Below are 56,212 nucleotides of genomic sequence, written 5' to 3'. Positions count from 1 at the left end.
TACATAGGGAATTGTTTCAGCGAATGTGTGCGAGCACACCCTGCAACTCGTCCAGCGAGTTATAGCGGATCACTAACTGGCCCTTGCCCTTCTGTCCGTGGCGAATCTGCACCGCAGAGCCCAGCCGCTCGGCCAGGCGCTGTTCCAGCCGGGTGATGTCCGGGTCGGCCTTGGCCGGCTCCACGGGCTCGGGTTTGCCACTGAGCCACTGCCTGACCAGGGCTTCGGTCTGGCGCACGGTCAGACCGCGTGCGACAACGTGTCGCGCCCCTTCGACCTGCTGTTCGTCCGGCAGACCGAGCAGCGCGCGCGCATGCCCCATTTCCAGATCGCCGTGGGACAGCATGGTCTTGATCACTTCAGGCAGGGCAATCAGGCGCAGCAGGTTGGCCACGGTGACCCGCGACTTGCCCACCGCATCGGCCACCTGCTGCTGGGTCAACTGGAACTCGTGCTGCAGGCGTTGCAGGGCAATGGCCTCTTCCACCGGGTTGAGGTCTTCGCGCTGGATGTTTTCGATCAATGCCATGGCGATCGCGGCTTCGTCGGGCACATCGCGAACCATGGCCGGAATGGTCTCCAGGCCGGCCTGTTGCGCCGCGCGCCAGCGGCGTTCCCCGGCGATGATCTCGAACCGCGAGTTGGCCACCGGCCGTACCACGATCGGTTGCATCACGCCCTGGGTCTTGATCGAGTGCGCCAACTCTTCGAGCGCCTGCGGGTCCATGTCCCGACGTGGCTGGTATTTACCGCGCTGGATGACGTCCAGGGGCAAATGCTGCAACTCGTTCTGGTCGACCGTGACGGCCTGCTCTTCGAGCGCACTGACGGTCGAACCGCTGAGCAGCGCATCCAGCCCACGCCCGAGACCACGTTTCTTGACGGCCATTGGATTCCTTAAATGACTGCAGCGGTGCGAGATTGGCGACGCTGCCGACGAACCATCTCGCCAGCCAGTGCCAGGTAGGCCAGGGCGCCGCGTGAGGATTTGTCGTACGTGAGCGCCGGCATCCCATAGCTGGGAGCTTCGGCCAGACGAATGTTGCGCGGGATGACGGTATCGTAGAGCTGGTCGCCGAAGTGCTCCTTGAGCTGCGCCGACACATCGTTCATCAGGCTCAGGCGAGGGTCGTACATGGTCCGCAGCAAACCCTCGACCTTGAGGTCCGGATTCAGCAGTTCGGCGATGCGCTTGATGTTGTCCACAAGGTCGCTCAGCCCTTCCAGGGCGAAATACTCGCACTGCATCGGAATGATCACACCATCGGACGCCACCAGCGCATTGAGGGTCAGCATCGACAGCGAGGGCGGGCAGTCGATCAGAATGTAGTCGTAGTTGTTGCGCACCGGCGCCAGCGCACTGCGCAGCCGGCTCTCTTTCATCTGCATTTCCAGCAGGACCACCTCGGCCGCCGTCAGGTCGCGGTTGGCCGGCAGCAACTGATACCCGCCGTGCTCGGAGAAGTGCATGGCCTGGGCCAGGTCGCACTCGCCGATCAGCACGTCGTAGATGGAGTTTTCAAGTGCGTGCTTGTCCACTCCGCTACCCATGGTGGCGTTGCCCTGCGGATCGAGGTCGATCAGCAGCACGCGGCGCTTGGTCGCGACCAGCGATGCTGCGAGGTTGATGCAGGTGGTGGTCTTGCCCACACCACCTTTCTGGTTCGCTATCGCGAATACCTTAGCCATTATTGCTCGTGTTCCCAATCATGCCGTGCGGCGCAGTATCAGCAGATGGCGTTGGCCTTGGCAACCGGGGACGGCCAAGGCGTGTTCGCTATCAAGGTGGAAGTCCGCTGGCAATGCTACCAGTTCGTCAGCTGGATGCAGCCCTTTCATCGCCAACCAGCGTGTGTCGACGTTGCCCAGGTGGCGTGTCCAGTGGGCAAAATCGTGCAGGCTGCTGAACGCGCGGGAAACGATACCGGCGAAAGGTTGCTCGGGGACGAAGGTTTCGGCGCGGCTGTGGATAACTTGCAGGTTGGCCAATCCCAGCTCCAGTTTCACCTGGGTCTGGAAGCGGGTTTTCTTGCCATTGCTGTCGAGCGTGGCGATCCGTTTTTCAGGAAACATGATCGCCAGCGGGATACCTGGCATGCCGCCGCCGCTGCCGACGTCCAGCCAGCTGTCGGCGGCTGCCAGGTGCGGCAGGATGCTCAGGCTGTCGAGCAGGTGCCGGGAAACCATCTCGTCGGGATTGCGCACCGCCGTCAGGTTGTACGCCTTGTTCCATTTGATCAACAGGGCCAGGTAGGCCAACAGCTGCTCGCGCTGGCCTTCGGACAGTTCGACGCCCAATTGCCGGGCGCCTGTGGACAACTCTTCGCGGTGCTGTTCGGTGACCATGGAACTCAAGCGCTTTGCTCCAACTCACGGCCTGCGCCGCGTTTTTTCAGATGAATCATCAACAGCGAAATGGCAGCGGGCGTCACACCCGGTATACGCGATGCCTGACCCAGGGTTTCAGGACGAGTAGCACCCAGCTTGCCCTGGATTTCCTTGGACAACCCGGAGATGCCGACGTAGTCGATATCCACAGGCAGACGAGTGTCTTCGCTGGCACGCAGCCGGGCGATCTCGTCCTGTTGACGATCGATGTACCCGGCGTACTTGGTCTTGATCTCGACCTGTTCGGCCACCTGTGGATCCTGCGCGCCGCCACCGGTGACTTCGACCAGACCGACATAGTCGATTTCCGGACGGCTGAGCAGGTTAAGCAGGTTGTATTCATGGGTCAACGGCGTACCGAATTTCTCGGCAAGCGCATCGCCCACGGCAGTGTTCGGTCGGACCCAGGTGCTTTTGAGCCGCTGTTCCTCGATTTCGATGGCTTCGCGCTTGGCACTGAACGCTGCCCAACGGGCGTCGTCGACCAGGCCCAGCTCGCGACCCTTTTCGGTCAGGCGCAGGTCTGCATTGTCCTCGCGCAGGATCAGGCGATACTCGGCCCGCGAGGTGAACATCCGGTACGGTTCCTGGGTGCCCAGGGTGATCAGGTCATCGACCAGCACGCCGATGTAGGCTTCGTCCCGGCGCGGGCACCAGGCGTCTTTGCCCTGTGCACGCAACGCCGCGTTGGCGCCGGCCAGCAACCCCTGCGCGCCGGCCTCTTCGTAGCCGGTGGTGCCGTTGATCTGCCCGGCGAAGAACAGACCGGCGATCACCTTGGTTTCGAGGCTGTACTTGAGATCGCGCGGATCGAAGTAGTCGTATTCGATGGCGTAGCCGGGACGCATGATGTGTGCGTTTTCCATGCCACGGATCGAACGGACGATCTGCAACTGCACATCGAACGGCAGGGACGTGGAAATACCGTTCGGATACAGCTCGTGGGTGGTCAGCCCCTCCGGCTCGATGAACACCTGATGGCTCTGCTTGTCGGCGAAGCGGTGAATCTTGTCTTCGATCGACGGGCAGTACCGTGGACCTACGCCTTCGATTTCACCGGCTGCCGAATACATCGGCGAGCGATCGAGGTTGGCCGCGATGATTTCATGGGTGCGCGCGTTGGTATGGGTGATCCAGCAACTGACCTGGCGCGGATGCAGTGCCTTGGATCCCATGAACGACATCACCGGGATCGGGGTATCGCCCGGCTGCTCGGTCATCACCGAAAAGTCCACGGACTTGCCGTCGATGCGCGGCGGTGTACCGGTCTTCAACCGGCCTACTCGCAGGGGCAGTTCACGCAGGCGATGGGCCAGGGCGATTGACGGCGGATCGCCCGCACGGCCACCCGAGTAATTCTGCAAACCGATGTGGATCAGCCCGCCGAGGAAGGTACCGGTGGTGAGCACCACGGAATCGGCCATGAAGCGCAGGCCCATCTGGGTGACCACGCCCTTGACCTCGTCCTGCTCGACGATCAGGTCGTCTGCCGGCTGCTGGAATATCCACAGGTTGGGTTGATTCTCCAGGATTTCGCGGATCGCCGCCTTGTACAGGACCCGGTCGGCCTGGGCACGGGTGGCCCGTACCGCTGGGCCCTTGCGGTTGTTGAGCACGCGAAACTGAATGCCACCCTTGTCGGTAGCCAGTGCCATGGCACCGCCGAGCGCATCGATCTCCTTTACCAGGTGGCTCTTGCCGATGCCGCCGATGGCCGGGTTGCAACTCATGGCACCGAGGGTTTCCACGTTGTGCGTCAACAGCAGGGTCTTTGCACCCATGCGTGCTGAGGCCAGTGCTGCCTCGGTACCGGCATGACCGCCGCCGATGACGATCACTTCAAAACGGGAAGGGAAATCCACCACGCACCTCGTGCCTGTTCAATGTGGGTAATTGGGATAGCGGCGCAGTATAGGGAATTTGCCTCGGCTAAAGAACCCTTCTGCACAAAAAATAACCAGCTGTGGATAGACCGAGTAATAGAAATTAAAAGAGAGAGATTTATTAAAGCTTTGTTTTTATGTTTATTACTATGCAACGACAAATCTGTGGATAAGGTTCTGAAACCCTATGTACTCGTGCTGTACAGAGAAATTAAAGGCTGTGTTCACCTGTTCATGAGCCCGGTGTATAACCGAAATTAACCTGTGGGTAACGACGTTGCTTACCCACAGGCGGATTTATCATCAGCTTTCGGACACGCTTATCAACCTGGCTCAGGCGGGCTTTTCCACAGGGCTCCTGAAGCGTGTATAAAAAAAAGCCGCCTCGAAAGGCGGCTGTTGATCAGTTTCACGCGCGGGTCGTGGCGGTGCTTGCACGCCTACTTGCCGATGCAGAAGCTCGAAAAGATGCGTCCCAGCAGATCATCTGAACTGAATGCTCCGGTGATTTCACCCAAGGCTTGCTGCGCCAGGCGCAGGTCTTCGGCCAGCAGCTCGCCGGCACCGGCCAGGGTCAATTGATCACGTCCATGGTCGAGGTGGTCGCCGGCATGGCGCAAGGCTTCGAGGTGACGTCGACGTGCGCTGAAGCTGCTTTCTGCGGTCTGTTCGTACCCCATGCAGGCCTTGAGGTGTTCGCGCAGCAACTCCAGCCCCTGGCCCGCCCCTTTGGCAGTCAAGCTCAACGTGACGTGTCCGTCGCCGTCCTGCTGCAGGCCGATGGGTTCCCCACTCAGGTCTGCCTTGTTGCGAATCACCGTGACTTTGCCGATATCGGGCGTGAGCTCGAGGAACTCCGGCCAGAGTGCAAACGGGTCGGCCGCTTCGGCGGCCGTCGCATCCACCACCAGCAGGATGCGATCGGCTTCGGCAATGGCTTTCAGCGCTCGCTGCACGCCGATCTGCTCGACTTCATCGGCCGTGGTGCGTAGCCCCGCGGTGTCAATCACGTGCAACGGCATGCCATCGATGTGGATATGTTCGCGCAACACGTCCCGGGTCGTGCCGGCAATCTCCGTCACGATCGCGGCTTCGCGTCCGGCCAGCAGGTTGAGCAGGCTCGACTTGCCGGCATTCGGTCGACCGGCGATGACCACGTTCATGCCATCACGCAGCAAGGCCCCCTGCCCGGCTTCCCGCAGCACGGTGGATAACTCGCCACGTACCTTGTCGAGCAGGCTCAGTACATGACCATCGGCCAGGAAATCGATTTCCTCCTCGGGAAAGTCGATGGCGGCCTCGACGTAGATACGCAACGCGATGAGCTGCTCGGTCAAGTTATCCACACGGCGGGAAAAAGCTCCTTGCAGCGAACGTACGGCGTTGCGCGCCGCCTGGGCTGAACTGGCTTCGATGAGATCGGCAATGGCCTCGGCCTGGGCCAGGTCGAGCTTGTCGTTGAGGAATGCACGCTCGCTGAATTCGCCCGGACGTGCCAGGCGGCAGCCCAATTGCAGACAGCGCTGCAGCAGCATGTCCATCACCACAGGCCCACCGTGGCCTTGCAGCTCGAGCACGTCCTCGCCGGTGAACGAATTGGGCCCGGGGAAGTACAGGCTCAGGCCCTCGTCGATGACCTGGCACTGCGCGTCGAGCATCGGGCCGTAGTGAGCGTAGCGAGGCGTTGGCACGCGGCCGATGATTGCCTGGGCAGCCGCGCTGGCCAGTGGTCCGGAGATACGCACGATCCCCACTCCACCGCGACCTTGGGCTGTGGCAATGGCAGCGATGGTTTCGCGAACGACGTTCATGCAGATACTCCGGTCGAATTTCAGATAGCAAAACGCCCCACGAGGGGGCGCTTTGTGCACAGGTTAGTCGAGCAACCCGTTAAACGGCAGGTTTGTTTGCCGCAGCTTTCTCGATACCGCGCGTGATATACCACTGCTGGGCAATCGACAGGGTGTTGTTGGTTACCCAGTACAGTACCAGGCCGGCCGGGAACCAGAGGAAGAAGAAGGTGAACACGATCGGCATCATCTTCATCACCTTGGCCTGCATCGGATCCGGAGGCGTTGGGTTCAAGCGCTGCTGAATGAACATGGTCGCGCCCATGATGATCGGCAGGATGAAGAACGGATCCTTGATCGACAGGTCGGTTATCCACAGCAGCCAAGGTGCCTGACGCATCTCGACGCTTTCCAGCAGTACCCAGTACAGGGACAGGAAGACCGGCATCTGCACCAGGATCGGCAGGCAGCCACCCAGCGGATTGATCTTCTCTTTCTTGTACAGCTCCATCATGGCCTGCGACATCTTCTGGCGATCGTCGCCATGCTGCTCCTTGAGCAATGCCAGTTTCGGCGCAACGGCGCGCATGCGCGCCATCGACCGGTAGCTGGCGGCCGACAAGGGGAAGAACAGCAGCTTGATCAGGATGGTCAGGCAGATGATCGAGAAGCCCCAGTTACCCAGGATCGCGTGGATGTGCTTGAGCAGCCAGAAGATCGGTTGTGCGATGAACCACAGGATGCCGTAGTCGACGGTCAGCTCCAGGCCTGGGGACAACTCCTTGAGCTTGTCCTGTACCTTGGGACCGGCATACAGGGTGGCTGTGGTTTCGACTTTGCCACCTGGTGCGGCGGACAACGTCGGACCGGTGTAGCCGATGATGTAGTTGCCCTGGTTGTCCTTGCGCGTCATGACGTTGTTGCTGTCACCGGGGGCAGGGATCCAGGCCGTCACGAAGTAGTGCTGCAGCCAGGCTACCCAACCACCTTGCACGGTTTCCTTGAGGCCGGCCTTGTCCATGTCCTTCATCGACACTTTCTTGTACGGCTCGCCACTTGTCCACAGGGCCGCACCCAGGTAGGTCGCGGTACCGGTGGCCGTAGTCGACGATGGATCGGCGCTGTTGTCTCGCTTGAGCTGGGCGAACATGTTGCCGCTCCAGTTCTGCGCGCTCTGGTTATCCACAAGGTAGCCGACTTTCAGGTCGTATTCGCCGCGGTCGACCGTGAAGCGCTTGACGTAGTTGACGCCGTTGTCGCTGTAGGTCAGGTCGACTACCAGCTGGTTCTGGCCCTCGGCCAGTTGATAACTTTTTTGCGTCGCGCTGTACACGGGGCGCCCAGTGGAACGCGCATCCGGGCCGTTCGCACCGGTCAGGCCGCTCTGGGCCAGGTAGGTCAGCTCACCACCGTTGTCGAACAACTGGAATGGAATGTTCGGCATGTCCTGGCGCCGAGGGTACTCGGGCAGGTTCAGCTGGACGATATCACCACCGGTAGGATCGATAGCGAAGTTGAGCACGTCGGTCTTGACCCAGATCAGGTCCTTGCTGACCACGACAGGGGTCGGCACAGGCAGATTGGCATCAGGATTGGCGCTGGGTACATCGGCACTGGCTTGAGTGTTGGTGCCCGGTACCGTTTCCGGCAATGCCGGGGTCGGGTTCTGGGTAGCCATATTCTGAGTCGGCAAGGCGGCTTGACCGTAGTCCTGGTTCCATTTCAGGACCATGACGTAGGCCACGACTGCCAGGGCGACGATCAGGATCGTGCGTTTAATATCCATGATTACTCGGCTATCGAAGAAGAACGGGGTGATGGGGCGTCTGGAACCGGGTCGAAACCACCGGCATTCCATGGGTGACAGCGGCCAAGGCGACGAACGGTCAGCCAGCTTCCACGCAAGAGGCCGTGGATCTCGATGGCTTCGAGCGCGTAGCAAGAGCAACTGGGATAAAAACGACAGTGGTTCGCCATGAGAGGGCTGATGGCGTAGCGGTAGAACTGGATCGGAACGATTGCCAGTTTACGCATCTTGACTGTCCACTCCTGCAGGTTCGGTCTTCACCACTGGAGCGGGCCGGTTACGTGCAAGGCGCTTCCAGAGCTTGCCAAAATGCTCATGCAATTCAGGGTTTTCCACGTCGCCCAAACCTTTGCGCGCGACGATGACGATGTCCCAGCCAGCCAGTATGTCCTGGTGCAGACGGAACGAGTCACGCATCAAACGTTTCAAGCGATTGCGTTGAACGGCGAGCTTGACGCTCTTTTTACCGATGACCAGCCCCAGACGGGGATGTTCGAGGCCGTTCTCACGCGCAAGGAGCAGCAAGTTCTTGCCGGGTACCTTGCCAGACGGCGAGTCGAAGACTGCTTTGAAATGCCGGGCTGTCAGCAGACGCTTTTCCCGACCGTAGTCCTGACTCACCACCTGTGCCGAAGGATCAAACTGCCAGACGCTTGCGGCCCTTGGCGCGACGACGCGACAGGACGGTACGGCCGTTCTTGGTAGCCATGCGGGCACGGAAACCGTGAGTGCGAGCGCGCTTGATGGTGCTGGGTTGGAAAGTACGTTTCATGGTTGTTACCTGGTTCGTCCACAACGGGCCGGAATGGACCCCGTTTTAAGAGACCGGCGATTCTAGTGAAAGCGCGGCAGAAGGTCAATTTCCAACCAGCTATTACTTTTGCATCGTTTATCAGAACCCTGCGCTGCACGTAGACACCGACCCTCACCTTCGATTCATCCGCCTCCTGTTTCCAAGCCTGCGTATGACACACCAGAGCCGATCAAATATAGAAATAGAGAAGGGACTTATTTAAAGCTTTTCTGTAATGCTTATAGATCTTAGTGAGGCCCTTTTCTGTGGATAACTACCTTCAGCCCTTGCTGCCCGTACGTCCTGGGGATTCGCAACCCTGTCCAGAAGAGGTGCTGCGCCTGTGTCGATGCTAAGGACAACCTGTGGATTAAAGACGAGGATATCCACAGGGGTGTTATCCACAGATCTCAACCCCCACTTGTGCATAGATCTCAAGCGAGGTTATCCACAGAGCTCAGGAATCAGATTTCGAGGCATTGAACAGCGGTTTTTTCATGCTTTCCAGGCCAGTGGCCGGACCTACATGTGGATAAGTGTGCTGAGCGTCGGTACAATGGGGGTTGTTTTTGCCTTGCCGGCTTTCAATTCAGGGGATACCTGTGTCAGTGGAACTTTGGCAGCAGTGCGTGGAACTCCTGCGCGATGAACTGCCTGCCCAGCAATTCAACACCTGGATCCGTCCGCTACAGGTCGAAGCCGAAGGCGACGAGTTGCGGGTCTACGCGCCCAATCGCTTCGTTCTGGACTGGGTAAACGAGAAATACCTGACACGGCTCCTCGAACTGCTGGGTGAGCACGGCAACGGCCTGGCACCGGCGCTTTCGTTGCTGATCGGCAGCCGTCGCAGCTCGGCGCCGCGCGCGGCGCCCAATGCTCCGCTGGCCGCCTCGGCGGCGGCGAATCAGGTGCAGGCAGCCCCGGTGGCTGCCGTGCCTGCGATCGCGCCTGCAGAGGCGGTTTCCAAGCCTTCGGCGGCCAGTGAAGAACCGTCGCGGGACAGTTTCGACCCCATGGCCGGCGCCAGCTCGCAACCGGCCCCTGTGCGCGCCGAGCAGCGCACCGTGCAGGTAGAGGGTGCGCTCAAGCACACCAGCTATCTGAATCGCACCTTTACCTTCGAAAACTTCGTCGAAGGTAAATCCAACCAGTTGGCGCGCGCCGCTGCCTGGCAGGTTGCGGACAACCCCAAGCATGGCTACAACCCATTGTTCCTCTACGGTGGCGTAGGCCTGGGTAAAACCCACTTGATGCACGCTGTGGGTAACCACCTGCTCAAGAAGAATCCGAATGCCAAGGTCGTGTACCTGCATTCCGAGCGCTTCGTGGCCGACATGGTCAAGGCGCTGCAACTGAACGCAATCAATGAGTTCAAGCGGTTCTATCGTTCGGTCGATGCGCTGCTGATCGATGACATTCAGTTCTTCGCTCGCAAGGAGCGCTCCCAAGAGGAGTTCTTCCATACGTTCAATGCGCTGCTCGAGGGCGGCCAGCAGGTCATCCTGACCAGCGACCGCTACCCCAAGGAAATCGAAGGGCTCGAAGAGCGCCTGAAGTCGCGCTTTGGCTGGGGTTTGACGGTGGCGGTCGAACCGCCGGAGCTCGAGACGCGAGTCGCGATCCTGATGAAGAAAGCGGATCAGGCCAAGGTTGAGTTGCCCCATGATGCGGCGTTCTTCATTGCCCAGCGGATTCGCTCCAACGTGCGCGAACTCGAAGGTGCCCTCAAGCGCGTCATTGCGCACTCGCACTTCATGGGCCGCGAAATCACCATCGAGCTGATCCGCGAGTCGCTCAAGGATTTGCTGGCACTGCAAGACAAGCTGGTGAGTGTGGATAACATCCAGCGCACGGTGGCCGAGTACTACAAGATCAAGATTTCCGATCTGCTGTCCAAGCGCCGCTCACGCTCGGTGGCGCGACCGCGGCAGGTGGCCATGGCGTTGTCCAAGGAACTCACCAACCACAGCCTGCCGGAAATCGGCGATGTATTTGGTGGCCGTGATCACACCACCGTGCTGCACGCCTGCCGCAAGATCAACGAACTCAAGGAATCCGACGCGGATATCCGCGAGGACTACAAGAACCTGCTGCGTACCCTGACCACGTGAACATTCACTACGCAGCTTTTGAGGCAAGGGACTAGACCATGCATTTCACCATTCAACGCGAAGCCCTGTTGAAACCCCTGCAGCTGGTCGCCGGCGTCGTCGAACGCCGCCAGACCTTGCCTGTGCTTTCCAACGTGCTGCTGGTCGTTCAGGGGCAGCAGTTGTCCCTGACCGGTACCGACCTGGAAGTGGAACTGGTTGGCCGCGTACAGCTGGAAGAGCCCGCCGAGCCTGGCGAGATCACGGTGCCCGCGCGCAAGTTGATGGACATCTGCAAGAGCTTGCCCAACGACGCCCTGATCGACATCAAGGTCGATGAACAGAAGGTGGTGGTCAAGGCCGGACGCAGCCGTTTCACCTTGTCGACATTGCCGGCCAATGATTTCCCGACGGTCGAGGAAGGCCCGGGTTCGCTGACGTGCAGCCTGGTCCAGAGCAAGCTGCGCCGATTGATCGAGCGCACCAGTTTCGCCATGGCTCAACAGGACGTTCGCTATTACCTCAACGGCATGCTGCTGGAAGTATCGGCAGGTATCATCCGCGCCGTCGCAACCGATGGACACCGCTTGGCCATGTGCTCGATGCAAGCCGACATTGGCCAGGCCGATCGGCATCAGGTCATTGTGCCGCGCAAAGGTATCCTGGAGCTGGCCCGCCTGCTGACCGAGCCTGATGGCAACGTCAGCATCGTGCTGGGCCAGCACCACATCCGTGCTACCACCGGTGAGTTCACCTTCACCTCCAAACTGGTCGATGGCAAGTTCCCCGACTACGAGCGCGTGTTGCCCAAAGGTGGCGACAAGTTGGTGGTCGGAGATCGCCAGGCATTGCGTGAAGCATTCAGCCGCACCGCTATTCTGTCCAACGAAAAGTACCGCGGCATCCGTTTGCAACTGGCGGCCGGTCAGCTGAAAATCCAGGCCAACAACCCTGAGCAGGAAGAAGCGGAAGAAGAAGTGGCCGTGGACTACAACGGTGGCGCGCTGGAGATCGGCTTCAACGTCAGTTATCTGCTCGACGTGCTGGGCGTGATGACGACTGAGCAGGTGCGCCTGATTCTGTCCGATTCCAATAGCAGCGCCCTGGTGCAGGAATCGGACAACGACGATTCGGCATATGTCGTCATGCCGATGCGCCTCTGACCCCTGCCTGAATGTCCCTTACCCGCGTCACAGTCACCGCGGTGCGCAACCTGCACCCGGTGACCTTCTCCCCCTCCCCGCGCATCAACATTCTTTATGGCGCCAACGGCAGTGGCAAGACCAGTGTTCTGGAAGCCATTCACTTGCTGGGTCTGGCTCGATCTTTCCGCAGTACGCGCTTGGTGCCGATCATCCAGCACGATCAGGCGAGCGCTACGGTGTTCGGGCAAGTCGAACTGGCCGAAGGTGGACAGAGCAATCTGGGGATATCCAGAGAGCGCCAAGGCGATTTCACCATTCGCATAGATGGCCAGAATGCGCGAAGCGCAGCCCAGCTTGCCCAGATACTTCCGCTGCAGTTGATAAATCCCGACAGCTTTCGGCTGTTGGAAGGCGCGCCTAAAATTCGCAGACAGTTTCTCGACTGGGGTGTGTTCCACGTGGAACCTCGCTTCATGTCGACCTGGCAGCGCCTGCAGAAGGCCTTGAAGCAACGGAACTCGTGGCTTCGGCATGGTACACTTGACGTTGCTTCGCAAGCGGCGTGGGACCGTGAACTCTGTCTTGCCAGTGCAGAAATCGACGAGTACCGCCGTGCTTACATCAAGGCGCTGAAGCCTGTGTTCGAACAGACACTCGCCGAGTTGGTGCAGCTCGATGGGTTGACGCTGAGCTATTACCGAGGTTGGGACAAGGATCGCGAACTTGCCGATGTATTGGCAGGTTCGCTGTTGAGAGACCAGCAGATGGGGCATACCCAGGCTGGACCTCAACGTGCTGATCTTCGCCTCAGAATGGGCGCCCATAATGCGGCCGACATATTGTCGCGCGGTCAGCAGAAGCTGGTGGTATGCGCACTTCGCATTGCCCAGGGCCATCTGGTAGGCCAGGCCCGCCGAGGGCAATGCATCTATCTGGTAGACGATTTGCCCTCCGAACTGGACGAGAAACATCGTCGCGCATTGTGCCGCTTGCTGGAAGAATTACGCTGCCAGGTGTTCATCACCTGTGTGGATCAAGAATTATTGAGGGAAGGCTGGCAAACGGAAACGCCAGTTGCCGTGTTCCACGTGGAACATGGCGGTATTACCCAGACCCACGATCATCGGGAGTGAAGGCATGAGCGAGAACCAAACGTACGACTCCTCCAGCATCAAGGTGCTGAAAGGGCTTGATGCCGTACGCAAACGTCCCGGTATGTACATCGGCGACACCGATGATGGTAGCGGCCTGCACCACATGGTCTTCGAGGTGGTGGACAATTCCATCGACGAAGCACTGGCCGGCCACTGTGATGAAATCACCATCACCATTCATCCAGACGAATCCATTTCCGTAACCGACAACGGTCGCGGCATTCCAGTGGATGTGCACAAGGAAGAAGGCGTATCTGCGGCCGAGGTCATCATGACCGTGCTGCACGCTGGTGGTAAGTTCGACGATAACTCGTACAAGGTTTCCGGCGGCCTGCACGGCGTTGGTGTGTCCGTGGTGAACGCACTCTCTGAAAGCCTGCAATTGACAGTGCGTCGCGCTGGGAAATTGTGGGAGCAGTTCTACGTGCATGGCGTCCCGCAGGAGCCGATGCAAATCGTCGGTGAAAGTGAAACCACCGGTACCAAGATCCACTTCAAGCCATCGGCCGACACCTTCAAGAACATCCACTTCAGCTGGGACATTCTGGCGAAGCGAATCCGCGAATTGTCCTTCCTCAACTCTGGCGTGGGTATCCTGCTGAAGGATGAGCGCACCGCCAAGGAAGAGCTGTTCAAGTTCGAAGGCGGTCTGCGGGCATTCGTCGAATACCTCAATACCAACAAGACGCCCGTCAATCAGGTGTTCCACTTCAATGTGCAACGCGACGACGGCGTAGGTGTTGAAGTGGCACTGCAGTGGAACGACAGCTTCAACGAAAACCTGTTGTGCTTCACCAACAACATTCCCCAGCGCGATGGCGGAACTCACTTGGTGGGCTTCCGCTCGGCGCTGACACGCAACCTGAACAACTACATCGAGCAGGAAGGCCTGGCCAAGAAGAACAAGGTCTCGACCACTGGCGACGATGCGCGTGAAGGCTTGACCGCAATCATTTCGGTGAAAGTGCCGGACCCCAAGTTCAGCTCGCAGACCAAGGACAAGCTGGTTTCGTCCGAAGTGAAAACTGCGGTCGAGCAGGAGATGGGCAAGTACTTCTCGGATTTCCTTCTGGAGAATCCGAACGAAGCCAAGGCCGTGGTGGGCAAGATGATCGACGCCGCCCGTGCTCGTGAAGCTGCCCGCAAGGCGCGCGAGATGACCCGTCGCAAGGGTGCATTGGACATCGCTGGCCTGCCAGGCAAGTTGGCCGACTGCCAGGAGAAGGACCCTGCCCTTTCCGAACTCTACCTGGTGGAGGGTGACTCCGCCGGTGGTTCGGCCAAGCAAGGCCGCAATCGCAAGACCCAGGCGATCCTGCCGCTCAAGGGCAAGATCCTCAACGTCGAGAAGGCACGCTTCGACAAGATGATCTCTTCCCAGGAAGTGGGCACTTTGATCACGGCACTGGGCTGCGGTATCGGTCGCGAAGAGTACAACATCGACAAGTTGCGCTATCACAACATCATCATCATGACCGATGCCGACGTTGACGGATCGCACATCCGTACCTTGTTGCTGACCTTCTTCTTCCGTCAGTTGCCTGAGCTGATCGAGCGCGGTTACATCTACATTGCCCAGCCGCCGTTGTACAAGGTGAAGAAGGGCAAGCAGGAGCAGTACATCAAGGACGACGACGCCATGGAAGAGTACATGACGCAGTCGGCCCTGGAAGATGCGAGCCTGCACCTCAACGACTCGGCACCCGGTATTTCCGGTGAGGCGTTGGAACGTCTGGTCAATGACTTCCGCATGGTCATGAAGACGCTCAAGCGTCTGTCGCGTTTGTACCCTCAGGAGCTGACCGAGCACTTCGTGTACCTGCCGGCGGTTGCACTCGAGCAGCTGGGCGACCACGAGGCCATGCAGGCCTGGTTGGCCAAGTTCGACGCACGTCTGCGTACCAGCGAAAAATCGGGCCTGGTGTACAAGGCCAGCCTCCGTGAAGACCGTGAGCGTAACGTCTGGCTGCCAGAGGTGGAGATCACCTCCCACGGCCTGGCGAGCTACATCACATTCAACCGCGATTTCTTCGGCAGCAACGACTACAAGACCGTGACCGCTCTGGGCGCACAGTTGGCCAGTCTGCTGGACGAAGGCGCCTACGTTAAACGGGGCGAGCGCAAGAAGGCCGTGGTCGAGTTCAAGGAAGCCCTCGAGTGGCTGATGACCGAAAGCACCAAGCGCCATACCATCCAGCGCTACAAAGGTCTGGGTGAGATGAACCCAGACCAGTTGTGGGAAACCACGATGGACCCAAGCGTGCGACGCATGCTCAAGGTCACCATCGAGGATGCGATCGGCGCCGACCAGATCTTCAACACCCTGATGGGTGATGCGGTCGAGCCCCGTCGCGAGTTCATCGAAAGCAATGCACTGGCGGTGTCGAACCTCGACTTCTGAGGCTTGGACCCACCCACCGAACCCCGGCGCCCTTGGCCCGGGGTTTTTTTATGGGTGTGCGTATCCAATGCCTCACGCCGAGAACGGACGAACGGCCCTGGCGTGGATCTTGCGCAGGCTTATTGCAGGTGCGCTGCGGGCATGACTACGTCAATGCCGCTTTTCGGCAGGAGTGTCACAGCCCGCGCCCGATAATCAATGGCTCGTCACGTCTGCACAGGGGTAAAGCTCATGGACCATGCAATGGAGGGGCGGGTATCCCCCGCGACGTTGAAAAAGGTGATCTGCGCCGCTGCCGTGGGCAACTTCGTGGAATGGTTCGACTTTGCGGTCTACGGGTTTCTGGCCACGGCCATCGCCCAACAGTTCTTCCCCAGTGGTGACGCTGCCACGGGCCTGTTGAAAACCTTTGCAGTGTTCGCCGTGGCGTTTGCGTTCCGGCCCCTGGGCGGTATCGTTTTCGGCATGCTCGGCGACCGAATCGGGCGCAAGAAGGTGCTGGCCATGACCATCCTGCTCATGGCTGGTGCAACGACGCTGATCGGTTTGTTGCCCACCTATGCCGCCATCGGTATTGCTGCGCCGATCATGCTGACGCTGATTCGCTGCGCGCAGGGTTTTTCTGCCGGCGGTGAGTATGCCGGCGCCTGTGCCTATCTCATGGAGCATGCGCCGCGTACCCAACGTGCCTGGTATGGGAGCTTCATCCCGGTGTCGACCTTCAGCGCGTTTGCCTGTGCTGCGGTAATGGCCTACGCATTGGACGCTTCGCTGTCGCCCGAGGCGATGGCCAGTTGGGGTTGGCGGGTGCCGTTCCTGATAGCGGCGCCGCTGGGCCTGGTGGGGCTTTACCTGCGCTGGCGGCTGGATGAAACGCCTGCGTTCCAGGCAGTCAAGCAAGAACACGACGTCGCCCATTCACCGCTCAAGGACACCCTGCGCAGTCACGGTGGTGCGATCCTGTGCCTGGGTGCATTCGTGTCGCTGACCGCCCTCTCCTTCTATATGTTCACTACCTACTTTGCGACTTATCTGCAGGTGGTGGGTGGCTTGAGCCGGGCCACGGCGTTGTTGATCTCGGTGATCGCCTTGGTGTTTGCCGCGTTGATGTGTCCCGTTGCGGGAGCATTCTCCGACAAGGTCGGGCGTCGGGTAACGGTGGGGACCGCTGGGGTGTTGATCATCGCGGTGGTGTATCCGTCGTTCCTGCTCGCCAGCTCAGGCTCGTTCGTCGCTTCCGTCATCGGGGTGATGATGCTGGCGGTCGGTGCAGTGCTCAGTGGTGTGGTGACTGCAGCACTGTTGTCGGAAACCTTCCCGACCCGAACCCGTTACACGGCTTCGGCAATTACCTACAACCTCGCCTACACGGTGTTTGGCGGAACGGCGCCGCTGATGGCGACCTGGTTGATCGGTATGACGGGGAGCAATCTGTCGCCAGCGTTTTACTTGATGGCGGTTTCGGTGCTGGCGCTCGCCGGTGGCTTGGCACTGCCGGAGACGTCGAAGATTTCCCTGCATGGCGATGCGGGGGAAGCTGTTCATGGTGGGCAGCCGGTGGTTGTTTGAGCCGGTTGGGTCTGTGGCGACTCGGCTGACGTCTTCGCGGGCAGAGCCCGCTCCCACATGAAGGCAGCATTCAGTGCCATGTGGGAGCCGGGCATGGGTTTCAGATGGCGAGCAAGGTAGCCTGCTGGTCGGCGCACAGTTGCAGGAGGAAATCCCAGACCACGCGCAGGCGTACCGATTTGTGCAGTTCGCGTCGGGTGCTGATCCAGTAACTGCGCTGGATGGTTTCGTCGGGCAGTACGCGCACCAGCCGAGGATCCTTGGCAGCCATGTACACGGGCAATACGGCAATGCCCAGGCCGATGCATGCAGCCTCCTGTTGAGCCAGCACACTGGTGCTGCGAAAGGCCACGACTGGGTTGCGACAGAAGCTGTTGAGCAATAACAGCTCCTGGCTGAACAGCAGGTCATCGACATAGCCGATCCAGCGATGCTGTGCCAGGTCTTCACGATTGCGCAGCGGCTCGGCAGCAGCCAGGTAATCGGCACTGGCATACAGTGCCAGGTTGTAGTCGGTGAGCTTGCGGGTGATCAGCAGATCGGCATTGGGACGCTCGAGGTGCACGCTGATTTCGGCTTCGCGGTTGAGAATGCTGACAAAGCGCGGCACAGCCACCAGCTCCACTTCCAAGCCTGGATAACGCCGGAACAGTTCGCCGAGGCGTGGTGTGATGAAGGCGATACCGATGCCTTCGGTGACGCCCAGGCGGATCTTGCCCAGCGGATTGAATGACTGCGTAATGTCCTCCTGCGCGCGCAGGGCCAGGTTCTCCATGGCCTCGGCGTGCTTGAGCAGCGTCTGCCCCGCCGGGGTCAGTTCGTAGCCGTGGGCGTTCTGCACGAACAGCGGCGTGCCCAGGTGGCGCTCGATGCTTTCGATGTGCCGGGCGACCGTACTGTGCGTGGTATGCAGGCGCTTGGCAGCGGTCAGCAATCGGCCGCTGCGTTGCAGCTCGAGAAAGAAGCGCAGGTCGTTCCAGTCGAACATTGATTTTCCCTTGTTAATCAACTGCGCTCTGGACTGTGCGAAAACGCTCAGCCCCTGGGTGAAATCTTTAGTTTTCACCACGAAGCTAATCAATAACATGGGGAACGACAAGAACAATAAAACGGCGCGGAGTACACCATGCCATCAGTCCCATCCGTCTATGACTACATCATTGTCGGCGCAGGTCCTGCAGGTTGTCTGCTTGCCAATCGACTGTCGGCCGACCCTTCGGTACAGGTGCTGTTGCTCGAGGCAGGTGGCCGGGACAACTATGCCTGGATCCACATCCCGGTCGGTTATCTGTTCTGCATCGGTAATCCCCGCACCGACTGGTGTTTCAAGACCCAGCCACAACCAGGCCTCGACGGCCGTAGCCTCAACTACCCTCGGGGCAAGGTGCTTGGCGGCTGCTCGTCGATCAATGGCATGATCTACATGCGCGGTCAGTCCAGCGACTATGATCGCTGGGAGGCCCAAGGCAATCCCGGCTGGGGCTGGAAAGACGTTCTTCCGCTGTTTCGCCAGAGCGAAAACCATCATGCCGGCGACTCCGAGTTCCACAGCGCCCAGGGCGAGTGGCGAGTCGAGCAGCAGCGCTATCGCTGGCCCATTCTCGACGCCTTCCGCAGTGCGGCGGCCGAGTCCGGGATCGCCAGCATCGAAGACTTCAACACCGGAGACAACCAGGGTTGCGGTTACTTCCAGGTCAATCAGAAGTCCGGGGTGCGCTGGAATTCGACCAAGGCGTTCTTGCGCCCTGCGCTGAAGCGGTCGAATCTGACGGTGCACACGGGCGTGCGGGTGGACAAGGTGCTGCTGCAAGACGGCCGTGCCCATGCGGTGGCTGCCCGCTGGCAGGGCGCCGACCATCGGTTCGAGACGCGCGGTGAGATCATTCTGTGCGCCGGCGCCATCGGTTCGCCGAACATTCTCCAGCGCTCCGGCATTGGCCCCCGGCCCTTGCTCGAACGCCTGGGTATCGATGTGCAGCATGAGTTGCCTGGCGTGGGTGGCAATTTGCAGGATCATCTGCAGCTGCGGCTGGTGTACAAGGTCAGCAACGCGCGCACCCTCAACCAGGTTGCCAACAGCCTGTGGGGCAAGTTCGGCATGGGCGTGCGCTACCTGTACGACCGCAGCGGGCCGTTGGCGATGGCGCCAAGTCAGCTGGGCGCGTTCGTGCGCTCCAGCCCCGAGCAGCCCTCCCCCAATCTTCAATACCACGTGCAGCCGCTGTCGTTGGAACGCTTCGGCGAGCCGCTGCACCGCTTTCCTGCGTTTACCGCTTCGGTGTGCAACCTGCGGCCCAAGAGCCGCGGGCGGGTCGATATCAGCTCGGCCGATCCGGACGCAGCGCCGTTGATCGATCCCAACTATCTCAGCCATCCCGACGACGTGCAGGTCGCGGTCGATGCCATACGCCTGACGCGCAAGATCGTCCAGGGCTCGGCCCTGCAAGGCTTTGCCCCGCAGGAATACCTGCCAGGCGCGGACGTGCAGAGTGAAGAAGCGCTGCGCGCGGCAGCAGGACGCATAGGAACGACTATCTTTCATCCAGCAGGCACCTGTCGCATGGGCAGCGACACCCTGGCGGTGGTGGATGCGCAACTCAAGGTTCGTGGCGTGCAGGGTCTGCGTGTGGCAGACGCGTCGATCATGCCGGAAATCGTCTCGGGCAATACCTGCTCGCCGACGGTGATGATTGCAGAAAAGGCAGCGCAGATGATTCTGCATCCGCAGCCGCTGGAGGCCGTGCCGGCCACTGCGCTGCAGGTGCCGGAAACGATTTGACCGAGTGCAGGCAGTACTCGGGAAAGGCAACAGTGGAACAACAACAATAATCACTGAGGATGGCAATATGGCGGATTATCTGCAACACGGCGCGGCGGCTGCGCCTGCCGTGAACCGGGACGAGAAGAAGATCATCTTCGCATCGTCGCTGGGGACGGTTTTCGAATGGTACGACTTCTTCCTGTACGGCGCCCTGGCTGCGGTGATCAGCAAGCAGTTCTTCGCCGGAGTGAACGAGACCACAGCCTTCATCTTCGCCCTGATGGCGTTTGCCGCAGGCTTCCTGGTGCGACCCTTTGGCGCCTTGGTGTTTGGGCGCCTGGGTGACATGATCGGGCGCAAGTACACCTTCCTCATGACCATCATCCTGATGGGCGTCTCGACCTTTGCAGTGGGATTGCTGCCGACCTATGCCAGCATCGGCATTGCCGCGCCGATCATCCTGGTGCTGTTGCGCATGCTTCAGGGCCTGGCCCTGGGCGGCGAGTATGGCGGCGCAGCGACGTACGTGGCCGAACATGCGCCGCAGAAAAAACGGGGCTTTCACACCGGCTGGATCCAGTCGACAGCCACCCTCGGCCTGCTGCTGTCACTGCTGGTGGTGATGGGCAGCCGCTATATCAGTGGCGATCAATTCGAAGTCTGGGGCTGGCGCCTGCCGTTCCTGCTGTCGATCGTACTGCTGGGCATTTCCACCTGGATCCGCCTGAGCCTGAGCGAATCGCCCACCTTCACCAAGATGAAGGCCGAGGGCAAGACCAGTAAATCGCCGATCCGCGAGTCGTTCGGTTCCTGGCAGAACCTGAAGATCGTGTTGACCGCGTTGTTCAGCATCAATGCTGGGCAGGCCGTAACGTTCTACTGTGCGCAATTCTACGTGCTGTTCTTTCTGACGCAGATGCTCAAGATGGACCCGGCACTGGCCAATCAGCTGCTGATCATCAGTGTGGTCATCGGTGCGCCATTCTTCGTGTTCTTCGGTTGGCTGTCCGACCGTGTCGGGCGCAAACCCATCCTGATGCTTGGCCTGCTGCTGGCGACCTTTGCTTACTTCCCCCTGTTCAAGGGTTTGAGCCACTACGCCAACCCGCAGATCGACAATGCCACCCGCAACTCGCCGGTCACGGTGATGGCGGACCCTTCTACGTGCACCTTCCAGTTCGACCCAGTGGGCAAGGCCAAATTCGACAGCCCTTGCGACAAGGTCAAGACGTTGCTGATCAAGTCGGGTGTGCCGTACAGCTCGGCGGCCCCGGTCGACGGTACGGATGTGGCAATCACGGTCGGTGAGCAACGGATCAACGGCTACGATGAGCCAGCCCTGCGCGCGGCCATTGCTCAGGCAGGCTACCCCGCCAAGGCCGATTCGAGCCTGGTCAATCAACCCATGGTGGTGTTGATCATCGTTGCCATGATCCTGATTGCTACGATGACCTATGGGCCGCTGGCGGCGGTGATGGTCGAGCTCTTCCCCACCCGCATTCGCTACACGTCCTTGTCCCTGCCATACCACATTGGCAACGGCTGGTTCGGCGGATTCCTGCCCACGGTCTCGTTCGCGCTGGTGGTGTACACGGGGGATATCTTCTACGGACTGTGGTACCCGGTACTGGTGACCGGTATCAGCTTCGTGGTGGGGATGTTCTGTTTGAAGGAAACCCGGCACGTGGACCTGGACAAGGTCTGACGTCTGGCTGAAAACCCAGCGGTGAAAGGCTCGAAAAGACGAGCCTTTCACCGCCGTGCAAAAAACTTATGCACCAATTGCCGGGTTTTGATGGGTTTTGAAAACTGCATAGCCAACATAGGGTTACGCAGCTTTCAAAGACTTTGCACGAGAAACAATACACAAGTTATCCACAGAAACTAGATAACCGGCGTGGGTGCGATTTCCGGATGCTCCGGCAGCGCGCCCATGGCTTGTTGAGTTTGCTCGTTCCAGGCCTGGACGCGCTCGTTCAAGGCCGCAATGGCCCGCGGTCCGGTGCCTTCGGCGTACATGGGTGCCCCGATGACCACCTCGATGGTACCGCGATGCTTGTTCCAGCCTTCCTTGGGCCAGTAGCGCCCGGCATTGTGCGCAATGGGCAACACCGGCAACTGCGCGTTCACCGCCAAGGCACTGCCGCTGCGGGTGAATTTGCCGATCTGGCCGTATGGCACACGGGTACCTTCCGGGAAGATCAGTACCCAGACGCCGTCCTTCAACAGCGTGTCGCCCTTGCTGGCGACTTCCTTGAGTGCCGACTTGGGATTGTCGCGGTCGATGGCGATGGGGCGCAGCATGGCCATGGCCCAGCCAAAGAACGGCACGAACAGCAGCTCGCGCTTGAGCACCTGGCTCAGGGGCTGGAAGTAGGCGGAAAGGAAAAAGGTTTCCCACGTGCTCTGGTGGTTGGAAACGATGACGCATGGAGTTTGCGGAACGTTTTCCGCACCTTTCACCCGTACGTCGATACCCAGCATGACGCGCGTCAGCCACAGCGCACAGCGGCACCAGTAGACGTTGATGAAACGGTAGCGCGCCTTGAAGGATAGAAAGGGCGCGATGAAAAAGCTCAGGGTGCACCACAGCAAGGCGCTGCTGCCCAGAAGCAGATAAAAGGCAAAGATTCTGATTGCCCGCAGGATCGACATAGCGGTGGATACCGTCAAGTGTGGATAAGGTGCCTGGCGACTGCCGCCAGGTCATCGAAAATCAGGGTTCCCTCGGGCAGGTCCTGGGTCAGGGTCCGTAGCCCTTTGCCGGTCTTCACCAGCACGGGTCGAGCAGCCACTGCCGTTGCGGCGTGCAGATCGCTCAGGCTGTCGCCGACGAACCAAACGCCGGTCAGGGGCGCGTCATAGTGGGCAGCGATGCGCTGCAGCAAACCCGGCCGCGGTTTGCGGCAGGTGCACTGGTCATCCGGACCATGGGGACAATGCACGATCAGGCCAACCTCGCCGCCCTGCTCCGCGACCAGCGCGCGCAGGTGGGCGTGCATGGCATCGAGGGTGGCCTGGTCGTAGTAACCGCGCGCCAGGCCAGACTGGTTGGTAGCGACGGCCACCGTCCAGCCAGCCTGGTGCAACTGTGCAATGGCCTCGATCGCTCCAGGCAACGGCAGCCATTCGGCGACTGATTTGATGTAGGCGTCGGAGTCATGATTGATGACCCCGTCGCGATCGAGAATCAGCAGTTTCAAGGCCTACCCCAGCAACGAAATGTCGGCGACGCCCAGGAACAGACCGCGCAGACGTGCCAGCAAGGCATAGCGGTTGGCCCGCACATTGGCATCTTCGGCATTGACCATCACCGCTTCGAAGAACGCATCCACTGGCTCGCGCAGGGCGGCCAGACGGGTCAAGGCTTCGTTGTAGCGACGCTCGGCAGCCATCGGCGCCACCGCATGGTCGGCCTGGGTGATGGCCGAGTACAGCGAGAACTCGTTGGCGTTGTCGAAGTACTTGGGCTCCACGGTAGCAGCGACCTTGCCGTCGGCCTTGCTCAGCAGGTTCGAGACACGCTTGTTGACGGCTGCCAGGGCGGCGGCCTCAGGCAACCGGCGGAACGCCTGGACAGCCTGCACGCGCTGATCGAAGTCCAGTGCCGAACCGGGTTGCAGGGCGCGCACCGAAAGGTAAGTGGCCACATCGATGCCCTCGTCTTCGTAGCGAGCGCGCAGGCGATCGAAGATGAACTCCTGCACCTGCTCGGCAAGCCCGGCCGACTTGACCTGGGTGCCGAAGGCCGACACGGCGAAGCCCACCGCATCGTTGAGGTTCAGGTCCAGCTGCTTTTCGATCAGGATGCGCAGCACGCCCAGGGCCGCGCGACGCAGGGCATAGGGGTCCTTGCTGCCAGTGGGCAGCATGCCGATGCCGAAGATGCCGACCAGGGTGTCGAGCTTGTCGGCGATGGCCACCGCCGCACCGGTCAGGGTGCTGGGCAGCTCGGCGCCGGCGCCACGAGGCATGTATTGCTCGTTGAGTGCCAGCGCGACGTCTTCGGGTTCGCCGGCGTTGAGCGCGTAGTAATAGCCCGCCACGCCCTGCATTTCCGGGAACTCGCCGACCATTTCCGTGGCCAGGTCGCACTTCGACAGCAGGCCTGCCCGCGTCGCGCGCTGGGCATCGCCACCAATGCGCGAGGCAATGTAGGCCGCCAGCTTGGAAACCCGCACGGCCTTGTCGTAGACACTGCCCAACTGCGCCTGGAACACCACGTTTTCCAGGCGTTTGTTGAAGGCTTCCAGCGGTTGCTTCTTGTCCTGATTGAAGAAGAACTCGGCATCGGTCAGGCGTGGACGCACGACTTTCTCGTTGCCCTCGACGATCTGGCGCGGGTCCTTGCTCTCGATGTTGGCCACGGTGATGAAACGCGGCAGCAGCTTGCCGTCGGCGTTGAGCAGGCAGAAATACTTCTGGTTGTCCTGCATGGTGGTGATCAGCGCTTCCTGCGGGACATCCAGGAAGCGTTCCTCGAACGAACACACCAGCGGCACGGGCCACTCGACCAGGGCCGTCACTTCGTCCAGCAGCGCCGGTGGGACGATGGCGCTGCCTTCCTGCTGGGTGGCCAGCTCGGCGGTACGTCGGGCAATCAGTTCACGGCGTTCGTGGGCATCGGCCAGCACGTAGGCCTTGCGCATGTCTTCGCGGTAGCCGGCGGGCGAGCTGATGCGCACGTTCTGTGGATGATGGAAACGGTGACCACGCGATTCACGGCCTGCCTTCTGGGCCAGGATCGTGCAATCGATGACGTCGTCGCCCAGCAGCATGACCAGCCACTGGGTTGGCCGCACGAACTCTTCCTTGCGCGCGCCCCAGCGCATGCGCTTGGGAATCGGCAGGTCGTTGAGGGAATCTTCGACGATGGTCGGCAGCAGGCTGGCCGTCGGCTTGCCGACGATGTTCTGGCTGAAGCGCAGCTTGGGGCCGCTGCGGTCGATTTCGCTGAGGTCGACCCCGCACTTCTTGGCGAAGCCCAGTGCAGCCTGGGTCGGCTCGCCTTCGGCATTGAAGGCGGCCTGCAGCGGCGGGCCGTCGAGATTGATGCTGCGGTCCGGCTGCTGGGTATCCAGGCCGGTGATCAGCACGGCCAGGCGGCGTGGCGCAGCGTAGACGTTCTTGGCGCTGTAGTTCAGGCCGGCGGCCTGCAGGCCTTTCTCGATGCCGGCCAGGAAGGCGTCGGCCAAGGTGTTGAGGGCCTTGGGTGGCAGCTCTTCGGTGCCCAGCTCGACCAGAAAATCTTGAGCACTCATTGCGCAGCCTCCAGCTTGGCCAATACTTCATCTCGCAGATCGGGGGTCGCCATGGGGAAACCCAGCTTGGCACGGGCCATCAGGTAGGCCTGTGCCACGCCACGGGCCAGGGTCCGCACGCGCAGGATGTACTGCTGGCGCGCGGTGACCGAAATGGCGCGGCGAGCATCGAGCAGGTTGAAGGTGTGGGACGCCTTCAAGACCATTTCATAGCTGGGCAGCGGCAGTGGCTGGTCCAGTTCGAGCAGGCGTTTGGCCTCGCTTTCGTAGAAATCGAACAGCTCGAAGAGTTTGTCGACGTTGGCGTGCTCGAAGTTGTAGGTGGACTGCTCCACCTCGTTCTGGTGGAACACGTCGCCGTAGGTCACCTTGCCGAACGGGCCATCGGCCCACACCAGGTCGTAGACCGAGTCGACGCCCTGCAGGTACATGGCCAGGCGTTCCAGGCCGTAGGTGATCTCGCCGGTGACCGGGTAGCATTCGATGCCGCCCGCCTGCTGGAAATAGGTGAACTGGGTGACTTCCATGCCGTTGAGCCAGACTTCCCAGCCCAGGCCCCAGGCGCCCAGGGTCGGCGACTCCCAGTTGTCTTCGACGAAGCGGACGTCGTGCACCAGCGGATCGAGGCCGATGTGCTTGAGCGAGCCCAGGTACAGTTCCTGGAAATTGTCCGGGTTGGGCTTCAGAACCACCTGGAACTGATAGTAGTGCTGCAGGCGGTTGGGGTTCTCGCCATAGCGGCCATCAGTCGGACGGCGGCTGGGTTGCACGTAAGCGGCATTCCAGGTTTCCGGGCCCACGGCGCGCAGGAACGTGGCGGTATGAAAAGTGCCGGCGCCCACTTCCATATCGTAGGGCTGAAGCACCACACAACCTTGCTCGGCCCAGTATTGCTGGAGGGCGAGGATCAAGTCTTGGAAGGTACGCACGGCTGGCGTAGGCTGGCTCACGAAATTCACCTGTTTCTAGGGCTGCGAATATAAAGAGCGGGAGTATACCGCGAATCCGCGGCGCCTCTACCCATGGAGCCCTAATGCCTCGCTGCTTTTGGTGTACCCAAGACCCCTTGTACCAGGCCTACCATGACCTTGAATGGGGCGTGCCGCTGCGCGAGGCGGGCGCCCTGTTCGAGTTGCTTGCGCTGGAAGGGTTCCAGGCCGGCCTGTCGTGGATCACCGTGCTGCGCAAGCGTGAACGCTATCGGCAGGTGCTCCACGGCTTCGACCCGCAACGCCTCGCGCAGATGAGTGACGAGGAAATCGAGGTGCTGATGCAGGATCCGGGCATCGTGCGCAATCGTCTCAAGCTCAACGGTGTACGCAAGAACGCCCGCGCCTGGTTGCAGCTCGAAGACCCGGCAGCCTTCCTCTGGTCGTTCGTCGGTGGGCAGCCGCGGGTCAACCATCGGCGCGATCGCAGCGAGATCCCCACTGAAACCGAAGAAGCCCGGGCCATGAGCAAGGCCCTGAAGAAAGCCGGTTTCACCTTCGTCGGGCCGACCATCTGCTACGCCTTCATGCAGGCCTCGGGCATGGTCATGGACCACACCCAGGATTGCGACCGCTACGCCGAGCTGGTCGGCTGAGGCTAGAATGGGCGTCTGGGCAATTAAGGAGTGATCTGTGGATAAGTTCAAAGGGGCACTGATGGTCGGTGCCTTGCGGTTGTTTGCGCTGCTGCCGTGGCGCACCGTGCAGTGGGTCGGCACGGCCATCGGCTGGTTGATGTGGAAGCTGCCCAATCGCTCTCGCGAGGTGGTGCGTATCAACCTGGCCAAGTGTTTTCCGGACATGGACGCTGCCGAGCGCGAGCGCCTCGCAGGACGCAGCCTGATGGACATCGGCAAGACCCTGACCGAAAGCGCCTGTGCCTGGATCTGGCCGGCCCAGCGCTCGCTCGACCTGGTGCGCGAGGTCGAGGGGCTGGACGTGCTCAAGGATGCCCTGGCATCGGGCAAGGGCGTGGTCGGCATCACCAGCCACCTGGGCAATTGGGAAGTGCTCAATCACTTCTACTGCAACCAGTGCAAGCCGATCATTTTCTACCGTCCACCCAAGCTCAAGGCGGTGGACGAGCTGTTGCGCAAGCAACGGGTGCAATTGGGCAACCGCGTTGCGGCCTCGACCAAGGAAGGCATCCTCAGTGTCATCAAGGAGGTGCGCAAGGGCGGCCAGGTGGGCATTCCCGCCGACCCGGAACCGGCCGAATCGGCCGGGCTGTTCGTGCCGTTTCTCGGCACCCTGGCGTTGACCAGCAAGTTCGTGCCCAACATGCTCGCCGGCGGCAAGGCCGTCGGCGTGTTCCTGCATGCCGTGCGCCTGCCCGATGGTTCGGGCTACAAGGTGATCCTGGAAGCGGCACCCGAGGGCATGTACAGCACCGACACGTATACCTCGGTGGCAGCCATGAGCGCGGTGGTCGAGAAGTACGTGCGGGCCTATCCCAGCCAATACATGTGGAGCATGAAGCGCTTCAAGAAGCGGCCGGCCGGCGAGGCCAGGTGGTATTGAGCTAGCGGCTGGCGTAGGGGCCTCTTCGCGGGCAGAGACCCGCTCCCACAGGACATGCTTGCACTAGACCGGCTTTCACAGAGCGGGCTCCTGGACGGCCCGCTTTTTGGATGAGCGAGGCTGGGGGTCAGAAGAAGCTCAGGCCGACGTGGAAAAGCTTCTCGACGTCGCGGATGTATTTCTTGTCCACGACGAACAGGATCACGTGGTCACCGGCCTCGATCACCGTGTCGCTGTGCGCGATGATCACCTGGTCATCGCGAATGATCGCGCCGATCGTCGTTCCGGGCGGCAGGTCGATGGTTTCGATGGGCTTGCCGATCACCTTGCTCGAACGCGCGTCGCCATGGGCGATGGCCTCGATGGCCTCCGCGGCGCCCCGGCGTAGCGAGTGCACACTGACGATATCGCCCCGCCTTACGTGCGCCAGCAGGGTACCGATGGTTGCCAGCTGCGGGCTCAGGGCGATATCGATTTCGCCCCCCTGGACCAGGTCGACATAGGCCGGGTTGTTGATGATGGTCATGACCTTGCGCGCGCCCAAACGCTTGGCCAGCAACGAGGACATGATGTTGGCTTCGTCGTCGTTGGTCAGGGCCAGGAAGATATCGGCCTGGGCGATGTTCTCTTCGAGCATCAGATCGCGGTCGGACGCGCTGCCCTGCAACACCACGGTGCTGTCCAGGGTATCGGAGAGGTAGCGGCAGCGTGCCGGGTTCATCTCGATGATCTTCACCTGGTAGCGGCTTTCGATGGCCTCGGCCAGGCGCTCGCCGATCTGCCCGCCGCCGGCGATGACTACCCGCTTGTTGCTCTGGTCGACCCGGCGCAGTTCACTCATCACCGCGCGAATGTCTTCGCGGGCTGCAATGAAGAACACCTCGTCGTCGGCTTCGATGACCGTGTCGCCGCGTGGCAGGATCGGCCGGTCGCGGCGAAAGATGGCAGCCACCCGTGTATCGACCTTGGGCATGTGGTGACGAATCTGCCGCAGTTGCTGACCCACCAGCGGGCCGCCGTAGTAGGCCTTGACCGCCACCAGCTGTGCCTTGCCGCCAGCGAAGTCGATGACCTGCAGGGCGCCGGGGTACTCGATCAGGCGCTTGATGTAGTTGGTCACCACCTGTTCCGGGCTGATCAGCACATCCACCGGAATGGCGTCGTTGTTGAACAGGCCGGCGCGGGTGAGATAGGCCGACTCGCGCACCCGGGCGATCTTGGTGGGGGTATGGAACAGGGTGTAGGCCACCTGACAGGCGACCATGTTGGTCTCGTCGCTGTTGGTCACCGCCACCAGCATGTCGGCATCGTCGGCACCGGCCTGGCGCAGCACTGTCGGATACGAGCCGCGGCCCTGCACGGTGCGGATGTCCAGGCGATCGCCAAGGTTGCGCAGGCGTTCGGCGTCGGTATCGACCACGGTGATGTCATTCGCCTCGCCGGCCAGGTGCTCGGCCAGCGTGCCGCCCACCTGACCTGCGCCCAGGATGATGATCTTCATCCATTACTCCCCGTCAGTGGCCGCGTACGGCGGCGATCTTGATCAGCTTGGCATAGTAGAAGCCATCGTGACCGCCTTCTTGTGCCAGCAATTGGCGGCCATGAGCCTGCTTGATGCCGGCGGACGTGGCCAGGTCCAGTTCGCGGGCGCCGGGCGTGCGCGCCAGGAACGCTTCGATGACTTCGGTATTTTCCGTGGGCAGTGTCGAGCAGGTGGCATAGAGCAGCACCCCGCCGACCTCCAGGGTTGGCCACAGGGCGTCGAGCAACTGCCCTTGCAGCACGGCCAGGGCCGGAATGTCGTCGGGCTGGCGGGTCAGCTTGATGTCGGGATGGCGGCGGATCACGCCAGTGGCCGAACAGGGGGCGTCGAGCAGGATCCGCTGGAACGGCTGACCGTCCCACCAGGCTTGGGTATCGCGGCCATCGGCTGCGATCAACTGGGCTTGCAGCCCCAATCGCTGCAGGTTCTCGCGCACTCGAACCAGACGCTTTTCCTCGAGATCCACGGCTACCACAGTGGCCAGGGCCGGCTCGGCTTCCAGAATGTGGCAGGTCTTGCCGCCCGGCGCGCAGCAGGCGTCGAGTACCCGCTGGCCGGGCGCCAGGTCGAGCAGCTCGGCGGCCAGTTGCGCTGCTTCATCCTGGACGCTGATCCAGCCTTCGCTGAAGCCCGGCAGCCCGCGCACGTCGCAGGCTTCTGCCAGGACGATGCCATCACGGCTGTACACGCAAGCCTGGGCCGCCACGCCTTGTTCGGCCAGCAGGCCCAGGTAGGCATCGCGCGGCTGATGGCGACGGTTGACCCGCAGGATCATCGGCGGATGAGCGTTGTTGGCGGCGCAGATGGCTTCCCACTGCTCGGGCCAGAAGGCTTTCAGCGATTTCTGCAGCCAGCGCGGGTGCGCCATGCGCACCACCGGGTCACGTTCGAGTTCGGCAAGAATGGCCTCGCTCTCACGCTGGGCTCGGCGCAGCACGGCATTGAGCAGCGCCTTGGCCCAGGGCTTCTTCAGCTTGTCGGCACAGCCGACGGTTTCGCCGATCGCGGCATGGGCTGGAATCCGGGTGTACAGCAACTGGTAGAGCCCGACCAGGAGCAAGCCATGTACATCGGCATCGGCGGCCTTGAAAGGCTTCTGCAGCAGGCGCTCGGCCAGCGCGTCGAGACGGGGCTGCCAGCGGGCGGTGCCGAATGCCAGGTCTTGGGTAAGGCCACGGTCGCGCGCCTCGACCTTGTCCAGCTCCCGGGGCAGGGAGCTGTTGAGCGAGGCCTTGCCGTTGAGTACTGCGGCCAGGGCACGGGCTGCCGCCAGGCGCGGGTTCATTGGCCCAGCACCGTGCCGACCACGAAACGATCGCGGCGGCTGTTGAACAGGTCACTGAAGTCGAGCGGCTTGCCTCCCGGCAACTGCAGGCGGGTCAGGCGCAGGGCCTGTTCACCGCAGGCTATGGTCAGCCCGTCCTTGTCGACCTGGATGATTTCGCCTGGCCGGCCGCTGCCTTCGGCCAAACTGGCGGCCAGCACCTTCAGCGCTTCGCCATTCAAGGTGCTGTGGCAGACAGGCCAAGGGAAAAACGCCCGCACCTGGCGCTCGAGCACCACGGCCGGTTGTGCCCAGTCGATGCGCGCTTCGTTCTTGTCCAGCTTGTGGGCGTAGTTGGCCAGGCTGTCGTCCTGCGCCTCGCCCTGCAGGGTAGCGGCGGCCAGGCCGGCAATGGCCTGGACCACGGCCGGTGGGCCCATCTGCGCCAAGCGGTCGTGCAGGCTGCCGCCGGTGTCGTGGGCGGCGATCGGGGTGCTGACCTTGAGCAGCATCGGGCCGGTATCCAGACCCGCCTCCATGCGCATCACGGTAACGCCGCTGTGGGCGTCGCCCGCCTGGATCGCCCGCTGGATCGGCGCCGCTCCGCGCCAGCGCGGCAGCAGCGAGGCATGGCTGTTGATGCAGCCCAGCGGCGGGATGTCGAGCACCGCCTGCGGCAGGATCAGGCCATAGGCGACCACCACCATCAAATCCGGCGTCAGCGCGCGCAGCTCGGCCTGGGCCTGGGGGTCGCGCAGGGTCGCTGGCTGCAGGACGGGAATGCCGTGCTCCAGGGCCAATTGCTTGACCGGGCTTTGCATGAGTTTCTGCCCCCGCCCGGCCGGGCGATCGGGCTGGGTGTATACGGCAACGATGTCGTGCGAAGTGGCCAGCAGGGCCTTGAGGTGTTCGGCGGCAAACTCGGGAGTGCCCGCGAAGACGATGCGCATGGAGTTCTCGCTGTTGGGGGTGGGCCGCAACCCTTTGTAGGAGCGGCTAGCAGCCGCGAAGGGGCCCTTCCTGACGCACCGAGGTGCGTTGTTCGCGGCTACTAGCCGCTCCTACAAGGGCACCGGAATCAGGCCTGCTGCTTGTGCAGTTTTTCCAGCTTTTTCTTGATGCGGTCGCGCTTGAGGTTGGACAGGTAGTCGACGAACAGCTTGCCGTTGAGGTGATCGCACTCGTGCTGGATGCACACGGCCAGCAGGCCTTCGGCGATCAGTTCGTAGGATTTGCCGTCGCGGTCCAGCGCGGTGACCTTGACCTTCTGCGGGCGATCGACGTTCTCGTAGAAGCCGGGCACCGACAGGCAACCTTCCTGGTACTGGTCCATCTCGTCGGTCAGCGACTCGAACTCGGGGTTGATGAACACCCGTGGTTCGCTGCGATCTTCGGACAGGTCCATGACCACGATGCGCTTGTGCACGTTGATCTGGGTGGCGGCCAAACCGATGCCAGGGGCGTCGTACATGGTTTCAAACATGTCATCGACAAGCTGGCGAACGCTGTCGTCCACCACCGTGACCGGCTTGGCGACGGTACGCAGGCGCGGGTCTGGAAATTCGAGGATGTTTAAAATAGCCATATGCGTATGTGCTGCACTGTGAGGTAAAGTCGTTATTTCGCGTGAGCAGACATGATAAAGGGATTCACGGCATGAGGAAATCACTACTCGCCCTGCTGATGCTGGCAATGGCCGGCCTGGCGCAGGCGCAAGTGCAGCTCAGGGACGGCTATCCACAGCGCTACACGGTGGTGCGTGGCGATACATTGTGGGACATTTCCGGGAAGTTTCTCAGCCAGCCGTGGCAGTGGCCACACCTCTGGCACGCCAACCCGCAGATCGCCAACCCGGATCTCATCTACCCTGGCGACTCGCTGGTGCTGGGCTTCGTCAACGGCCAGCCGCAGCTGATGCTCGAACGTGGCGCCTCGCGCGGCACCATCAAGCTTTCGCCCAGGGTGCGCACCACGCCCGTGGCCGAGGCCATACCCAGCATCCCGCTGGAATCGATCAACAGCTTCCTGCTGACCAACCGCATCATGGATTCGGTCGAGCAATTCAACGCCGCCCCCTACATCGTGGCCGGCAATGCCGAGCGCGTGCTCAGTGGCATGGGCGACCGCATCTACGCACGTGGCGCCTTCGACCCGGCGCAGTCGGTGTACGGCATCTTCCGCCAGGGCAAGACCTACATCGACCCCGACACCCAGGAATTTCTGGGTATCAACGCCGACAACATCGGCGGCGGCGAGATCGTCGCGACCGAGGGGGATATCTCTACCTTGGTACTGCAACGCTCGCGCGAAGAGGTCCGCCTGGGCGACCGGCTGTTCAGCGATGAACAACGCGCGGTCAATTCGACGTTTTTCCCCAGCGCGCCAGAGACTGACATTCGTGGTGTGATCATTGATGTGCCACGAGGTGTTACACAGATCGGCAAGTACGACGTGGTCACCTTGAACCGCGGAACGCGCGACGGACTGCGCGAGGGCAACGTTCTCGCGGTGTACAAGACCGGCGAGACAGTGCGCGATCGTATCACCGGCGAGCAGGTCAAGGTCCCCGACGAGCGCTCCGGGCTGCTTATGGTGTTCCGCACTTATGAAAAGCTGAGCTATGGTTTGATCCTCAACGCCAACCGCTCGTTGGCAGTGATGGACAAGGTAGGCAACCCGTAGCGCATAGGGCACCGGGCATGACGAGGTCACGCCCGGGCGCTTTCCGATACTTTTGTGCACAGAGTTATCCACAGCTTGTCCAGCTGTCCGCGGGCCTGCCGATTCAAGGATGATCGGATGCCGCTTTTCGATACCACTGCTCACACCCTTTCCGAACTCGAGGCGCGCCTGCGCTTGCACGTGCTGCCGGAAATCGGCCCGCAACGCTTCCACAAGCTCGTTGCGCACTTCGGCAGCGCGCGTTCGGCGCTTGCTGCGCCAGTCGGGCAATGGCGCGGGGCCGGCGGCAGCGACGCCAGTGCCCAGGCCCGCCGCGACCCCTGCCTCCATCGCGACGCGGCGGCTGCAATGGCCTGGCTAGAGCGTCCGCATCAGCATTTGCTGATGTGGGACCACGCCGACTACCCCGCCCTGCTCAAGGAAATCGCCGATCCACCGCCGCTGTTGTTCGTACGCGGCGACGCCGGTGTGCTGGAGCGGCCGCAGATCGCCGTGGTCGGCAGTCGCCGCGCTTCGCCGCCCGGCCTGGACAACGCCCGGGCCTTCGCCCGCAGCCTGGCAGCGGCGGGATTTGCCATCACCAGTGGCCTGGCCCTGGGTGTGGACGGGGCGGCGCATCAAGGTGCGCTGGAGGTGGGTGGGCACACCATCGGGGTATTGGGCACCGGTCTGGAAAAACTTTATCCACAGAAGCATCGCGCGCTCGCCCAGGCCATCGTCGAGCGCAAGGGTGCGCTGGTTTCCGAGTTTCCCCTCGACGCGCAGGCGCAGCCGGGCAACTTTCCTCGACGCAATCGGATCATCAGCGGTCTGTCGCTGGGTGTGCTGGTCATCGAGGCCAGCCCGGCCAGCGGTTCACTGATCACCGCAAGGCTGGCCGCCGAGCATGGCCGCGAGGTGTGGGCGCTGCCCGGCTCCATTCATCACCCCGGCGCACGCGGTTGTCATCAGTTGATCCGCGATGGCGCGCAACTGGTCGAGACCATCGATCATATTCTTGAAGGGTTGCAGGGCTGGCAGCGTCTGCCACCGGTCCTGCCGGCGGCGCCAGCCCAGCCTGCCGATCCGCTGCTTGAGGTGCTGGTGGCCGCCGCGCAAACCACCGAAGGCTTGGCCACGGCGTTGGGATGGCCGTTGCCGCGGGTGATGGCGCAACTTACCGAGCTGGAGATGCAGGGGCGCGTGGTCAGCCAGGCGGGGCGTTGGTTTGCACGGGCCAGCTAAGTACACTGGCGGCAGTCTTCAATGGGAGTGACAGCAGATGGTGAGCAGTTGGCGTGTGCAGCAAGCGGCGCGCGAGATCCGAGCGGGCGCGGTGATCGCCTACCCTACCGAAGCTGTCTGGGGATTGGGTTGCGATCCATGGGACGAAGAAGCGGTGTATCGCTTGCTGGCCATCAAGGAGCGCTCGGTCGACAAGGGCCTGATCCTGATCGCCGACAACATCCGGCAGTTCGACTTTCTGTTCGAGGATTTTCCCGAAGAGTGGATCGATCGCATGGCCAGTACCTGGCCCGGCCCGAACACCTGGCTGGTGCCTCACCAGGGCCTGCTACCCGAATGGATCACCGGTATCCACGATTCCGTGGCCCTGCGCGTGAGCGATCACCCGCAGGTGCGGGAGCTGTGCGCGCTGGTCGGGCCGCTGGTGTCGACCTCCGCCAATCGCCAAGGTCGCCCGGCCGCGCGTAGCCGTCTGCGCGTCGAGCAATACTTTCGTGGCGAAGTGGACGTCGTGCTGGGCGGTGCGCTGGGCGGGCGCAAGAGCCCGAGCGTGATTCGCGACCTGATCACCGGTGAAGTGATCAGGCCCTGAGGCCAGGCAGGGAGCCGCGTTCACGGGGCTCCCTGCCTGGTTTCATGGTAGCAGGATGGTCGAGCCCACCGTTTCGCGCGCGGCGAGTGCGGTCTGCGCCTTGGCGGCATCGCTCAGTGCGTACTGCTGGCTGACGTCGACCTTGAGCTTGCCGCTGGCGATCATCTCGAACAGCTCGTCGGCCATGCCCTGTACTGCGCCGGGCACGGCGTAGCTGGCCAGGGTCGGGCGAGTCACGTACAGCGAGCCCTTCTGCGACAGGATGCCCAGGTTGACCCCACTGACCGCACCCGACGCATTGCCGAAGCTGACCATCAAGCCGCGCAGCTGGAGACAGTCCAGCGAGGTTTCCCAAGTGTCCTTGCCGACACCGTCGTACACCACCGGGCATTTCTTGCCGTCGGTCAATTCGAGCACTCGCTTGGCCACGTCTTCGTGGCTGTAGTCGATCACCTCCCAGGCACCCAGGGCCTTGGCCCGTTCGGCCTTGGCGGGCGAGCTGACGGTGCCGATCAGCTTCACGCCCAGTGCTGCCGCCCATTGGCAGGCCAGCGAGCCCACACCACCGGCGGCGGCATGGAACAGGATGGTTTCGCCGGCCTCGACCTTGTAGGTCTGACGCAGCAGGTATTGCACGGTCAGGCCCTTGAGCATCACCGCAGCGGCCTGTTCGAAGCTGATGCTCGACGGCAGGCGTACGGCCATGGCCGCCGGCAGCACGTGCAGATCGCTGTAGGCGCCCAGGGGGCCACCTGCGTAGGCCACACGGTCGCCGACCTTGAACTGGTCCACCTCGCTGCCGACTGCCTCGACCACGCCAGCGGCCTCGGTGCCCAGGCCCGAAGGCAGTGGCGTCGGGTACAGGCCGCTGCGGAAGTAGTTGTCGATGTAGTTCACGCCCACGGCGTGATTGCGTACGCGAATGTCTTGCGGGCCCGGTTGCCTGGGCTCGAAGTCGACGAACTCGAGGACTTCCGGGCCGCCGGTGGAACCGAACTGGATACGCTTTGCCATCTGCTCACTCCTGCTGTCGTTGGGCGAGGGCCTATCGGACGCCTTTGCTTGATCGGCGTCAACTGCCGCACGCGGTGAGCGATGCTATGCTACGCGCCGACTTGATCGCCGGTCAGGCGTGTTCCCAGGCCGCTGGCGGTATTTGCCCTTTTTCAAGGTGATGCCATGACTACCCGCACAGAGGCCGTGAAAGCCTATCTGCTCGATCTGCAGGATCGAATCTGCCACGCCATGCAGGCCGAAGACGGCGGCGCGCACTTCGTCGAAGATGCCTGGACGCGCGCAGCGGGCGGCGGCGGGCGCACCCGGGTGATTGCAGACGGTGAGTTGATCGAGAAAGGCGGGGTCAACTTTTCCCATGTATTCGGCACCGGCCTGCCACCTTCGGCCAGCGCCCATCGACCGGAGCTGGCCGGCCGCGGCTTCGAAGCACTGGGCGTGTCGCTGGTGATCCACCCGCACAATCCGCACGTGCCTACCTCCCACGCCAACGTGCGGTTCTTCATTGCCGAAAAGGAAGGCGAAGAGGCCGTCTGGTGGTTCGGCGGCGGCTTCGACCTGACGCCCTACTACGCTCACGAGGAAGATTGCATCCACTGGCATCGTGTCGCGCAACAAGCCTGCGAGCCCTTTGGCGCCGATGTCTATCCACGCTACAAGGCCTGGTGCGACCGCTATTTCCATCTCAAGCACCGGGGCGAGCCACGAGGCGTGGGCGGCCTGTTCTTCGATGACCTGAATGAATGGGATTTCGACACCAGCTTCGCCTTCATGCGCGCCATCGGCGATGCCTTCATCGACGCCTACCTGCCCATCGTGCAGCGGCGTAAGGCCATGGCGTTCACCGCGCAGCAGCGTGAATTCCAGGAGTTCCGCCGCGGGCGCTACGTCGAGTTCAACCTGGTCTACGACCGCGGTACGCTGTTCGGCCTGCAGTCGGGTGGCCGTACCGAGTCGATCCTGATGTCACTGCCGCCGCAGGTGCGTTGGGGCTATGACTGGAAAGCCGTACCTGGCAGCGAGGAAGCGCGGCTCACCGACTACTTTCTGCAGGATCGCGACTGGCTGGCGCAGACCCCTCCCCTATGATTCAGGAACCGATTCGCATGGACAGTTACGTGGTTTTCGGCAACCCGGTGGGGCACAGCAAATCACCCGCCATTCACCGTTTGTTTGCCGAGCAGACGGGCCAGGCGCTGGTATACGACACACGGCTGGCGCCCATCGACGACTTCACCCGCAGTGCCTTGGGCTTTTTCGAAGAAGGGCTGGGCGCCAACGTCACCGTACCGTTCAAGGAGCAGGCGTTCGGCCTGTGCAGCGTACTGACCCCGCGCGCGCAGCGCGCCGGCGCGGTGAACATGCTCAGTCGGCTGCCCGATGGCAGCCTGCGTGGCGACAATACCGACGGCGTGGGGCTGGTGCGCGACCTGGTCAACAACGCCGGCGTGACCTTGCAGGGCAAGCGCATTCTGCTGTTGGGTGCCGGCGGCGCGGTGCGTGGAGTGGTCGAGCCGTTGCTCGAACAGCAGCCACTGTCACTGGTGATCGCCAACCGCACGGTCGAGAAAGCCGAACAGCTGGCGCAGCTGTTCGCTGACCTGGGCCCGGTGGCGGCCAGTGGCTTCGATTGGCTGGAGGAACCGGTGGATATCATCATCAATGCCACGTCGGCGAGCCTGGCGGGCGATCTGCCACCGATCGCCGCCAGCCTGATCGAGCCCGGTGTGACGGTCTGCTATGACATGATGTATGGCAAGGAGCCAACGCCGTTTTGCCGCTGGGCCAGCGAACACGGCGCACGGCTGTCGCTGGACGGTTTCGGGATGCTGGTCGAGCAGGCAGCCGAAGCGTTCACCTACTGGCGCGGCGTGGCGGTGGATACGGCACCGGTGCTGAGCCAGCTGCGCCGGGAGATGGCGGCGGGTTGAGTTGATTGAAGGGTGTCAGTGAAGGCCTCTTCGCGAGCTCTCTGCCCGCGAAGGGGCCATGACTGACACCCATCAAATCAAAGCCCGTCAAATCAAAGCTTCGCGCGTACCGCCGGCAGCGCGTCCTTGCCATCCAGCGTTTTCACACCTTCCAGCCACTTCTCCAGCACCGCCGGATTGGCTTTCAGCCAGGCCTGCGCCGCCTGTGCGCTGGTTTTCTTGTTGTTGGCCACATCGGCCATGATGCTGTTCTCCATGTCCTGGGTGAACACCAGATTGCTGAGCAGCTTGCCGGTGTTCGGGCAACTCTCGGCATAGCCCTTGCGGGTCAGGGTGTGCACGGTGCCGGTCGAGCCGAAATACTTCTCGCCACCGGTCAGGTACTTGAGCTTGATCTGCACGTTCATCGGGTGCGGCGTCCAGCCGAGGAAGACCACGAACGACTTCTTCTTCACGTTGCGATTGACCTCGGTCAGCATCGCCTGCTCGCTGGACTCCACCAGTTTCCAGTCACCCAGGCCGAACTCGTTCTTCTTGATGATCTCGGCCAGCGAGAGGTTGGCCGGTGCTCCTGAACCGATCCCGTAGATCTTCTTGCCGAACTTGTCGGCGTGCTTGTCCAGGTCGGCGAAATCCTTCACACCCGCGTCATACACGTAGTCGGGGACGGCCAGGGTGAACTCGGTGCCGTCCAGGTTCTTGGCGTACTGCACCACGTCACCATTGGCCACGAACTTGTCGTAGAAACCCTGCTGGGCCGGCATCCAGTTGCCGAGGAAGACATCCACCTGGCCATCCTTGAGACCGCCAAAGATGATCGGCACCGCCAGGGTGTCGATCTTGGGCCGGTAACCCATGCCTTCCAGCACCAGGCTGGTGAGCGCGTTGGTGGCGGCAATGTCGCTCCAGCCCGGGTCGGCCATCTTCACCGTCTCGCAGCGTTGTTCGTCGGCGACCGCCGTGGTCCCGGCAACGGCCAGCCAACCGGCGGCCAGGGCTGTGGATATCTTCATGGTGACCTTCATGCGACTTCCCCTCAGAGCTTCGAATGTTATGGGCAGGGTTGTGGGTAACGTGCCTTGCGCTCCAGGTCGTCCAGGTCGATATGGTTGCGCATGTACTGCTGACTGGCGTCCACCAGCGGCTGGTGGTCCCAGCTCTTCAGATTGCCTTGGGCCAGTGCGCCGGCCACGAAGCGGCGTCGGCGCTGGCTGGCGAGCACCTGTTGGTGTATCGCCGGCATGTCCCATTTGCGGCGGGCTTCACTCATGAAAGCCTCGAACAGTGCCCGGTGCGGGGGTGACTGGCTCAGGTCTTCACGTTCGCGTGGGTCGTTATCCACGTCATAGAGTAGGCAAGGGTCGACCTCGCTGTAGATAAATTTCATCGCGCCACGGCGGATCATCATCAACGGGCTGTGGGTACCTTCGGCCATGTATTCACCGAACGCTTCGTCATGCCCCTTTTCACCCTGCAGATGGGCCACTAGCGAACGTCCGTCCAGCGGCAGGCCGGGTTCCAGTTCGCCACCGGCCAGCTCGACGAAGGTCGGCAGCAGGTCGGCGGTAGAGACTGCGGCCTGCACTCGCCCTGGCTTGAACTGCCCGGGCGCGCAAACCAGCAGCGGCACCCGCGCGGCCATCTCGAACCAGTGCATCTTGTACCAGAGCCCACGCTCGCCGAGCATGTCACCGTGATCGCCGGAGAAGACGATGATGGTGTCGTCGGCCAACCCGGTTTCTTCCAGGGTCTGCAGCAGTTTGCCGACGTTGTGATCGATGTAGCTGCACGCACCGAAGTAGGCGCGGCGTGCATCGCGGATCTTGTTCACGGGCAGGGGCTTGTCCCACAGGTCATAGACCTTGAGCAGGCGTTGCGAGTGGGGGTCCAGCGCGGCCTGGTCCGGTACATCCTGAGGCAGTGGAATGTCTTCGTCGCGGTACAGGTCCCAGAACGGCTTGGGAATGGTGTAAGGGTCGTGCGGATGGGTCATCGAAACCGTCAGACAGAATGGCCGATCGCCGTCTTCGCGAATGTGATCGAACAGGTACTGCTGGGCTTTGAAGACCACCTCTTCATCGAAATCCAGCTGGTTGGTGCGCACGCACGGGCCAGCCTGCAACACCGAGGACATATTGTGGTACCAGCTGGGGCGAACGTCGGGTTCGTCCCAATTGACCGCCCAGCCGTAGTCGGCCGGGTAGATATCGCTGGTCAGGCGTTCCTCGTAGCCGTGCAGCTGGTCCGGGCCACAGAAATGCATCTTGCCCGACAGTGCGGTGCGGTAACCCAGGCGCCGCAGGTAGTGGGCATAGGTCGGCACGTCGGCGGCAAAGTCGGCAGCGTTGTCGTAGGCGCCGATCTTGCTCGGCAACTGGCCGCTGACCAATGTGAAGCGCGAAGGCGCGCACAGCGGGCTGTTGCAGTAGGCCGCATCGAAGACCACCCCGGTCTCGGCCAAACGGCTGATGTTCGGCAGCTTGATCGGTGATGGCGCGTAGATCGGCAGCATGGGTGCGGCCATCTGATCGGCCATGATGAAAAGAATGTTCTTGCGCTTCATCGGCTCAGGGCATTCCATAGTCGGGAGTGATGCGAGATTGCGTTAGCCCAGAATGCGGCCCTTGTCCCACGTGGTAAAGCCCGCTATCGACAATACCTAGGATAAGCGCAGCTTATGTATGAAAGTATCGGCGGTTTGTCCCTCGACCTGTTGCGTGCCTTCGAGTCAGCGGCGCGTCTGCATGGCTTCACGGCAGCGGCTGTCGAATTGGGCACCACTCAGCCAGCCATCAGCCAGCAGATCAAGCGTCTGGAGGAACAGCTGGGCACTCGCCTGTTCGACCGCATCTACCGTGGCATCGTCCTGACGGACGCCGGCCTTGCGCTGTTCGAGTCGGTCCAGGCGGGGCTGCAACGCATCGACGACGGCTTGCAGGCAATCACCGCGCAGACTCAGCACGAGGTGCTGCAGGTGTCGACTGACTTCGCCTTCGCGGCGTACTGGTTGATGCCGCGGCTGCACCGCTTCCATCAACGTTATCCACAGGTCGATGTCAGCCTGGTCACCAGCGAGCGCAGTCACGCCCTGCTCCGGCCCGATATCGACGTCGCGGTGCTGTTTGGCGATGGTCGGTTTCGCCAGGGCGAAAGCCATTGGTTGTTCAACGAAGAGGTGTATCCAGTGTGCAGCCCGCGCCTGCTGGCCGGTTACCGTCAGCCGTTGGCGCTGGATGCCTGGATCGAGTTGCCGTTGCTGCACCTGCGCGGCGAGCACAGCAGCCAGTGGTTCGACTGGAACGACGTGTTTCGCGCGCTGCACATTCCAGGTGTGCCTGCCCCCGGCCAGTTGCGTTTCGATAACTACACCTTGCTGATCCAGGCGGCCATCGCTGGTCAGGGCGTCGCCATCGGTTGGCGGCACTTGGTGGATGCGCTGCTGGATCAAGAGCTGCTGTGCCGCCCTCTTCAGGGCAGCGCAACATCGGCGTTGGGCTATTACGTGGTCGTCCCGCAACGCAAGCGCCGCGGGCAGATGGTGCAGCGCTTTCTGGATTGGGTGATGGAGGAACAAGGCGGGCGATAGCTGCCTGTTCCTTTCACCCTTCTATGTCGCTCTGGCCGCTGGCTTTGCACGGGCCAGGAGTGTGCCCTGGGTCAATACTCTCGGATTCACTGCACACGAGCACTGCGTACGCCTTGGGCCAGGGCACTGCACAGCGACAACACATCCTCTACGGCCTGGCCGTGATGCTGGGCGTTGGCGATCTTGTCGACCAGGGCCGAGCCGACCACTACGCCGTCCGCGAGCCGGGCGATGGCGGCGGCCTGGTCGGGCGTGCGGATGCCGAAGCCGACGCTGATCGGCAGGTGGGTGTGCCGGCGCAGTCGCTCGATGGCAGCGCCGACATGCTCGGTGGTGGCCGAGCCTGCACCGGTCACGCCGGCCACCGACACGTAGTAGACGAAGCCGGAGCTGCGCTCCAGCACCCGTGGCAGGCGCGCATCATCGGTGGTGGGGGTGGTCAGGCGAATGAAGTCGATACCCGAGGCTTGCGCCGGGGTGGCGAGTTCGCCGTCGTGCTCGGGCGGCAGGTCGACGATGATCAGGCCGTCGACACCGGCTTCCTTGGCCTGGGCCACGAAGGCTTCGACGCCGAAGCGGTGGATCGGGTTGTAGTAACCCATCAGCACGATCGGCGTGGTGCTGTCGTCGACGCGGAATTCGCGGACCATCTGCAAGGTTTTCGCCAGCGTCTGCCCGGCGTTGAGTGCGCGCAGGGTCGCCAGCTGGATGGCCAGGCCGTCGGCCATCGGATCGGTGAAGGGCATGCCCAGTTCGATCACATCGGCGCCGGCAGCCGGCAAGCCTTTGAGGATGGACAGCGAAGCATCGTAGCCTGGGTCGCCTGCCGTGACGAACGTCACCAGCGCGGCGCGGCCTTCGGCCTTGAGGTCGGCGAAGCGTTGTTCGAGGCGGCTCATGCCAGTGTCTCCTTCGGGTGGGCGCCCATATGGCTCATGACGGTTTGCATGTCCTTGTCGCCGCGGCCGGACAGGCACACCACCATCAGATGGTCGGCGGGCAATGTTGGCGCGCGCTTCATGGCCTCGGCCAGGGCGTGGGCGGTTTCCAGCGCCGGGATGATGCCTTCCAGGCGGCAGGTGGCGTGGAACGCGGCCAGTGCCTCTTCATCGGTGATGCTGGTGTAGTTCACGCGCTTGATTTCATGCAGAAAGGCGTGTTCAGGGCCGATGCCGGGGTAGTCCAGGCCGGCCGAGATGGAGTGCGCGTCGGTGATCTGCCCATCGTCGTCCTGCAGCAGATAGGTACGGTTGCCGTGCAGTACGCCGGGCACGCCGCCGTTGAGGCTGGCGGCATGCTTGCCGGAATCCACGCCATGGCCGGCGGCTTCGACACCGATGATTTCCACGCTGCTGTCATCCAGGAAAGGATGGAACAGGCCCATGGCATTGGAACCGCCACCTACGCAAGCCACCAGGCTGTCGGGCAGGCGCCCTTCCTTCTCTTGCAACTGCTCGCGGGTTTCCTTGCCGATGATCGACTGGAAGTCGCGAACCATGGCCGGATAAGGGTGCGGGCCGGCCACCGTGCCAATCAGGTAAAAGGTGTCGTCGACATTGGTGACCCAATCGCGCAAGGCGTCGTTCATGGCATCTTTCAAGGTGCCGGTACCGGAAGTGACCGGCACGATCTCAGCGCCCAGCAGCTTCATGCGAAACACGTTGGCCTGCTGGCGCTCGATATCCGTGGCGCCCATGTAGATAACGCAAGGCAAGCCGAACCGAGCTGCCACCGTGGCCGTGGCCACGCCGTGCATGCCGGCGCCGGTCTCGGCGATCAGGCGCTTCTTGCCCATGCGCTTGGCCAGCAGCACCTGGCCGATGCAGTTGTTCACCTTGTGCGCGCCGGTGTGGTTGAGCTCTTCGCGCTTGAAGTAGATTTTCGCCCCGCCGCAGTGTTCGGTCAGGCGCTCGGCGAAATACAGCGGGTTGGGCCGGCCGATGTAGTCGCGTTGGAAGTAGGCGAGCTGCTCGAGAAATTCGGGATCGGCCTTGGCGGCTTCGTATTCGCGAGCCAGCTCCAGCACCAGCGGCATCAGGGTTTCGGCGACGTAGCGGCCACCGAAGGCGCCGAACAGGCCGTTGCTGTCAGGGCCACTGCGAAGATTGGTCTGGGTCATGCGAAGCTCCAGGGGAATTGAATGACGATGTAGCCACTGTACCCACGACAACGATCGAAGAAAACCGATAAGATCTCGACAACCTGTCAGGATTTCTCACAATACCATGAGCCGTGACCTGCCCCCGCTGAATGCCCTCAAAGCGTTCGAAGCCACTGCCCGGCTCAACAGCGTCAGCAAGGCGGCTGACTACCTGAGCGTTACCCACGGTGCCGTGAGCAGACAGTTGAAAGTGCTTGAAGAGCATCTGGGCATCGCATTGTTCGTCAAGCAGGGACGTGGCTTGAAACTCACAGATGCCGGCATTCGACTGCGCGATGCCAGCGCCGAGGCCTTCGAGCGTTTGCGTCTGGTCTGTACGGAGCTCAGCCAGGCCCAGGCTCAGGCACCGTTCGTTCTGGGGTGCTCGGGAAGCTTGCTGGCGCGCTGGTTCATACCTCGATTGGGTCGGCTGAACAGCGAGCTGCCGGACTTGCGCCTGCACCTCTCGGCCGGCGAAGGTGACCTGGACCCTCGCCGTCCCGGGCTGGATGCCTTGCTGATGTTCGCCGAGCCGCCCTGGCCCGCCGACATGGACGTGTACGAGCTGGCCGAAGAGCGTATCGGCCCGGTACTCAGCCCGCGCTTCCAAGGGTTCGAAGCCTTGCAGAGCCGTGCTGCCAGCGACTTGCTCGGGCACTCGTTGCTGCACACCACATCGCGGCCACAGGCCTGGCCCAGCTGGGCACGGCGCAACGGTCTGGATCCCGAGGCGTTGACCATGGGACAGGGGTTCGAGCATTTGTATTATTTGCTGGAGGCGGCGGTGGCTGGGCTGGGCATTGCCATCGCGCCCGAACCGCTGGTGGTCGATGACCTGCGTGCCGGGCGCCTGGCCGCGCCATGGGGGTTTACGCAAACCCCGGCGCGGCTGGCACTTTGGGTTCCGCGACGCGCCGCAGACGGGCGCGCCCGACAACTGGCGCTATGGCTTGCGCAGGAGCTCGAACGCCAGGTCGATTAGTTGTTGCGATTGCACATCAGGTAGGCGGCGATCAGGCCCAGCGCGCCAACGGCTACGCCAGCGGCGGCCCAAGGGTGCTCCTGAGCGTAGTCACGGGTGGCAATACCGGTTTCCTTGGTCTTGACCTTAACTTCTTCATACGCGTCGCTGATCAGGCTGCGCGAATGGCTCAGCGCGGATTCCGCGTTGGCTTTCAGCGCCTTGAGCACCTTGCGCGATTCCTCGGTGGAATCTTCTTTCAGGCTTTCCAGGGAGCGGAGCAGGCTTTCGATTTCTGCTTCCATGCTCTGCAGCGAAGCTTTGCGTGACGAAATTGCCATGGGTAACTCTCCTTCATTGTGGTGAATAGCGTGTGTAGATTCCGACTGCGCTGCAAGATGAAAGTGCAGTGCGTGTGAACTTTTAGCGCAGAAATCCCCACACAGGTAGACAACCACTTCAGTAGCCACCCGAATGGAGAGCATCATGAGCGATCACCACACGTACAAGAAGGTTGAACTGGTAGGTTCCTCGACCACCACCATCGAAGACGCCATCAACAACGCGTTGGTCGAAGCGAGCAAAAGCATCGAGAAAATGGAATGGTTCGAAGTGACCGAAACCCGTGGCCATATCGAAGACGGTCGCGTGGCGCATTTCCAGGTCACACTCAAAGTCGGCTTCCGTATCCAGAACAGCTGACAGAAAACACGGAATCTTCCGACTGGCCGAATGCCATAGGTTGAGTTACAACACATTACCGGCGTGTCGACCTGAATCCAGGCGGCCCGCCGTTTGTCTTTAAACCGGCACTACCAGACCAAGGATGTAAGCGATGAAGCGAGTTTTATTGGCTGTGGGTTTGTTGAGCCTGGCAAGCGGCGCGTTCGCTGCGGGCAAGTCGTGTGAAGAACTCAAGGGCGAAATCGCCGCGAAGATCGACGCCAATGGCGTGTCGGGCTACACGCTGGAAGTGGTCGACAACGTCACTCCGGATGCCGGTTTCCAGGTAGTCGGTTCGTGTGAAGGCGGCACCAAGGCTATCGTCTACAAGCGCTGAAGATTGCAGCCGCCCCCCGCTCCCACAGAAAACGAAATCCCCTGTAGGAGCGGTCAGCGGCCGCGAAACGAACCCCGCAATACACCAGGTCGGTGCAAGACTCAGCCCTGCATCACCTGCGCCAATAGCTCATACGACCGCAAGCGGTCGGCATGCTCGTACAGATCGCAGGTAAAGATCAGCTCATCTGCCTGAGTCTGTTCCTTCAGCACGTCCAGCTTGGCGCGGATCTTCGCCGGTCCTCCCACCATCGCCAGGCCCAGAAAGTCCCCGACCGCGGCCTTTTCATGGGGCAACCACAACCCTTCCATGCTTTTCACGGGTGGCTGCTGCACCAGGGTCTGGCCACGCATCAGGTTGAGGATGCGGCGGTAGACCGAGGTCGCCAGGTAGTCGGCATGCTCGTCGCTGTCGGCTGCCACCAAAGGCACCCCGAGCATCACATAAGGCTTGTCGAGCACCTCGGAGGGCTGGAAGTGGGCGCGATAGACGCGAATCGCCTCATGCATGTAGCGTGGCGCAAAATGCGAAGCGAAGGCATACGGCAGGCCGTACATGCCCGCCAGCTGCGCGCTGAACAGGCTGGAGCCCAGCAACCAGATCGGCACGTTGGTACCGCTGCCCGGCACGGCAATCACTTTCTGGTCCGGAGTACGCGGACCCAGATAGGCCATCAGTTCGCGGACGTCGTCGGGAAAGTCGTCGGCGCTGCCGGAGCGCTCACGGCGCAGCGCTCGAGCGGTCATCTGGTCCGACCCCGGCGCGCGGCCCAGGCCGAGGTCGATCCGTCCCGGATACAGGCTTTCCAGCGTGCCGAACTGCTCGGCGATGACCAGCGGCGCGTGGTTGGGCAGCATCACCCCGCCCGAGCCGACGCGGATCGACGAAGTGCCCCCCGCCAGATAGCCCAGCAGCACCGAGGTCGCCGAGCTGGCGATACCGTCCATGTTGTGATGCTCGGCTACCCAGAAACGGTTGTAGCCCCAGGTTTCGGCATGGCGCGCCAGGTCCAGCGCGTTGTGCAGCGACCGCGCCGGGCCGTGGTCGGCACGCACTGGTACAAGGTCGAGGACGGAGTATTTCGTATCGGTCAAACCAGTCATGATCATTGGCATCCTGTGGGTATGTGGCAGGTGGGATGCCCCGCGCATCTTTGCTACCGAGTGTGTAATCAATATGGGCTTATCATTCGGATTCAATAGCCAGCGGTCAGAACGGCGCTGAACTTGCCTCGCGCCGTGGCCTCTGAACACTTGTCACCGCGCGAACCCGTCGCGCCCATCAAGGAGGCTTTATGAGCATCAAGAAAACCGCATCGGCTGTCTGGAAAGGCGATCTGAAAACCGGCAAGGGCGAGATCTCGACGCAAAGCGGCGCCCTGAAAAGCAACCCCTATGGTTTCAACACCCGCTTTGAAGGCCAGCCAGGCACCAACCCTGAAGAATTGATCGGCGCGGCCCATGCCGGCTGCTTCTCCATGGCCTTCTCGATGATCCTGGGTGGCGAAGGCTTCACGCCAGACCAGATCAACACAACGGCCGAGGTTACGCTGGACAAGGAAGGCGAAGGTTTCGCGATCACCGCCATCAAACTGACCATGTCGGCGAAGATCCCCAACATCGACCAGGCGAAGTTCGAAGAACTGGCCAACAAGGCCAAAGAAGGTTGCCCAGTGTCGAAAGTGCTGAACGCCCAGATCACTCTGGACGCTAAGCTGGAATCTTGAGGTAGGTTTGCGCCCGGTTGCCGTACACTGCTCACTCACCTGGAGAATTGCCCATGAAACGATTCATTTTGGCGATGACGTGCGGTGTCCTGGCAACCTCGGCGTTGGCGACACCCAAGTCGTGTGAAGAATTGAAGGCCGAGATCGAAGCCAAGATCCAAGGGGCAGGCGTTGTGTCCTACACCCTGGAAATCGTCGACAATCTGGACGCCAAGGATCCGAGCATGGTGGTGGGGTCCTGCGACAACGGCACGCGCAAGATCATCTATCAAAAGAACGACACCTGATCCCACGGCATCCGCTGTCGTCGTTCAGTGGTGCACTGCTGCGCCTGGATTCAGGGAATGCAGTGAATCGCCCGGTCTTCGGCAACGATCTCCCGGTTTGAATCGTACAGACGCGCACTGGCCTGCATGGCAATTGCCCTGCCCTCCAGGCGGTAGCGCTGGCCTGCCTTGAAGCCGTCATAGCGCACGGTCAGGTAGCAGGTACGGTCGAACGGGTCGTTGACCAGCCCGCCACCGGCGTACATTTCGTAGTCGAAACGCACTTCCAGCTCATGGCTGCCCGGATCTACCTGGAAGTAGCGCCCGTCATTGAGTTTGCGACCATCCAGACTTTCTGCCATGACCAGGCGACCGGTCGTGGTGAACATCTCGATCCAGGCCTTGCCAGGGTCAACGGCCGGCAACGGCGGATTGGCGCAGCCAGCGAGCGTGGCGAGGGTCAACAGGGCGAGCACGGCGCGCATGGAAGCTCCTTGGCTGCAGGAAAAAAGTGAGCAGGACAAAGGTCGAGTCTAGAAGCTTTGCGTCGGCGCTGCGAGTCGCCGCCGACGGTGGCCATGTTCAGGCCCGTGCTCAGGCGCTCTGGCAGCCCGCAGGTTGCGCCTGGCCTACCAGTTTGCGCTGCTCGTCGTAGAGCTTGGCCCACGGGCGAAAGCCGACGCTGCCGGCTTCCAGAAAATACCGCTGCCCCGCGTCGAAGCCGGCATAGGTGAGGTTCAGTTCGCAATTGCGCCACAGCGGCGCGGGGACTGGGCCGATGTTGGTCGGCTGCACGGGAAACTGCAAGCGCACGGTCAGCTCATGGCTGCCGGGTTCGACTTCGAAATAACGGGTGTCGCCCCATTCCCGCTCGTCGACTTGGGTCGCCTGCAGGGCGTTGTGCCCGTTGGCCTGCAGATCGATCCAGGCCTGGTTGGGGTCCGGGTCGGGCAGACCGGCGCAGCCGGCAAGGGCCAGCATGCCGCCAGCAATGATCAATGCGCGCATGGAATTCTCCTGATGGGATCGTAAGATGCAGGGTCAGCGCCGATAACACCTGCTCGCTGGCGGGCCTGGCCATGGAAAACCACATGCATGAATTCGTTGTTGTTCGTCGTTCCATTCTTGCCGCACTCGACCGCGGTTTGCGCGCTTTTGTTCCCCTGTGCCTGCTGTTCCTGCTCAGCGGTTGCACCAGCGTCGGCTATTACGGCCAGTTGATGCAAGGCCAGTGGCAGCTGCTGCAGGCGCGTGAGCCGGTGGCGCGGATCCTGGTCGACCCCTCGCGCGATCCACGTCTGCGCGAGCAGTTGCAGCGTGCCCAGGCCGCTCGCGATTTCGCCAGCGCGCATCTGCACCTGCCGGACAACCGCAGCTATCGGCTGTATGCCGACATCGGTCGGCCGCTGGTGGTGTGGAACGTGTTCGCCACGCCCGAGTTTTCCCTCGCCCCGTTGACCCACTGCTTTCCCATCGCGGGGTGCGTTGCCTACCGCGGCTACTACAGCCAATCCGGCGCGCGGGGCGAAGCGGCGCTGCAGAAGCTGTCGGGCCGGGATGTGTACATCGGCGGCGTCGAAGCCTACTCGACCTTGGGCTGGTTCGATGATCCGATTCTCAACACCATGCTGGGCTGGGGCGACGAGCGCCTGGCCACGCTGATCTTCCATGAGCTGGCGCATCAGCGCGTGTATGTGCAGGACGACACCGAGTTCAACGAGTCCTTCGCCACCTTCGTCGAGCAGGAGGGCACTCGGCAGTGGCGGGCCTGGCGCGGTTTGGCAAAGGCGGCAGGCACACCTGCACTACAACGTGAGCAGTTCACCCGGCTGGTGCTCGAGACCCGCGAACGCCTGGGTGCGCTGTACGCACAGCCGCTGTCGGCCGAGGCCATGCGCGCAGGCAAGGCTGCCGAGTTCGAGCACCTGCGCCGCGAGTATCGCCAGTTGCGCGATGAACGCTGGGGTGGCGACCGGCGTTTCGATGCCTGGATGAATGGGCCGATGAACAATGCCAAGCTGCTGCCGTTCGGATTGTACGACCAATGGGTGCCGGCGTTCGCCGGCCTGTTCCGGCAGGTCAATGGTGATTGGCAGGCGTTCTATGCCCACGCGGAAAAGCTGGGCAAGTTACCGATGGACCAGCGCAGGACCGAGTTGAATCGGTTGGGCAGATGAAGGTTGCAGTGGTTTCTCGGGCCCTTTCGCGGCCACTGGCCGCTCCTACACGAAGCCTTGCGTAACCCGGTATCTACACCGCTGCACGAATCCCCGTAGGAGCGGCCAGTGGCCGCGAAGAGGCCCGCACCTTCACCGCATCATCCCGCGCCTTGCAAAAACGCCTCATGCAGCGCCTGCAACGTGTCGAAATGATACGTCGGATTTTCCAGGACCAGCTCTTCCCGCGAACCGAACCCATAGCCCACCGCCGCGCAATCCAGGCCATTGAGCCGAGCACCGATCAGGTCATGCTTGCGGTCGCCGACCATCAAGGTCTGCGTCGGCTGCAGCCCTTCCTGCTCGAGGATATGAGCGATCAGTTGCACCTTGTCGGTTCGCGTGCCGTCGAGCTCGCTGCCGTAGATGACCTTGAAGTGCCTGGCGAAATCGAAATGGCGGGCGATTTCCCGGGCGAACTCCCAGGGTTTGGACGTGGCGATGTACAAATGCCGGCCCTGCGCCTGCAATGTTTCGAGCAGCGCGATGACACCGGCGAAGATCTGGTTTTCATACAGGCCCGTGACGCGGAAACGCTCGCGGTAGAAGTTCACTGCCTGCCAGGCGCGGGCTTCGTCGAAACCATAGGCGTGCATGAACTGCTCCAGCAGGGGTGGGCCAATGAAATGCTCCAGGTTGCGCAGATCGGGTTCGTCGATGCCCAGTTTGGCCAAGGCATACTGGATGGAGCGGGTGATGCCCTCGCGCGGGTCGGTCAGGGTGCCGTCGAGGTCGAACAGGATAGTTTGATAGTGCACGGAATCAGTCCTTGTCGAAGCCTTCGGCCAGGTGTTGGTCCTTGAGCTTCACGTAGTTGCCTGCGGTGTAGGTGAAGAACGCGCGTTCCTTGTCGGTCAGTGGCCGGGCCTGGCGGGCCGGGCTGCCCACATACAGGAAGCCGCTGGGCAGGCGCTTGCCCGGCGGCACCAGGCTGCCAGCGCCGATGATCACATCGTCCTCCACTACGGCACCATCCATGACCGTGCTGCCCATGCCGACCAGGATGCGATTGCCCAGGGTGCAGCCGTGCAGCATGACCTTGTGGCCGATGGTCACGTCGTCACCGATCAGCAACGGAAAACCGTCCGGATTGAACGGGCCGGCATGGGTGATGTGCAGCACACTGGCATCCTGCACGCTGGTGCGCTTGCCGATGCGGATGCGGTGCATGTCTGCGCGCACCACGGTCAGCGGCCAGATCGAACTGTCGGCGCCGATCTCGACGTCGCCGATGACCACCGCCGAGCGGTCGACGAAGGCGCGTTCGCCAAGGCGCGGCGTATGCTGCTGGAATGTGCGAATAGCCACGATAGGCATCCTCTGTGTTGTCGATAGCTGCGGTGAATCGCAATTGTAATTAAGATGTCCCAGTGTTTCTTCAATAGCCAAGGTGTTTAACCGTGAGCGCGAATCCCCTTCTGCAGTCCTACGACCTGCCGCCGTTCTCGGCGATCCGTGCCGAGCACGTACAACCGGCGATTGAACAGATCCTGGCCGACAACCGCGCGGCCATTGCCCACATTCTGCAAACCCAGGGCAGCCAGCCTACCTGGGCCGGCCTGGTGCTGGCCATGGACGAGCTGAACGACCGCCTGGGCGCCGCCTGGAGCCCGGTCAGCCACCTCAATGCCGTGTGCAACAGTGCCGAACTGCGCCAGGCCTATGAAGCGTGCCTGCCGGCGCTCAGTGCCTACTCCACCGAGCTGGGCCAGAACCGCGAACTGTTCCAGGCCTTCGAAACCCTGGCCAACAGCCCTGAAGCTGCGAGCTTCGACGTTGCCCAGAAAACCATTCTGGAGCATTCGCTGCGCGATTTCCGCCTGTCCGGTATCGATCTGCCGGTGGATCAGCAGCAGCGCTACGCACAGGTGCAGAGCAAGCTCTCGGAACTGGGCAGCCGTTTCTCCAACCAGCTGCTCGATGCCACCCAGGCGTGGACCAAGCATGTTACCGACGAAGCGGCCTTGGCCGGGCTGACCGACTCGGCCAAGGCGCAGATGGCTGCAGCGGCGCAGGCCAAGGGCCTGGACGGCTGGCTGATCAGCCTCGAGTTCCCCAGCTACTACGCGGTCATGACCTACGCTCACGACCGTGCCCTGCGTGAAGAACTTTACGCAGCCTACTGCACCCGCGCGTCGGACCAAGGCCCCAATGCTGGCCAGAACGACAACACGCCGGTGATGCGCGAGATCCTCGACCTGCGCCAGGAGCTGGCGCAGCTGCTGGGCTACGCCAGCTATTCGGAGTTGAGCCTAGCCACCAAGATGGCCGAATCGACCGATCAGGTGTTGACCTTCCTGCGTGATCTGGCTCAGCGCAGCAAGCCGTTCGCGGCCCAGGATCTGGAACAGCTCAAGGCCTACGCCGCCGAACAGGGTTGTGCCGACCTGCAAAGCTGGGACAGCGGCTTCTATGGCGAAAAGCTGCGCGAACAGCGCTACAGCGTTTCCCAAGAGGCGCTGCGCGCCTATTTCCCCATCGACAAGGTGCTGGGCGGCCTGTTCGCCATCGTGCAGCGCCTGTATGGCATCGAGATCGCCGAGCAGAAAGGCTTCGACACCTGGCACCCCGATGTACGCCTGTTCGAGATCAAGGAAAACGGCCAGCACGTGGGCCGCTTCTTCTTCGATCTCTATGCGCGCGCCAACAAGCGCGGCGGCGCCTGGATGGACGGCGCGCGCGACCGGCGTCGCACCGAGGCCGGCGAGTTGCAGAGCCCGGTGGCCAATCTGGTGTGCAATTTCACCCCGGCCGATGCCGGCAAGCCCGCGCTGTTGACCCACGATGAAGTCACCACCCTGTTCCACGAGTTCGGCCATGGCCTGCACCACCTGCTGACGCGGGTCGAGCATGTGGGCGTCTCGGGTATCAACGGCGTGGCGTGGGACGCAGTCGAGTTGCCCAGCCAGTTCATGGAAAACTGGTGCTGGGAACCCGAAGGCCTGGCCCTGATTTCGGGTCACTACGAAACCGGCGAGCCTTTGCCCCAGGACCTGCTGGAGAAGATGCTGGCGGCGAAGAACTTCCAGTCCGGCTTGATGATGGTCCGGCAGATCGAGTTCTCGCTGTTCGACTTCGAGTTGCACGCCTCCCACGGCGACGGCCGCAGCGTGATGGAAGTGCTCGACGGTGTCCGCGACGAGGTTTCGGTCATGCGTCCACCGGCCTACAACCGCTTTCCCAACAGCTTCGCGCACATCTTCGCCGGCGGCTACGCGGCCGGTTACTACAGCTACAAGTGGGCCGAAGTGCTGTCGGCCGACGCGTTCAGCAAGTTCGAGGAAGACGGCGTGCTCAACGCCGACACTGGCCGCGCGTTCCGCGAAGCCATTCTGGCCCGTGGTGGGTCGCAGGCACCGATGGTGCTGTTCGTCGACTTCCGCGGTCGCGAGCCCTCCATCGATGCGCTGCTGCGTCACAGCGGGTTGAGCGAGGAAGCGGCAGCATGATCACCAAGAAACGCTTCATCGCCGGGGCCGTCTGCCCGGCCTGCAGCGAGCCGGACAAGCTGATGATGTGGAGCGTGGACGAAGTCCCGCATCGCGAGTGCGTGGCCTGTGGCTACAGCGACACGCTGAACGCGCAGGGCCAGTCGGTGCCCAGCGAGCTGGGCACGCGGGTCAACAAGGTCGCCGTCAAGGTTGCCCGGCCCACGTCGCAACCGGTGCAGTTCTTTCCCAACCCCAAGCTCAAGAAGCCTTGAGCCAGGCGTGCCGTCGACTTGCCGCAAGGGCAGGCCGACGGCAATAGCCGGCTACCACGTCATGCTTCGCTTCCGTTCCTAGACTGGCGCGCCACTCAGGCGTCATTCAAGGAATCGAACATGACCGCTGCGCACCTCGCTGCACTCCCCACCCTGCTTGCCGAAAACCCCCTGCTGGGCCATCACGATGTGATCCCCTACCACTTGATCAGGGCCGAACACGTCGAGCCGGCGATCGAGCATGTGATCCAGACCAACCTCCGGCAGCTGGCGCAATTGCTCCCCGAGCAGCTCGTGGCACCTACATGGGAAGGCTTGGTCAGGCCATTGGAAGACATGCACCAGCGCCTGCTGGCGGTGCTGCAGCCCGAGCAGTTGCTCAGTCGTCATCAGCACCTGGCGGTGATCGACGCCTATGCGCGCTGCCGCGATCGGGTGCAGGCCTATGAATTGGCCATCAAGCACAACCGTACCGTGCATGCCGTACTGCAGCTGTTGCAGCAGAGCCCGCAGGCGCTCGATTTCGATCCGACCCAGCAGGCCGCATTGAGCCATGCGTTGCGTGCTTCGCGCCTGGCCGGGGTAGGCACCCAGCCGTCGATCCAGAAGCGCATTGGGCGTCTGCAGATGGAGCTGGCCGGGTTGTACCAAACCTTTGCCGACAACCTGAGTGCAGCCAGCGAAGCCGGGGCCTTGGCGTTCGACAACGAAACCGCTCTGGCAGGCATTGCTCCCGCGGTACTTGCCAGCATGGCGCTATGCGCGCGCGAGGCCGGCCAGTCGGGCTGGCGGCTGCCACTGGAGCTGCCGCTGGTGCTGGCGGTATTGAGCCAGGCCCATGACCGCGCGCTGCGCGAGCAGGTGTACCGCGCCTTCTACACCCAGGCTTCGGAGCAAGGCCCGCAGGCCGGAACCTATGACAATGGACCGGTGCTGCAACGCATCCTTGCCGCCCGCGCCGAGCTGGCCGAAGCGGGTGGCTATCGCAGCTATGCCTCGCTGGCCCAGGCCACGCGCATGTTCGACGAGGCCGCGGACGTGGAGCAGCTCCTGCTGCAATTGATCGACAAGGTCCGCCCTGCGGCGCAGGCGGAGTTCGCCCCGCTGCAGGAACTGGCCGCGCTGTTCGGAGTGCCGGCGCTGCAGCCCTGGGACTGCAATTACTATCAGGAGAAATACCTGCAGATCCATCATGGGGTGACAGAGCTCAAGGTGCGTGAGTACTTTCCCGTGCAGGCGGTGCTCGATGGGCTGCAGCGGCTGCTCGAGCAGCTGTTCGACGTGCAGTGGCTGCAATGCCCGCCAGCACCGCGCCAGCCTGCATCGGTGCACCTGATTCAACTCAGCGAGCAGGGACAGGTCCTGGGCCATATCTACCTGGACCTGCACACTCGGCCGAAGAAACGCGCGGGTGCCTGGATGGAAGCCCTGCGTGACCGCCACCGTTTCGCCGATGGTCGGCTGCAGCTGCCCATCGCCCACGTGGGGTGTGATTTCGCCGCCGACACGCCAGCGTTTCCCTGCCTGCTGAGCCTGGGCGACATCCAGACGTTCTTCCACGAGCTGGGGCATGCGCTGCACCATGTACTGACCCGCATCGACCATGGCAGCGTCTCTGGCATCAAGGGCGTGGCCGAAGATGCGGTGGAATTGCCCAGCGGCGTGTTCGAGCACTGGGCCATGCAGCCTGAAGTTCTGCAATCGATGTCGCGACATCACCGGACCGGCGAAGCCATCGGTACCGCCTTCGTCGAGCGGGCGCTCGCCGCCCAGGCGCGCTTTCGTGCCCAGGCCCTGCTGTGGCAACTCGAATACGCTCTGGTCGACTATCGCCTGCACAGCCACAGCGACACGCTGTCGGCGCAGCAGATTGGCGAACAGGTGCTGGAGCAGACGCAGATCGTCCGTCATCCGCCCTATGTTCGTTGGCTCAACACTTTCGCCCATCTGTTCACCGGTGCCGACTACGCCGCCGGGTACTACAGCTATGTCTGGGCGCAGGTGCTGGCCGCTCATCTGTTCGCCCGTTTCAAGCGTGAGGGGCTGTTCTCGAGTCAGGTCGGTGGGGATTTCGAACGTTTGATTCTGGCATCGGGAGGGACGCGACCTTTTGCGGAACTGGTCGAGAGCTTCGCTGGCAGCGAGGCGGGTATCGAAGCGCTGCTGCTCGATCTGGGCATCAAGACGTGAGCCGTTCGGGCAACGACAGACGTGAAGACTGAGCACAGGTAGGCTGAAACCGGTTTCATTTGCCGTCACAAATGGATACATTTATCGGCTGAACCGTCAGGGCGGCATTTTGCCGCGCCTGGCTTCGTGCCGAATGTGTCGCGTCTGCGCCTTCAACAAAGCACCACCCGCCTCCGGCCGCGTGGTGCAACGAACACGTACCGTTGGGCTGCGCATCGATAAAACCGTATCGAACAGCTGATGAGAACCTTGATGTCCGAGCAAGAAAACAACCCGCGCCGGGATTTTCTGCGCAAAACCCTGACCCTCATTCCGGTGGTGACCGTTGCCAGCAGTGGCCTGGGCGTCGCTGCCCTGACTGCCAATGCCAATGCCGATACTCGCTCGCCAGCGCCAGCCCCCGCGCCCGCCGCCGACTACCAGCCGTCATTTTTCACCGCTGAAGAATGGGCTTTCGTCCAAGCCGCAGTGGCTCGCTTGATTCCGGCGGACGATCTGGGCCCAGGTGCTCTGGAAGCCGGAGCGGCAGAATTCATCGACCGCCAGATGAACACGCCCTACG

Annotated in this window: 54 protein-coding genes (1 of these 54 running past the window's edge); 25 read left to right on the top strand and 29 right to left on the bottom strand. The window is 62.1% G+C overall.

What is annotated here, in order from left to right:
- Positions 1-16 precede the first annotated feature (16 nt).
- The 9 genes from H7993_RS12900 to rpmH form a co-directional block, all read right to left on the bottom strand.
- Entirely contained in the window at positions 17-889 is an 873-nt protein-coding gene (locus tag H7993_RS12900) for a ParB/RepB/Spo0J family partition protein (protein WP_122716089.1), read from the bottom strand.
- Positions 890-897: 8 nt separating this feature from the next.
- The gene (locus tag H7993_RS12895) at positions 898-1,689 is read right to left on the bottom strand and encodes a ParA family protein (RefSeq protein WP_122480037.1); all 792 of its coding nucleotides are present in this window, start codon (positions 1,687-1,689) and stop codon (positions 898-900) included.
- Between the two features lie 18 nt (positions 1,690-1,707).
- The gene (gene rsmG / locus H7993_RS12890) at positions 1,708-2,346 is read right to left on the bottom strand and encodes a 16S rRNA (guanine(527)-N(7))-methyltransferase RsmG (RefSeq protein WP_185794795.1); all 639 of its coding nucleotides are present in this window, start codon (positions 2,344-2,346) and stop codon (positions 1,708-1,710) included.
- A 5-nt stretch (positions 2,347-2,351) separates the two neighbouring features.
- A complete protein-coding gene (mnmG, locus tag H7993_RS12885) occupies positions 2,352-4,250 on the bottom strand; it encodes a tRNA uridine-5-carboxymethylaminomethyl(34) synthesis enzyme MnmG (protein ID WP_185794629.1) in 1,899 nt (632 codons plus the stop codon).
- 461 nt (positions 4,251-4,711) lie between these two features.
- Positions 4,712-6,082, bottom strand: a complete 1,371-nt coding sequence (gene mnmE, locus H7993_RS12880) for a tRNA uridine-5-carboxymethylaminomethyl(34) synthesis GTPase MnmE (RefSeq protein ID WP_185794628.1) — start codon at positions 6,080-6,082, stop codon at positions 4,712-4,714.
- 79 nt (positions 6,083-6,161) lie between these two features.
- Positions 6,162-7,847: a membrane protein insertase YidC gene (gene yidC, locus H7993_RS12875; protein WP_185794627.1), complete on the bottom strand. Its 1,686-nt coding sequence runs from the start codon at positions 7,845-7,847 to the stop codon at positions 6,162-6,164.
- Between the two features lie 2 nt (positions 7,848-7,849).
- Entirely contained in the window at positions 7,850-8,095 is a 246-nt protein-coding gene (gene yidD / locus H7993_RS12870) for a membrane protein insertion efficiency factor YidD (RefSeq protein WP_082223633.1), read from the bottom strand.
- The gene (rnpA, locus tag H7993_RS12865) at positions 8,088-8,492 is read right to left on the bottom strand and encodes a ribonuclease P protein component (RefSeq protein ID WP_049860458.1); all 405 of its coding nucleotides are present in this window, start codon (positions 8,490-8,492) and stop codon (positions 8,088-8,090) included. The genes yidD and rnpA overlap by 8 nt, the downstream gene beginning before the upstream one ends.
- A 13-nt stretch (positions 8,493-8,505) precedes the next feature.
- Positions 8,506-8,640 (bottom strand): 50S ribosomal protein L34, encoded by a 135-nt coding sequence (gene rpmH / locus H7993_RS12860; RefSeq protein WP_043192020.1) that lies wholly within the window; start codon positions 8,638-8,640, stop codon positions 8,506-8,508.
- Between the two features lie 623 nt (positions 8,641-9,263).
- On the opposite strand from rpmH, the gene dnaA reads away from it, so the two are divergent.
- The 5 genes from dnaA to H7993_RS12835 all read left to right on the top strand — a co-directional run bounded on the left by dnaA (position 9,264) and on the right by H7993_RS12835 (position 17,020).
- Positions 9,264-10,772: a chromosomal replication initiator protein DnaA gene (gene dnaA, locus H7993_RS12855; RefSeq protein ID WP_185794626.1), complete on the top strand. Its 1,509-nt coding sequence runs from the start codon at positions 9,264-9,266 to the stop codon at positions 10,770-10,772.
- A gap of 38 nt (positions 10,773-10,810) precedes the next feature.
- Entirely contained in the window at positions 10,811-11,914 is a 1,104-nt protein-coding gene (gene dnaN / locus H7993_RS12850) for a DNA polymerase III subunit beta (RefSeq protein WP_122480043.1), read from the top strand.
- A gap of 11 nt (positions 11,915-11,925) precedes the next feature.
- Positions 11,926-13,029: a DNA replication/repair protein RecF gene (recF, locus tag H7993_RS12845; RefSeq protein ID WP_122480044.1), complete on the top strand. Its 1,104-nt coding sequence runs from the start codon at positions 11,926-11,928 to the stop codon at positions 13,027-13,029.
- A gap of 4 nt (positions 13,030-13,033) precedes the next feature.
- Positions 13,034-15,451: a DNA topoisomerase (ATP-hydrolyzing) subunit B gene (gene gyrB / locus H7993_RS12840; RefSeq protein WP_122480045.1), complete on the top strand. Its 2,418-nt coding sequence runs from the start codon at positions 13,034-13,036 to the stop codon at positions 15,449-15,451.
- A 231-nt stretch (positions 15,452-15,682) separates the two neighbouring features.
- Complete coding sequence (locus H7993_RS12835) at positions 15,683-17,020, top strand: MFS transporter (RefSeq protein WP_122480046.1); 1,338 nt, start codon at positions 15,683-15,685, stop codon at positions 17,018-17,020.
- A 100-nt stretch (positions 17,021-17,120) separates the two neighbouring features.
- Here the strand turns inward: H7993_RS12835 and H7993_RS12830 are convergent, their stop codons facing one another.
- Positions 17,121-18,008 carry a LysR family transcriptional regulator gene (locus H7993_RS12830; protein ID WP_185794625.1) on the bottom strand — a complete coding sequence of 296 codons (888 nt, stop codon included), beginning with the start codon at positions 18,006-18,008 and terminating at the stop codon, positions 17,121-17,123.
- 138 nt (positions 18,009-18,146) lie between these two features.
- Between H7993_RS12830 and H7993_RS12825 the strand changes: the two genes are divergently transcribed.
- On the top strand, positions 18,147-19,799 hold the full coding sequence (locus H7993_RS12825) for a GMC family oxidoreductase (protein ID WP_185794624.1): 1,653 nt from the start codon (positions 18,147-18,149) through the stop codon (positions 19,797-19,799).
- 67 nt (positions 19,800-19,866) lie between these two features.
- On the top strand, positions 19,867-21,486 hold the full coding sequence (locus H7993_RS12820; protein WP_122716097.1) for an MFS transporter: 1,620 nt from the start codon (positions 19,867-19,869) through the stop codon (positions 21,484-21,486).
- Between the two features lie 179 nt (positions 21,487-21,665).
- Here the strand turns inward: H7993_RS12820 and H7993_RS12815 are convergent, their stop codons facing one another.
- From H7993_RS12815 to glyQ, 4 genes are read right to left on the bottom strand one after another with little or no spacing between them, the layout of a single operon-like run.
- Positions 21,666-22,436, bottom strand: coding sequence for a lysophospholipid acyltransferase family protein (locus H7993_RS12815; protein ID WP_122480050.1), 771 nt, complete (start codon positions 22,434-22,436; stop codon positions 21,666-21,668).
- 14 nt (positions 22,437-22,450) lie between these two features.
- Positions 22,451-22,984: a D-glycero-beta-D-manno-heptose 1,7-bisphosphate 7-phosphatase gene (gene gmhB, locus H7993_RS12810; protein WP_185794623.1), complete on the bottom strand. Its 534-nt coding sequence runs from the start codon at positions 22,982-22,984 to the stop codon at positions 22,451-22,453.
- A 3-nt stretch (positions 22,985-22,987) separates the two neighbouring features.
- The gene (gene glyS / locus H7993_RS12805; RefSeq protein ID WP_185794622.1) at positions 22,988-25,042 is read right to left on the bottom strand and encodes a glycine--tRNA ligase subunit beta; all 2,055 of its coding nucleotides are present in this window, start codon (positions 25,040-25,042) and stop codon (positions 22,988-22,990) included.
- A complete protein-coding gene (gene glyQ, locus H7993_RS12800) occupies positions 25,039-25,992 on the bottom strand; it encodes a glycine--tRNA ligase subunit alpha (RefSeq protein WP_043193756.1) in 954 nt (317 codons plus the stop codon). The genes glyS and glyQ overlap by 4 nt, the downstream gene beginning before the upstream one ends.
- Before the next feature lie 83 nt (positions 25,993-26,075).
- Between glyQ and H7993_RS12795 the strand changes: the two genes are divergently transcribed.
- Positions 26,076-26,627 (top strand): DNA-3-methyladenine glycosylase I, encoded by a 552-nt coding sequence (locus H7993_RS12795; RefSeq protein WP_185794621.1) that lies wholly within the window; start codon positions 26,076-26,078, stop codon positions 26,625-26,627.
- Positions 26,628-26,664: 37 nt separating this feature from the next.
- Entirely contained in the window at positions 26,665-27,552 is an 888-nt protein-coding gene (locus H7993_RS12790; RefSeq protein WP_122480054.1) for a lysophospholipid acyltransferase, read from the top strand.
- A gap of 127 nt (positions 27,553-27,679) precedes the next feature.
- Here the strand turns inward: H7993_RS12790 and trkA are convergent, their stop codons facing one another.
- The 4 genes from trkA to def all read right to left on the bottom strand — a co-directional run bounded on the left by trkA (position 27,680) and on the right by def (position 31,944).
- A complete protein-coding gene (trkA, locus tag H7993_RS12785) occupies positions 27,680-29,053 on the bottom strand; it encodes a Trk system potassium transporter TrkA (protein ID WP_122480055.1) in 1,374 nt (457 codons plus the stop codon).
- Positions 29,054-29,066: 13 nt separating this feature from the next.
- Positions 29,067-30,380 (bottom strand): 16S rRNA (cytosine(967)-C(5))-methyltransferase RsmB, encoded by a 1,314-nt coding sequence (gene rsmB, locus H7993_RS12780; protein ID WP_185794620.1) that lies wholly within the window; start codon positions 30,378-30,380, stop codon positions 29,067-29,069.
- Complete coding sequence (fmt, locus tag H7993_RS12775; RefSeq protein ID WP_185794619.1) at positions 30,377-31,309, bottom strand: methionyl-tRNA formyltransferase; 933 nt, start codon at positions 31,307-31,309, stop codon at positions 30,377-30,379. The genes rsmB and fmt overlap by 4 nt, the downstream gene beginning before the upstream one ends.
- Before the next feature lie 128 nt (positions 31,310-31,437).
- Positions 31,438-31,944, bottom strand: coding sequence for a peptide deformylase (def, locus tag H7993_RS12770; RefSeq protein ID WP_122480058.1), 507 nt, complete (start codon positions 31,942-31,944; stop codon positions 31,438-31,440).
- Positions 31,945-32,015: 71 nt separating this feature from the next.
- Between def and H7993_RS12765 the strand changes: the two genes are divergently transcribed.
- The 3 genes from H7993_RS12765 to tsaC all read left to right on the top strand — a co-directional run bounded on the left by H7993_RS12765 (position 32,016) and on the right by tsaC (position 34,857).
- Positions 32,016-33,041, top strand: a complete 1,026-nt coding sequence (locus H7993_RS12765; protein ID WP_122480059.1) for a LysM peptidoglycan-binding domain-containing protein — start codon at positions 32,016-32,018, stop codon at positions 33,039-33,041.
- 117 nt (positions 33,042-33,158) lie between these two features.
- Positions 33,159-34,265, top strand: a complete 1,107-nt coding sequence (dprA, locus tag H7993_RS12760) for a DNA-processing protein DprA (protein ID WP_185794618.1) — start codon at positions 33,159-33,161, stop codon at positions 34,263-34,265.
- Between the two features lie 37 nt (positions 34,266-34,302).
- The gene (tsaC, locus tag H7993_RS12755) at positions 34,303-34,857 is read left to right on the top strand and encodes an L-threonylcarbamoyladenylate synthase type 1 TsaC (protein WP_122480061.1); all 555 of its coding nucleotides are present in this window, start codon (positions 34,303-34,305) and stop codon (positions 34,855-34,857) included.
- Positions 34,858-34,899: 42 nt separating this feature from the next.
- Here tsaC and H7993_RS12750 read toward each other — a convergent pair whose 3' ends face one another.
- On the bottom strand, positions 34,900-35,871 hold the full coding sequence (locus tag H7993_RS12750; RefSeq protein ID WP_185794617.1) for an NADPH:quinone reductase: 972 nt from the start codon (positions 35,869-35,871) through the stop codon (positions 34,900-34,902).
- A gap of 165 nt (positions 35,872-36,036) precedes the next feature.
- On the opposite strand from H7993_RS12750, the gene hemF reads away from it, so the two are divergent.
- Together hemF and aroE are read left to right on the top strand one after the other, a co-directional pair.
- The gene (gene hemF / locus H7993_RS12745; protein ID WP_185794616.1) at positions 36,037-36,960 is read left to right on the top strand and encodes an oxygen-dependent coproporphyrinogen oxidase; all 924 of its coding nucleotides are present in this window, start codon (positions 36,037-36,039) and stop codon (positions 36,958-36,960) included.
- Positions 36,961-36,977: 17 nt separating this feature from the next.
- The gene (gene aroE / locus H7993_RS12740; RefSeq protein WP_122480137.1) at positions 36,978-37,802 is read left to right on the top strand and encodes a shikimate dehydrogenase; all 825 of its coding nucleotides are present in this window, start codon (positions 36,978-36,980) and stop codon (positions 37,800-37,802) included.
- Positions 37,803-37,894: 92 nt separating this feature from the next.
- Here aroE and choX read toward each other — a convergent pair whose 3' ends face one another.
- Together choX and betC are read right to left on the bottom strand one after the other, a co-directional pair.
- On the bottom strand, positions 37,895-38,815 hold the full coding sequence (gene choX / locus H7993_RS12735) for a choline ABC transporter substrate-binding protein (protein ID WP_185794615.1): 921 nt from the start codon (positions 38,813-38,815) through the stop codon (positions 37,895-37,897).
- 38 nt (positions 38,816-38,853) lie between these two features.
- Complete coding sequence (betC, locus tag H7993_RS12730) at positions 38,854-40,365, bottom strand: choline-sulfatase (RefSeq protein WP_185794614.1); 1,512 nt, start codon at positions 40,363-40,365, stop codon at positions 38,854-38,856.
- Positions 40,366-40,479: 114 nt separating this feature from the next.
- Between betC and H7993_RS12725 the strand changes: the two genes are divergently transcribed.
- The gene (locus H7993_RS12725; RefSeq protein WP_185794613.1) at positions 40,480-41,388 is read left to right on the top strand and encodes a choline sulfate utilization transcriptional regulator; all 909 of its coding nucleotides are present in this window, start codon (positions 40,480-40,482) and stop codon (positions 41,386-41,388) included.
- 86 nt (positions 41,389-41,474) lie between these two features.
- Here H7993_RS12725 and trpA read toward each other — a convergent pair whose 3' ends face one another.
- Both trpA and trpB read right to left on the bottom strand, forming a co-directional pair.
- Positions 41,475-42,287, bottom strand: a complete 813-nt coding sequence (trpA, locus tag H7993_RS12720; RefSeq protein WP_185794612.1) for a tryptophan synthase subunit alpha — start codon at positions 42,285-42,287, stop codon at positions 41,475-41,477.
- Positions 42,284-43,507 (bottom strand): tryptophan synthase subunit beta, encoded by a 1,224-nt coding sequence (trpB, locus tag H7993_RS12715; RefSeq protein WP_185794611.1) that lies wholly within the window; start codon positions 43,505-43,507, stop codon positions 42,284-42,286. The genes trpA and trpB overlap by 4 nt, the downstream gene beginning before the upstream one ends.
- A 106-nt stretch (positions 43,508-43,613) precedes the next feature.
- Here trpB and H7993_RS12710 point away from each other — a divergent pair, with 106 nt between their 5' ends.
- Positions 43,614-44,510: a LysR family transcriptional regulator gene (locus H7993_RS12710; RefSeq protein WP_185794610.1), complete on the top strand. Its 897-nt coding sequence runs from the start codon at positions 43,614-43,616 to the stop codon at positions 44,508-44,510.
- On the opposite strand, the gene H7993_RS12705 is transcribed toward H7993_RS12710, so the two are convergent.
- Positions 44,507-44,830, bottom strand: coding sequence for an ElaB/YgaM/YqjD family protein (locus H7993_RS12705; RefSeq protein ID WP_185794609.1), 324 nt, complete (start codon positions 44,828-44,830; stop codon positions 44,507-44,509). The genes H7993_RS12710 and H7993_RS12705 overlap by 4 nt on opposite strands.
- Before the next feature lie 145 nt (positions 44,831-44,975).
- Between H7993_RS12705 and H7993_RS12700 the strand changes: the two genes are divergently transcribed.
- Positions 44,976-45,191, top strand: coding sequence for a dodecin (locus H7993_RS12700; protein WP_185794608.1), 216 nt, complete (start codon positions 44,976-44,978; stop codon positions 45,189-45,191).
- A gap of 133 nt (positions 45,192-45,324) precedes the next feature.
- Complete coding sequence (locus H7993_RS12695) at positions 45,325-45,549, top strand: DUF1161 domain-containing protein (protein ID WP_122480071.1); 225 nt, start codon at positions 45,325-45,327, stop codon at positions 45,547-45,549.
- Between the two features lie 101 nt (positions 45,550-45,650).
- On the opposite strand, the gene H7993_RS12690 is transcribed toward H7993_RS12695, so the two are convergent.
- Entirely contained in the window at positions 45,651-46,652 is a 1,002-nt protein-coding gene (locus H7993_RS12690) for an LLM class flavin-dependent oxidoreductase (protein ID WP_185794607.1), read from the bottom strand.
- 197 nt (positions 46,653-46,849) lie between these two features.
- Here H7993_RS12690 and H7993_RS12685 point away from each other — a divergent pair, with 197 nt between their 5' ends.
- Positions 46,850-47,275: an OsmC family protein gene (locus tag H7993_RS12685; protein WP_122480139.1), complete on the top strand. Its 426-nt coding sequence runs from the start codon at positions 46,850-46,852 to the stop codon at positions 47,273-47,275.
- A gap of 53 nt (positions 47,276-47,328) precedes the next feature.
- Positions 47,329-47,562 carry a DUF1161 domain-containing protein gene (locus H7993_RS12680; RefSeq protein ID WP_185794606.1) on the top strand — a complete coding sequence of 78 codons (234 nt, stop codon included), beginning with the start codon at positions 47,329-47,331 and terminating at the stop codon, positions 47,560-47,562.
- A 50-nt stretch (positions 47,563-47,612) separates the two neighbouring features.
- Here H7993_RS12680 and H7993_RS12675 read toward each other — a convergent pair whose 3' ends face one another.
- Entirely contained in the window at positions 47,613-48,026 is a 414-nt protein-coding gene (locus tag H7993_RS12675; RefSeq protein WP_185794605.1) for a PA0061/PA0062 family lipoprotein, read from the bottom strand.
- 109 nt (positions 48,027-48,135) lie between these two features.
- Positions 48,136-48,549, bottom strand: coding sequence for a PA0061/PA0062 family lipoprotein (locus H7993_RS12670; protein ID WP_185794604.1), 414 nt, complete (start codon positions 48,547-48,549; stop codon positions 48,136-48,138).
- Positions 48,550-48,632: 83 nt separating this feature from the next.
- Between H7993_RS12670 and H7993_RS12665 the strand changes: the two genes are divergently transcribed.
- Positions 48,633-49,718: an aminopeptidase gene (locus H7993_RS12665; RefSeq protein WP_185794603.1), complete on the top strand. Its 1,086-nt coding sequence runs from the start codon at positions 48,633-48,635 to the stop codon at positions 49,716-49,718.
- Positions 49,719-49,858: 140 nt separating this feature from the next.
- Here H7993_RS12665 and H7993_RS12660 read toward each other — a convergent pair whose 3' ends face one another.
- On the bottom strand, positions 49,859-50,515 hold the full coding sequence (locus H7993_RS12660; protein ID WP_185794602.1) for an HAD family hydrolase: 657 nt from the start codon (positions 50,513-50,515) through the stop codon (positions 49,859-49,861).
- A 4-nt stretch (positions 50,516-50,519) separates the two neighbouring features.
- Complete coding sequence (locus H7993_RS12655; RefSeq protein ID WP_185794601.1) at positions 50,520-51,065, bottom strand: gamma carbonic anhydrase family protein; 546 nt, start codon at positions 51,063-51,065, stop codon at positions 50,520-50,522.
- Positions 51,066-51,157: 92 nt separating this feature from the next.
- Here H7993_RS12655 and prlC point away from each other — a divergent pair, with 92 nt between their 5' ends.
- From prlC to H7993_RS12635, 4 genes are all read left to right on the top strand, one after another.
- The gene (gene prlC, locus H7993_RS12650) at positions 51,158-53,206 is read left to right on the top strand and encodes an oligopeptidase A (protein WP_185794600.1); all 2,049 of its coding nucleotides are present in this window, start codon (positions 51,158-51,160) and stop codon (positions 53,204-53,206) included.
- Positions 53,203-53,460, top strand: coding sequence for a YheV family putative zinc ribbon protein (locus tag H7993_RS12645; RefSeq protein ID WP_043191945.1), 258 nt, complete (start codon positions 53,203-53,205; stop codon positions 53,458-53,460). Before prlC ends, H7993_RS12645 begins: the two co-directional genes overlap by 4 nt.
- 120 nt (positions 53,461-53,580) lie before the next feature.
- Positions 53,581-55,650 (top strand): M3 family metallopeptidase, encoded by a 2,070-nt coding sequence (locus H7993_RS12640; RefSeq protein ID WP_185794599.1) that lies wholly within the window; start codon positions 53,581-53,583, stop codon positions 55,648-55,650.
- A gap of 252 nt (positions 55,651-55,902) precedes the next feature.
- Positions 55,903-56,212, top strand: partial view of a gluconate 2-dehydrogenase subunit 3 family protein gene (locus H7993_RS12635; protein ID WP_185794598.1) — the 5' portion only. 428 nt of this gene lie beyond the right edge of the window; 310 of the gene's 738 nt are visible here — the first part of the coding sequence; its start codon is at positions 55,903-55,905; its stop codon lies beyond the right edge, outside the window.

This window comes from Pseudomonas baltica, from assembly GCF_014235765.1.
Classification (GTDB): domain Bacteria; phylum Pseudomonadota; class Gammaproteobacteria; order Pseudomonadales; family Pseudomonadaceae; genus Aquipseudomonas; species Aquipseudomonas baltica.
This window is presented reverse-complemented; position numbering and strand designations above follow the sequence as displayed.

Excerpts from the sequence above, each read along its gene's own strand:
- H7993_RS12900 (WP_122716089.1), bottom strand. The coding sequence starts at position 889 with ATGGCCGTCAAGAAACGTGGTCTCGGGCGTGGGCTGGATGCGCTGCTC.
- H7993_RS12895 (WP_122480037.1), bottom strand. The coding sequence starts at position 1,689 with ATGGCTAAGGTATTCGCGATAGCGAACCAGAAAGGTGGTGTGGGCAAG.
- rsmG (WP_185794795.1), bottom strand. The coding sequence starts at position 2,346 with ATGGTCACCGAACAGCACCGCGAAGAGTTGTCCACAGGCGCCCGGCAA.
- mnmE (WP_185794628.1), bottom strand. The coding sequence starts at position 6,082 with ATGAACGTCGTTCGCGAAACCATCGCTGCCATTGCCACAGCCCAAGGT.
- yidC (WP_185794627.1), bottom strand. The coding sequence starts at position 7,847 with ATGGATATTAAACGCACGATCCTGATCGTCGCCCTGGCAGTCGTGGCC.
- yidD (WP_082223633.1), bottom strand. The coding sequence starts at position 8,095 with ATGCGTAAACTGGCAATCGTTCCGATCCAGTTCTACCGCTACGCCATC.
- rpmH (WP_043192020.1), bottom strand. The coding sequence starts at position 8,640 with ATGAAACGTACTTTCCAACCCAGCACCATCAAGCGCGCTCGCACTCAC.
- dnaN (WP_122480043.1), top strand. The coding sequence starts at position 10,811 with ATGCATTTCACCATTCAACGCGAAGCCCTGTTGAAACCCCTGCAGCTG.
- recF (WP_122480044.1), top strand. The coding sequence starts at position 11,926 with ATGTCCCTTACCCGCGTCACAGTCACCGCGGTGCGCAACCTGCACCCG.
- gyrB (WP_122480045.1), top strand. The coding sequence starts at position 13,034 with ATGAGCGAGAACCAAACGTACGACTCCTCCAGCATCAAGGTGCTGAAA.
- H7993_RS12835 (WP_122480046.1), top strand. The coding sequence starts at position 15,683 with ATGGACCATGCAATGGAGGGGCGGGTATCCCCCGCGACGTTGAAAAAG.
- H7993_RS12830 (WP_185794625.1), bottom strand. The coding sequence starts at position 18,008 with ATGTTCGACTGGAACGACCTGCGCTTCTTTCTCGAGCTGCAACGCAGC.
- H7993_RS12825 (WP_185794624.1), top strand. The coding sequence starts at position 18,147 with ATGCCATCAGTCCCATCCGTCTATGACTACATCATTGTCGGCGCAGGT.
- H7993_RS12820 (WP_122716097.1), top strand. The coding sequence starts at position 19,867 with ATGGCGGATTATCTGCAACACGGCGCGGCGGCTGCGCCTGCCGTGAAC.
- H7993_RS12815 (WP_122480050.1), bottom strand. The coding sequence starts at position 22,436 with ATGTCGATCCTGCGGGCAATCAGAATCTTTGCCTTTTATCTGCTTCTG.
- glyS (WP_185794622.1), bottom strand. The coding sequence starts at position 25,042 with ATGAGTGCTCAAGATTTTCTGGTCGAGCTGGGCACCGAAGAGCTGCCA.
- H7993_RS12795 (WP_185794621.1), top strand. The coding sequence starts at position 26,076 with ATGCCTCGCTGCTTTTGGTGTACCCAAGACCCCTTGTACCAGGCCTAC.
- trkA (WP_122480055.1), bottom strand. The coding sequence starts at position 29,053 with ATGAAGATCATCATCCTGGGCGCAGGTCAGGTGGGCGGCACGCTGGCC.
- rsmB (WP_185794620.1), bottom strand. The coding sequence starts at position 30,380 with ATGAACCCGCGCCTGGCGGCAGCCCGTGCCCTGGCCGCAGTACTCAAC.
- fmt (WP_185794619.1), bottom strand. The coding sequence starts at position 31,309 with ATGCGCATCGTCTTCGCGGGCACTCCCGAGTTTGCCGCCGAACACCTC.
- def (WP_122480058.1), bottom strand. The coding sequence starts at position 31,944 with ATGGCTATTTTAAACATCCTCGAATTTCCAGACCCGCGCCTGCGTACC.
- H7993_RS12765 (WP_122480059.1), top strand. The coding sequence starts at position 32,016 with ATGAGGAAATCACTACTCGCCCTGCTGATGCTGGCAATGGCCGGCCTG.
- dprA (WP_185794618.1), top strand. The coding sequence starts at position 33,159 with ATGCCGCTTTTCGATACCACTGCTCACACCCTTTCCGAACTCGAGGCG.
- tsaC (WP_122480061.1), top strand. The coding sequence starts at position 34,303 with ATGGTGAGCAGTTGGCGTGTGCAGCAAGCGGCGCGCGAGATCCGAGCG.
- H7993_RS12750 (WP_185794617.1), bottom strand. The coding sequence starts at position 35,871 with ATGGCAAAGCGTATCCAGTTCGGTTCCACCGGCGGCCCGGAAGTCCTC.
- hemF (WP_185794616.1), top strand. The coding sequence starts at position 36,037 with ATGACTACCCGCACAGAGGCCGTGAAAGCCTATCTGCTCGATCTGCAG.
- aroE (WP_122480137.1), top strand. The coding sequence starts at position 36,978 with ATGGACAGTTACGTGGTTTTCGGCAACCCGGTGGGGCACAGCAAATCA.
- choX (WP_185794615.1), bottom strand. The coding sequence starts at position 38,815 with ATGAAGATATCCACAGCCCTGGCCGCCGGTTGGCTGGCCGTTGCCGGG.
- betC (WP_185794614.1), bottom strand. The coding sequence starts at position 40,365 with ATGAAGCGCAAGAACATTCTTTTCATCATGGCCGATCAGATGGCCGCA.
- H7993_RS12725 (WP_185794613.1), top strand. The coding sequence starts at position 40,480 with ATGTATGAAAGTATCGGCGGTTTGTCCCTCGACCTGTTGCGTGCCTTC.
- trpA (WP_185794612.1), bottom strand. The coding sequence starts at position 42,287 with ATGAGCCGCCTCGAACAACGCTTCGCCGACCTCAAGGCCGAAGGCCGC.
- trpB (WP_185794611.1), bottom strand. The coding sequence starts at position 43,507 with ATGACCCAGACCAATCTTCGCAGTGGCCCTGACAGCAACGGCCTGTTC.
- H7993_RS12710 (WP_185794610.1), top strand. The coding sequence starts at position 43,614 with ATGAGCCGTGACCTGCCCCCGCTGAATGCCCTCAAAGCGTTCGAAGCC.
- H7993_RS12705 (WP_185794609.1), bottom strand. The coding sequence starts at position 44,830 with ATGGCAATTTCGTCACGCAAAGCTTCGCTGCAGAGCATGGAAGCAGAA.
- H7993_RS12700 (WP_185794608.1), top strand. The coding sequence starts at position 44,976 with ATGAGCGATCACCACACGTACAAGAAGGTTGAACTGGTAGGTTCCTCG.
- H7993_RS12695 (WP_122480071.1), top strand. The coding sequence starts at position 45,325 with ATGAAGCGAGTTTTATTGGCTGTGGGTTTGTTGAGCCTGGCAAGCGGC.
- H7993_RS12690 (WP_185794607.1), bottom strand. The coding sequence starts at position 46,652 with ATGACTGGTTTGACCGATACGAAATACTCCGTCCTCGACCTTGTACCA.
- H7993_RS12680 (WP_185794606.1), top strand. The coding sequence starts at position 47,329 with ATGAAACGATTCATTTTGGCGATGACGTGCGGTGTCCTGGCAACCTCG.
- H7993_RS12675 (WP_185794605.1), bottom strand. The coding sequence starts at position 48,026 with ATGCGCGCCGTGCTCGCCCTGTTGACCCTCGCCACGCTCGCTGGCTGC.
- H7993_RS12670 (WP_185794604.1), bottom strand. The coding sequence starts at position 48,549 with ATGCGCGCATTGATCATTGCTGGCGGCATGCTGGCCCTTGCCGGCTGC.
- H7993_RS12665 (WP_185794603.1), top strand. The coding sequence starts at position 48,633 with ATGCATGAATTCGTTGTTGTTCGTCGTTCCATTCTTGCCGCACTCGAC.
- H7993_RS12645 (WP_043191945.1), top strand. The coding sequence starts at position 53,203 with ATGATCACCAAGAAACGCTTCATCGCCGGGGCCGTCTGCCCGGCCTGC.
- H7993_RS12640 (WP_185794599.1), top strand. The coding sequence starts at position 53,581 with ATGACCGCTGCGCACCTCGCTGCACTCCCCACCCTGCTTGCCGAAAAC.